At 59.5% G+C, this 55,184-nt stretch carries 62 protein-coding genes and 1 tRNA gene; 48 read left to right on the top strand and 15 right to left on the bottom strand.

What is annotated here, in order from left to right:
- Positions 1-294 precede the first annotated feature (294 nt).
- Positions 295-2,577, top strand: coding sequence for an MEMAR_RS02690 family S-layer glycoprotein (locus tag QZ650_RS08820; protein WP_292520994.1), 2,283 nt, complete (start codon positions 295-297; stop codon positions 2,575-2,577).
- A 413-nt stretch (positions 2,578-2,990) separates the two neighbouring features.
- Here QZ650_RS08820 and QZ650_RS08815 read toward each other — a convergent pair whose 3' ends face one another.
- Together QZ650_RS08815 and QZ650_RS08810 are read right to left on the bottom strand one after the other, a co-directional pair.
- On the bottom strand, positions 2,991-3,410 hold the full coding sequence (locus tag QZ650_RS08815; RefSeq protein ID WP_292520996.1) for a hypothetical protein: 420 nt from the start codon (positions 3,408-3,410) through the stop codon (positions 2,991-2,993).
- Positions 3,411-3,649: 239 nt separating this feature from the next.
- Positions 3,650-4,669: a hypothetical protein gene (locus QZ650_RS08810; RefSeq protein WP_292520998.1), complete on the bottom strand. Its 1,020-nt coding sequence runs from the start codon at positions 4,667-4,669 to the stop codon at positions 3,650-3,652.
- A 448-nt stretch (positions 4,670-5,117) separates the two neighbouring features.
- On the opposite strand from QZ650_RS08810, the gene QZ650_RS08805 reads away from it, so the two are divergent.
- From QZ650_RS08805 to QZ650_RS08795, 3 genes are read left to right on the top strand one after another with little or no spacing between them, the layout of a single operon-like run.
- Complete coding sequence (locus QZ650_RS08805; protein ID WP_066957341.1) at positions 5,118-5,504, top strand: nucleotidyltransferase domain-containing protein; 387 nt, start codon at positions 5,118-5,120, stop codon at positions 5,502-5,504.
- Complete coding sequence (locus QZ650_RS08800; protein ID WP_292521002.1) at positions 5,501-5,938, top strand: DUF86 domain-containing protein; 438 nt, start codon at positions 5,501-5,503, stop codon at positions 5,936-5,938. The genes QZ650_RS08805 and QZ650_RS08800 overlap by 4 nt, the downstream gene beginning before the upstream one ends.
- Positions 5,939-5,982: 44 nt before the next feature.
- Complete coding sequence (locus QZ650_RS08795) at positions 5,983-6,189, top strand: hypothetical protein (protein ID WP_292521004.1); 207 nt, start codon at positions 5,983-5,985, stop codon at positions 6,187-6,189.
- Here QZ650_RS08795 and QZ650_RS08790 read toward each other — a convergent pair.
- The gene (locus QZ650_RS08790) at positions 6,152-6,379 is read right to left on the bottom strand and encodes a type II toxin-antitoxin system HicB family antitoxin (protein WP_066957339.1); all 228 of its coding nucleotides are present in this window, start codon (positions 6,377-6,379) and stop codon (positions 6,152-6,154) included. The genes QZ650_RS08795 and QZ650_RS08790 overlap by 38 nt on opposite strands.
- A gap of 410 nt (positions 6,380-6,789) precedes the next feature.
- Between QZ650_RS08790 and QZ650_RS08785 the strand changes: the two genes are divergently transcribed.
- The 4 genes from QZ650_RS08785 to QZ650_RS08770 all read left to right on the top strand — a co-directional run bounded on the left by QZ650_RS08785 (position 6,790) and on the right by QZ650_RS08770 (position 16,453).
- The gene (locus QZ650_RS08785) at positions 6,790-8,313 is read left to right on the top strand and encodes an AMP phosphorylase (protein ID WP_292521006.1); all 1,524 of its coding nucleotides are present in this window, start codon (positions 6,790-6,792) and stop codon (positions 8,311-8,313) included.
- A 39-nt stretch (positions 8,314-8,352) separates the two neighbouring features.
- Positions 8,353-9,750 carry a carboxypeptidase-like regulatory domain-containing protein gene (locus QZ650_RS08780; RefSeq protein WP_292521008.1) on the top strand — a complete coding sequence of 466 codons (1,398 nt, stop codon included), beginning with the start codon at positions 8,353-8,355 and terminating at the stop codon, positions 9,748-9,750.
- A 262-nt stretch (positions 9,751-10,012) separates the two neighbouring features.
- Positions 10,013-13,015 carry a VWA domain-containing protein gene (locus QZ650_RS08775; RefSeq protein ID WP_292521010.1) on the top strand — a complete coding sequence of 1,001 codons (3,003 nt, stop codon included), beginning with the start codon at positions 10,013-10,015 and terminating at the stop codon, positions 13,013-13,015.
- Between the two features lie 474 nt (positions 13,016-13,489).
- Positions 13,490-16,453, top strand: coding sequence for an Ig-like domain-containing protein (locus QZ650_RS08770; RefSeq protein ID WP_292521011.1), 2,964 nt, complete (start codon positions 13,490-13,492; stop codon positions 16,451-16,453).
- A 39-nt stretch (positions 16,454-16,492) separates the two neighbouring features.
- Here the strand turns inward: QZ650_RS08770 and QZ650_RS08765 are convergent.
- A tRNA-Arg gene (locus QZ650_RS08765) sits at positions 16,493-16,564 on the bottom strand.
- Between the two features lie 55 nt (positions 16,565-16,619).
- On the opposite strand from QZ650_RS08765, the gene QZ650_RS08760 reads away from it, so the two are divergent.
- Together QZ650_RS08760 and QZ650_RS08755 are read left to right on the top strand one after the other, a co-directional pair.
- Positions 16,620-17,045 (top strand): dCTP deaminase, encoded by a 426-nt coding sequence (locus QZ650_RS08760; RefSeq protein WP_292521109.1) that lies wholly within the window; start codon positions 16,620-16,622, stop codon positions 17,043-17,045.
- Positions 17,042-18,010, top strand: a complete 969-nt coding sequence (locus QZ650_RS08755; protein WP_292521012.1) for an NrpR regulatory domain-containing protein — start codon at positions 17,042-17,044, stop codon at positions 18,008-18,010. The genes QZ650_RS08760 and QZ650_RS08755 overlap by 4 nt, the downstream gene beginning before the upstream one ends.
- Here the strand turns inward: QZ650_RS08755 and QZ650_RS08750 are convergent.
- A complete protein-coding gene (locus QZ650_RS08750) occupies positions 17,994-19,895 on the bottom strand; it encodes a tubulin/FtsZ family protein (protein WP_292521014.1) in 1,902 nt (633 codons plus the stop codon). The genes QZ650_RS08755 and QZ650_RS08750 overlap by 17 nt on opposite strands.
- A 359-nt stretch (positions 19,896-20,254) precedes the next feature.
- Between QZ650_RS08750 and QZ650_RS08745 the strand changes: the two genes are divergently transcribed.
- Together QZ650_RS08745 and QZ650_RS08740 are read left to right on the top strand one after the other, a co-directional pair.
- Positions 20,255-21,247, top strand: coding sequence for a 5,10-methylenetetrahydromethanopterin reductase (locus QZ650_RS08745; RefSeq protein WP_292521016.1), 993 nt, complete (start codon positions 20,255-20,257; stop codon positions 21,245-21,247).
- A 176-nt stretch (positions 21,248-21,423) separates the two neighbouring features.
- Complete coding sequence (locus QZ650_RS08740) at positions 21,424-22,350, top strand: galactose-1-phosphate uridylyltransferase (RefSeq protein ID WP_292521018.1); 927 nt, start codon at positions 21,424-21,426, stop codon at positions 22,348-22,350.
- A 119-nt stretch (positions 22,351-22,469) separates the two neighbouring features.
- Here QZ650_RS08740 and QZ650_RS08735 read toward each other — a convergent pair whose 3' ends face one another.
- Complete coding sequence (locus QZ650_RS08735) at positions 22,470-23,312, bottom strand: F420-dependent methylenetetrahydromethanopterin dehydrogenase (RefSeq protein WP_292521020.1); 843 nt, start codon at positions 23,310-23,312, stop codon at positions 22,470-22,472.
- A 141-nt stretch (positions 23,313-23,453) separates the two neighbouring features.
- On the opposite strand from QZ650_RS08735, the gene QZ650_RS08730 reads away from it, so the two are divergent.
- The 28 genes from QZ650_RS08730 to cmk all read left to right on the top strand — a co-directional run bounded on the left by QZ650_RS08730 (position 23,454) and on the right by cmk (position 39,371).
- Complete coding sequence (locus QZ650_RS08730; protein ID WP_292521022.1) at positions 23,454-23,858, top strand: Tfx family DNA-binding protein; 405 nt, start codon at positions 23,454-23,456, stop codon at positions 23,856-23,858.
- A gap of 832 nt (positions 23,859-24,690) precedes the next feature.
- Positions 24,691-25,704, top strand: coding sequence for a 50S ribosomal protein L3 (locus QZ650_RS08725; RefSeq protein ID WP_292521024.1), 1,014 nt, complete (start codon positions 24,691-24,693; stop codon positions 25,702-25,704).
- A gap of 6 nt (positions 25,705-25,710) precedes the next feature.
- Positions 25,711-26,466, top strand: a complete 756-nt coding sequence (gene rpl4p, locus QZ650_RS08720; protein WP_292521026.1) for a 50S ribosomal protein L4 — start codon at positions 25,711-25,713, stop codon at positions 26,464-26,466.
- Positions 26,457-26,705 carry a 50S ribosomal protein L23 gene (locus QZ650_RS08715; RefSeq protein WP_292521028.1) on the top strand — a complete coding sequence of 83 codons (249 nt, stop codon included), beginning with the start codon at positions 26,457-26,459 and terminating at the stop codon, positions 26,703-26,705. Before rpl4p ends, QZ650_RS08715 begins: the two co-directional genes overlap by 10 nt.
- Positions 26,706-26,716: 11 nt before the next feature.
- Positions 26,717-27,436 carry a 50S ribosomal protein L2 gene (locus QZ650_RS08710; protein ID WP_292521030.1) on the top strand — a complete coding sequence of 240 codons (720 nt, stop codon included), beginning with the start codon at positions 26,717-26,719 and terminating at the stop codon, positions 27,434-27,436.
- Between the two features lie 10 nt (positions 27,437-27,446).
- Positions 27,447-27,860 (top strand): 30S ribosomal protein S19, encoded by a 414-nt coding sequence (locus QZ650_RS08705; RefSeq protein ID WP_292521032.1) that lies wholly within the window; start codon positions 27,447-27,449, stop codon positions 27,858-27,860.
- 5 nt (positions 27,861-27,865) lie between these two features.
- Positions 27,866-28,327: a 50S ribosomal protein L22 gene (locus QZ650_RS08700; RefSeq protein WP_292521034.1), complete on the top strand. Its 462-nt coding sequence runs from the start codon at positions 27,866-27,868 to the stop codon at positions 28,325-28,327.
- Entirely contained in the window at positions 28,327-29,031 is a 705-nt protein-coding gene (locus tag QZ650_RS08695; RefSeq protein ID WP_292521036.1) for a 30S ribosomal protein S3, read from the top strand. Before QZ650_RS08700 ends, QZ650_RS08695 begins: the two co-directional genes overlap by 1 nt.
- Positions 29,032-29,235 carry a 50S ribosomal protein L29 gene (gene rpmC / locus QZ650_RS08690; RefSeq protein ID WP_292521038.1) on the top strand — a complete coding sequence of 68 codons (204 nt, stop codon included), beginning with the start codon at positions 29,032-29,034 and terminating at the stop codon, positions 29,233-29,235. It begins immediately after the preceding gene.
- On the top strand, positions 29,232-29,504 hold the full coding sequence (gene rnp1 / locus QZ650_RS08685) for a ribonuclease P protein component 1 (RefSeq protein ID WP_292521039.1): 273 nt from the start codon (positions 29,232-29,234) through the stop codon (positions 29,502-29,504). Before rpmC ends, rnp1 begins: the two co-directional genes overlap by 4 nt.
- Before the next feature lie 13 nt (positions 29,505-29,517).
- Positions 29,518-29,844 (top strand): 30S ribosomal protein S17, encoded by a 327-nt coding sequence (locus QZ650_RS08680; protein WP_292521041.1) that lies wholly within the window; start codon positions 29,518-29,520, stop codon positions 29,842-29,844.
- The gene (gene rpl14p / locus QZ650_RS08675) at positions 29,841-30,239 is read left to right on the top strand and encodes a 50S ribosomal protein L14 (protein ID WP_292521043.1); all 399 of its coding nucleotides are present in this window, start codon (positions 29,841-29,843) and stop codon (positions 30,237-30,239) included. The genes QZ650_RS08680 and rpl14p overlap by 4 nt, the downstream gene beginning before the upstream one ends.
- A gap of 13 nt (positions 30,240-30,252) precedes the next feature.
- A complete protein-coding gene (gene rplX / locus QZ650_RS08670) occupies positions 30,253-30,618 on the top strand; it encodes a 50S ribosomal protein L24 (protein ID WP_292521045.1) in 366 nt (121 codons plus the stop codon).
- Entirely contained in the window at positions 30,618-31,346 is a 729-nt protein-coding gene (locus tag QZ650_RS08665; protein ID WP_292521047.1) for a 30S ribosomal protein S4e, read from the top strand. The genes rplX and QZ650_RS08665 overlap by 1 nt, the downstream gene beginning before the upstream one ends.
- Complete coding sequence (locus tag QZ650_RS08660; RefSeq protein WP_292521049.1) at positions 31,343-31,846, top strand: 50S ribosomal protein L5; 504 nt, start codon at positions 31,343-31,345, stop codon at positions 31,844-31,846. The genes QZ650_RS08665 and QZ650_RS08660 overlap by 4 nt, the downstream gene beginning before the upstream one ends.
- Before the next feature lie 3 nt (positions 31,847-31,849).
- Complete coding sequence (locus QZ650_RS08655) at positions 31,850-32,029, top strand: 30S ribosomal protein S14 (protein ID WP_292521051.1); 180 nt, start codon at positions 31,850-31,852, stop codon at positions 32,027-32,029.
- Between the two features lie 12 nt (positions 32,030-32,041).
- Positions 32,042-32,434, top strand: a complete 393-nt coding sequence (locus tag QZ650_RS08650; protein WP_292521053.1) for a 30S ribosomal protein S8 — start codon at positions 32,042-32,044, stop codon at positions 32,432-32,434.
- A 14-nt stretch (positions 32,435-32,448) separates the two neighbouring features.
- Positions 32,449-32,973: a 50S ribosomal protein L6 gene (locus QZ650_RS08645; RefSeq protein WP_292521055.1), complete on the top strand. Its 525-nt coding sequence runs from the start codon at positions 32,449-32,451 to the stop codon at positions 32,971-32,973.
- Between the two features lie 5 nt (positions 32,974-32,978).
- Complete coding sequence (locus QZ650_RS08640; protein WP_292521057.1) at positions 32,979-33,410, top strand: 50S ribosomal protein L32e; 432 nt, start codon at positions 32,979-32,981, stop codon at positions 33,408-33,410.
- On the top strand, positions 33,403-33,855 hold the full coding sequence (locus QZ650_RS08635) for a 50S ribosomal protein L19e (RefSeq protein WP_292521059.1): 453 nt from the start codon (positions 33,403-33,405) through the stop codon (positions 33,853-33,855). The genes QZ650_RS08640 and QZ650_RS08635 overlap by 8 nt, the downstream gene beginning before the upstream one ends.
- A complete protein-coding gene (locus QZ650_RS08630) occupies positions 33,855-34,382 on the top strand; it encodes a 50S ribosomal protein L18 (RefSeq protein WP_292521062.1) in 528 nt (175 codons plus the stop codon). The genes QZ650_RS08635 and QZ650_RS08630 overlap by 1 nt, the downstream gene beginning before the upstream one ends.
- Before the next feature lies 1 nt (position 34,383).
- Positions 34,384-35,001, top strand: a complete 618-nt coding sequence (locus QZ650_RS08625; protein WP_292521064.1) for a 30S ribosomal protein S5 — start codon at positions 34,384-34,386, stop codon at positions 34,999-35,001.
- Entirely contained in the window at positions 35,001-35,462 is a 462-nt protein-coding gene (locus QZ650_RS08620) for a 50S ribosomal protein L30 (protein ID WP_292521066.1), read from the top strand. The genes QZ650_RS08625 and QZ650_RS08620 overlap by 1 nt, the downstream gene beginning before the upstream one ends.
- 5 nt (positions 35,463-35,467) lie before the next feature.
- Entirely contained in the window at positions 35,468-35,893 is a 426-nt protein-coding gene (locus QZ650_RS08615; RefSeq protein WP_292521067.1) for an uL15m family ribosomal protein, read from the top strand.
- A gap of 20 nt (positions 35,894-35,913) precedes the next feature.
- Positions 35,914-37,347, top strand: a complete 1,434-nt coding sequence (gene secY, locus QZ650_RS08610) for a preprotein translocase subunit SecY (protein ID WP_292521069.1) — start codon at positions 35,914-35,916, stop codon at positions 37,345-37,347.
- Positions 37,348-37,623: 276 nt separating this feature from the next.
- Complete coding sequence (locus tag QZ650_RS08605; protein ID WP_292521111.1) at positions 37,624-38,199, top strand: adenylate kinase; 576 nt, start codon at positions 37,624-37,626, stop codon at positions 38,197-38,199.
- Positions 38,200-38,205: 6 nt separating this feature from the next.
- Positions 38,206-38,826 carry a DUF106 domain-containing protein gene (locus QZ650_RS08600; protein WP_292521071.1) on the top strand — a complete coding sequence of 207 codons (621 nt, stop codon included), beginning with the start codon at positions 38,206-38,208 and terminating at the stop codon, positions 38,824-38,826.
- A complete protein-coding gene (gene cmk / locus QZ650_RS08595) occupies positions 38,826-39,371 on the top strand; it encodes a (d)CMP kinase (RefSeq protein WP_292521073.1) in 546 nt (181 codons plus the stop codon). The genes QZ650_RS08600 and cmk overlap by 1 nt, the downstream gene beginning before the upstream one ends.
- Here the strand turns inward: cmk and QZ650_RS08590 are convergent.
- The 3 genes from QZ650_RS08590 to QZ650_RS08580 form a co-directional block, all read right to left on the bottom strand.
- Positions 39,368-40,012 (bottom strand): V-type ATP synthase subunit D, encoded by a 645-nt coding sequence (locus tag QZ650_RS08590; RefSeq protein WP_292521075.1) that lies wholly within the window; start codon positions 40,010-40,012, stop codon positions 39,368-39,370. The genes cmk and QZ650_RS08590 overlap by 4 nt on opposite strands.
- 10 nt (positions 40,013-40,022) lie before the next feature.
- Entirely contained in the window at positions 40,023-41,150 is a 1,128-nt protein-coding gene (locus QZ650_RS08585; protein WP_292521077.1) for a V-type ATP synthase subunit C, read from the bottom strand.
- Positions 41,151-41,308: 158 nt separating this feature from the next.
- Positions 41,309-41,851 (bottom strand): GyrI-like domain-containing protein, encoded by a 543-nt coding sequence (locus QZ650_RS08580; protein ID WP_292521080.1) that lies wholly within the window; start codon positions 41,849-41,851, stop codon positions 41,309-41,311.
- Between the two features lie 212 nt (positions 41,852-42,063).
- Between QZ650_RS08580 and QZ650_RS08575 the strand changes: the two genes are divergently transcribed.
- The 7 genes from QZ650_RS08575 to QZ650_RS08545 all read left to right on the top strand — a co-directional run bounded on the left by QZ650_RS08575 (position 42,064) and on the right by QZ650_RS08545 (position 47,722).
- Positions 42,064-42,825, top strand: coding sequence for a histone deacetylase (locus QZ650_RS08575; RefSeq protein ID WP_292521082.1), 762 nt, complete (start codon positions 42,064-42,066; stop codon positions 42,823-42,825).
- Between the two features lie 33 nt (positions 42,826-42,858).
- The gene (locus QZ650_RS08570) at positions 42,859-43,056 is read left to right on the top strand and encodes a hypothetical protein (protein ID WP_292521084.1); all 198 of its coding nucleotides are present in this window, start codon (positions 42,859-42,861) and stop codon (positions 43,054-43,056) included.
- Between the two features lie 379 nt (positions 43,057-43,435).
- On the top strand, positions 43,436-44,002 hold the full coding sequence (locus QZ650_RS08565) for a hypothetical protein (RefSeq protein ID WP_292521086.1): 567 nt from the start codon (positions 43,436-43,438) through the stop codon (positions 44,000-44,002).
- Positions 43,992-45,515 carry an ABC transporter ATP-binding protein gene (locus tag QZ650_RS08560; protein ID WP_292521087.1) on the top strand — a complete coding sequence of 508 codons (1,524 nt, stop codon included), beginning with the start codon at positions 43,992-43,994 and terminating at the stop codon, positions 45,513-45,515. The genes QZ650_RS08565 and QZ650_RS08560 overlap by 11 nt, the downstream gene beginning before the upstream one ends.
- Positions 45,446-46,231 (top strand): energy-coupling factor transporter transmembrane protein EcfT, encoded by a 786-nt coding sequence (locus tag QZ650_RS08555; RefSeq protein ID WP_292521089.1) that lies wholly within the window; start codon positions 45,446-45,448, stop codon positions 46,229-46,231. Before QZ650_RS08560 ends, QZ650_RS08555 begins: the two co-directional genes overlap by 70 nt.
- Before the next feature lie 7 nt (positions 46,232-46,238).
- A complete protein-coding gene (locus QZ650_RS08550; protein ID WP_292521091.1) occupies positions 46,239-46,652 on the top strand; it encodes a hypothetical protein in 414 nt (137 codons plus the stop codon).
- An 89-nt stretch (positions 46,653-46,741) separates the two neighbouring features.
- Positions 46,742-47,722 carry an EF-Tu/IF-2/RF-3 family GTPase gene (locus tag QZ650_RS08545; RefSeq protein ID WP_292521093.1) on the top strand — a complete coding sequence of 327 codons (981 nt, stop codon included), beginning with the start codon at positions 46,742-46,744 and terminating at the stop codon, positions 47,720-47,722.
- Positions 47,723-48,588: 866 nt separating this feature from the next.
- Here QZ650_RS08545 and QZ650_RS08540 read toward each other — a convergent pair.
- Entirely contained in the window at positions 48,589-49,443 is an 855-nt protein-coding gene (locus tag QZ650_RS08540; protein WP_292521095.1) for a hypothetical protein, read from the bottom strand.
- Between the two features lie 391 nt (positions 49,444-49,834).
- On the opposite strand from QZ650_RS08540, the gene QZ650_RS08535 reads away from it, so the two are divergent.
- Positions 49,835-50,185 carry a winged helix-turn-helix transcriptional regulator gene (locus QZ650_RS08535; RefSeq protein WP_366932188.1) on the top strand — a complete coding sequence of 117 codons (351 nt, stop codon included), beginning with the start codon at positions 49,835-49,837 and terminating at the stop codon, positions 50,183-50,185.
- Positions 50,186-50,992: 807 nt separating this feature from the next.
- Here QZ650_RS08535 and QZ650_RS08530 read toward each other — a convergent pair.
- From QZ650_RS08530 to mtrG, 5 genes are all read right to left on the bottom strand, one after another.
- A complete protein-coding gene (locus QZ650_RS08530) occupies positions 50,993-51,757 on the bottom strand; it encodes a DUF364 domain-containing protein (RefSeq protein ID WP_292521096.1) in 765 nt (254 codons plus the stop codon).
- A 1-nt stretch (position 51,758) separates the two neighbouring features.
- Positions 51,759-52,793 carry an ABC transporter ATP-binding protein gene (locus QZ650_RS08525; protein WP_292521115.1) on the bottom strand — a complete coding sequence of 345 codons (1,035 nt, stop codon included), beginning with the start codon at positions 52,791-52,793 and terminating at the stop codon, positions 51,759-51,761.
- Positions 52,780-53,478, bottom strand: a complete 699-nt coding sequence (locus QZ650_RS08520; RefSeq protein WP_261596549.1) for a GTP-binding protein — start codon at positions 53,476-53,478, stop codon at positions 52,780-52,782. Before QZ650_RS08520 ends, QZ650_RS08525 begins: the two co-directional genes overlap by 14 nt.
- Positions 53,479-53,623: 145 nt before the next feature.
- Complete coding sequence (gene mtrH, locus QZ650_RS08515; RefSeq protein ID WP_292521101.1) at positions 53,624-54,661, bottom strand: tetrahydromethanopterin S-methyltransferase subunit H; 1,038 nt, start codon at positions 54,659-54,661, stop codon at positions 53,624-53,626.
- A gap of 16 nt (positions 54,662-54,677) precedes the next feature.
- A partial coding sequence (gene mtrG / locus QZ650_RS08510) for a tetrahydromethanopterin S-methyltransferase subunit MtrG (RefSeq protein ID WP_292522491.1) occupies positions 54,678-55,184 on the bottom strand: 507 nt, incomplete at its 5' end.

The raw sequence follows: 55,184 nt of genomic DNA, 5'->3' as shown, positions 1-55,184 counted from the left end.
CGGGGCCGGGCGCTCTTTATTTTCCGCGGAGTAAGGTTTTTATCCTCGTATAACTATGAACCCCGATGATCCGGGAATGAAGCGGAATCCTGGCGTATTCAGGGCGTTTTCCAGCATTGTGGTGCCTTTTGGAGACGCCAGATCCCCGGTCGACCACAAAGGATATATTAAGTGTTCCACAAATATTGTGACATATTCCGTGATTCGGAGTATAGAGCGTGGTGAACCCGTATTCGACGTCTGTCGAGTACCTCGCGTTCACATTCCCTCATGTCATCACAATGGAGGTATAGTATGAAGAGTATGACAAAACTGATGGTCGTCGCCATGATCCTCGTGGCCGCGCTGGTCGTTGCACCGGCTGCGGCAGCGCGGGATGTTGCAGATGGCAACACCATCTATGTAGGTGAAGACAACCTTAACCTAACAGGCGTATTTGGCTCTGCTACGACCGGGACTCTGGAATTTGCCTATGGTGAATCGAACCAGAAGACCATCCGGGTAGGCAGCCCTAGCAGTTTCGATCTGCTTGCAGCTAGTGTTGGAAGCACGACCGGACGCTGGTATGCTTACAACGAGACCGGCCAGGCAATCGGAACCTCTGTTCTCATTGATATCCCCTCGTCGCGCCTCGACGTCGTGCTGGACCAGGGGACCACTTCAGTGGACGGCAAGTCCGTTACCCGCGGGCAGCCTATCAGCTTCCGGCTCATCAACAACCTTGAGGGGCTTGGGAACGACGCTGTAATGGACATTGAGATTACCACCCCCGGTGGTGGCGTAGTGACGCAGTTCGGGGACGCGAATCTCAGTGGCGTGCTCGTCACCGATAGGCACACTGATATGCTCGATCTGACTAATGTCACGACCGGCACCTACACTGCCAGGGGAGTGCTCCAGGACGTCGATTTCACTGGTACAGGCTTCGACACCAACACTGTGACCTTTGAGGTTGGTTCTGGGTCGATTACCCTCGAATCCAACAAAGACACGGTTGTTCGCGGTAACAGTTTCACCGTGACCGTCACCGGTGAGTCCAAACATACCTACTACCTGACAATCCGGAACCCCGGCGACAACGCCCCTGTGTTCCGCGAGGACCAGGTTGGCGTGATCAATAACTCGGCCGCCAATGTGTCTGTTGAGACCACTGCCGCCGGTACCCGGCCTGTTGAGCTCATCACCAACCAGAGCACAAGGGATGCAACTTACACCCTCCGTGTCACCGATTCGGAAGACGAAACCAAGTATGACGAAGTTCGGGTGAAGGTTGAGCAGGGCGCAATGACCATCACTACGTCCGGCACCGGTACCTACTACGTCGGTGAAGAGATTGTTCTCTCTGGAACCAACACCGACAGCAATGATGTCTACCTCTTTGTGACCGGCCCGAACCTCGGAAACGACGGTGTCAGACTTACCGGGGATATGGACTCGGTAAGGGATGTTGGGGCTACCCATGTGGATGTCGAGGCTGACGACACCTGGTCCTACCGGTGGAATACTGCCGACATTAGAAGAGCTCTTACTTCCGGCGGTTACACCGTCTACGCCGTCTCTGACGACCGGACGAGAGGAGATCTCTCTGGTGCCAAGTACGCCACGGCCACCGTCCAGCTCCGGCCCGGATTCATCACCGCGACCCTGGGCAGCGCAACCGTTGCGAAGGGTGAAGATGTGACGATCACCGGAACTGCACAGGGCAACCCGACAGCCGGAGTGAACATCTGGATCTTCGGCAAGAACTTCTATGGTGACCCCAACACCGGGAACTTAGAGGTGCGGAACGAGCATGTTGAGTCCGATGGCAGCTTCGAGTTCGAACTTGATGGTAGTATCACCCAGGACCTCACAGCTGGTCAGTACTTCGTCGTCGTCCAGCACCCGATGGGTTCGGCTTTCGAAGTTGAACAGGGTACCGGGACTAACATCAACAGCATTTTCAGGGCTAACGAGACTGGTGTTAATAATGTGTTCGTAGCGCGGCTTACGAACCTCCAGGCATCCGAAGCAGCAAACGCTCTGATCGACGCTCTTGAGTCTCCGTACGTTAACGACGCCTACACGAAGCTCACCTTCTTCCTCGACAACGCCTGGATCCGGATCGACCCGATCGGTGACCAGTCCGCAGGAAGCACGTTCACGATCACCGGCACCACGAACATCGCCGCCGGTGAAGAACTGATCGTTGAGGTGACCTCCGCTGCGTTCCAGCCTGGCACGACCGGTGAGACTAACGGATTCTCCAGCGACGCCGGCAGCGTGACCGTCCAGCAGGGCGAGACCGCGAACACCTGGTCCTTCGAGGTCGACGCAACCAGCTTCAGGCCCGACCAGTACATCGTTTCCGTTGAGTCCATCCAGGCCGACACGTCCACGACCGGTTCCTTCAACGTAGTTGAGGGCCCCGCGCCGACGCCCACGGCCACCGTGACCACGACGCCGACGGGCACTGAGACCACCCCGACCGGAACCACGACCACTGAGCCAACCCCCACCCAGTCCCCCGGATTCGGAGCACTTGTTGCTCTTGCCGGCCTTGGTGCGGTTGCCTTCCTGGTCCTTCGTCGGGACTAAACCCTAACTAACCAACCCTAATTTTTTGTTTCGTCTCTGTTTTGTTGAGCGATTTTTTTGGGTACGGGACGGTGTCACGATGCCGGAGGGTTCTTGGCCTCCCGGTTCTGTAAACGCGTGATGCCGCGGTGTATGGGTAATGAATACCGCATCACGCGGAGAACGACGGGTAGGATATTCAGAGTTTGAGAAGAACGACATTCCTCCAGAAATGTATTCATATCCTCGAGTCGATAGAACGGATTGAGGAGTATGCCCGATAGAACAGTTCATGACAGTTATCTCCCCGGTCAGGCTCACCCCTTCATTCCGCCCGCCCCATGTGCCCCTGTTTCAGAGGATTGAGAGCAAATCATCGCACACGCGGCGGACATCTGCCCTATCCATCCTCGCATATCGCTCGTGTGCCGCATTCACCCGGGGAAGGTGTTAATGCAACCTCTCAGGAAGTCATATCGGTTAAGGTGCTCACCAAGACACTCAATATCAAGTTCGTGTCCCCCATGCACCGGATCGATGAGTGCAAGGATATCCGCATAATCCTTGACCAATTTCCCCTCCTCCCAGACTTCATCGTGCGACAGACCATGTTCGAGCCGGTAAGAGCGATCCCACACGGCCTTCATCTTGAGGATTACAAGCATGGCACGCGTCGGGATCGACATCTCGACCCCGCCTCGTATCAGCCTCCTTGACGTGTTCCCGGAAAGGATCTCGAAGGTGAAGAGCACTTCCGGTTTGCCTTCGAATGGTTGCTGAGCCTCCCGCGTGGCGAAATCCAGAATTATCTTCCCTGCAGGCGTCATCTTCGCGACGCTCTTTGTGACGTTCATCTGACGTTCCGGCATGAAGTCATGATCTGAACGAAGATAGTGCATCAGGGTACGCCTGATACGACCCGTCGTTACGAGATCGATGTCTACCGAACCGAGATAGGGATTGTATGCGTCCACTGCCCAACCACCGATGAGGATGACCTCAGGGTTGTCCGGGTCTTCTCCTCGTGCATGGATCCACTCTGCAATTACCCTGAGTTCACCAAGCGACCGTTCGATGATACCCTGGTTTTGGATTATAGGGCGGCATACCTATCCACCATGGCTTTCGTCAGGTCCATCACGCTGTAACCAAGTCCTGCGAGGTCAAGCAGGGCCTGAGCGGGGGATACGATGGTGATACCCTCTATCTGTTGGGTATCGGTAAATACATCCCTGTCCGGCGCATATATCCAGGCCCGGATCCCGCCTCCAGACGGTCCACTGAAGAACTCCTCGAAGAGATCAAGATGTTTCTCTTCAAGATAGAGACTGACTGCATCCTGGCGCACAGCATACCCGGTGTAAAGCCCGCCGGAGGTGTAACCGGTAAAGGCAAACGGGATCTTCTGTCTCTCCAGCATGTATGAAATATCCCTTGCTGCCGGTATCGATTCGCTGAAGTCTATCGGCACTTCTGCGATCTGCAGGTTCTTCATCGGCCGCTCCCAGGCAATACCGTTGAGGAGTCTTTTTACGTCGACGATCCGGACGTAACTGTCGTTTCTCTCTACGATCTCCTGCTCGATGAGCGCCCCGATGATCTTATGCGCCCAGCCGTAAGAGACGCCCTCCCGTAGTGCCAGCTGCCGGATGGACGTGCTCTTCTCTTTGAGCAGGCGGGATACAATTTTCCAGGATTTTGCGGTGGTGAGCCTGCTTTTCGATGGCTTGTACTCATGTTTGAGAGGTAGATCCGGTTTCCATGGGAGACGAATCACCAGGATATCAAGTTTTTCGGCTAATTGCTCTTCCCGGGGGCGAATAGCCCTGGCGGCGATGACCAACACCGGCTCCGGCAACTCCTGGCCCTTTCGGCGCCAGAGTTCCCGCAGAAGTTGCATTCTTGCGATCGTGTCCAGCGACGCTACTCTCGATACCACTTCGATGAAGTAGAGGCGCCCACCCGCTTTGAGCATCATATCCGGCTGGAATGGGAGATCCTGGCCGAGTACCTCGTACAGGTTGCCGACATCGAGGATTTCCGGACTGGTCGGCAGGTCAAGCGCATTCAGGATGAACTCGACGACGTCGGAGGAGCGGTCTGTCAGAGTCATATGTATCTCTTCAAAGTGATATGTATTTAAACTTATCACTGATATATATCCCTGAATTGTGATAATGCTACTTACCTATCACTGATAGGTTGTCGGAACTCTCATCAAGCGCAGTCCCTGATCCGATCACCTGGACGATACGGGAGGGAACGCGGGCAGAAAGCCCGATGAAACAATCCATGATGATTGTCTTCTCAGCCGGGGGTCGTGAGTTTGAGAGGAAGTCCCGGCCCGACGTTTCTCCGACATCAACGCCTCAAAGTCCTCTACCACGGCGCAGGAGTTCGGCCAGACGCTCTCCAGCACGGGACCCCGGTATCTATCCTCTTGGAGAGAGCGGTTGTCCGGAGTGCGATCTTGCGGAGGAGAGCGGTTTGGGAAACGTTAATGCACGAGCATCCCTCTCTAGAACAGGGAGGATTTCCGGGCCCGCCCCGGGGTGAGAGCAATGGAAAAGTTCGTCCGGCATGCCCTCAAGCGGCTCAAGGCTATCGAGGGGTTTACGAAGGTCCGCTTCATCATCCTCTACGGCTCCGTCGCCGCCGGGCGGGCGAGAGATGATTCCGATATCGATCTTTGCATCTATTACGACGGAGACCGCGAGGAGGCCGCCCGGTTTCGGCTTGCAGCGCTCTCTGAACTCGCCGACGACCGCTACGACATCCAGATCTTCTCTCACCTGCCGCTGTACGTCCGTATGGAGGTCTTGCGTGGACGGGTTCTCTACTCCACCGATGAGCGGTTCGTCTACGACGTCGCGTACCGGACGATCCGTGACTTCGACGACTTCAAACATCGGTTGTACGATTATATCGGCAAGGAGGCGATGGTGTGACGAATGAGGTCAGGGATACCATAATCCGCATCAATCTTGAAGAGATGGCGGAGAGTATCGATATGGTCAAAGATCACCTCCCTGATTCAGCTGACGAATTCAGGCGGCTCGGCATCGTAAAGGACGGCATCTACAAACGGACTGAGTATGCCATCGAAAACATCTTCGATATCTGTGCCATCCTAAACGCCGATCTCTATCTCGGAGTCCCCGGTACTGATGAGGATATTCTTGAGAATCTCGTGCAGCATGGGGTGCTGGAACCCGGAATGCGGCAGAATCTGAAGGCAATTAAGGGATTCCGGAACATTGTGGCGTACCGTTACGGGAGAATCGACGATGAACTTGCCTTCTCGATCTTAAATGAGCATATCAAGGACTTTTCTCTCTTCAGGGACGAAATTGAACAGTTTCTGCAATCTGCGGCCCTTTAGGGGGTAGGAGGCCGTATGTTGAGACGATATACGCTAGATCACTAATGGCAGTGAATGGATCTCTGCCATACAGCACCGACGCGAAAGAAATACAGATCTGCGACGGCGACTGTTTCGAGGTCACCGATAAAGTGACGGGAAAGACTGCCCAGGCCCATGTCGACACCACCAGCTCGCTCATCGGGCCCGGCGTCATCGGGGTCTACCGGCCGCTCACGCCACGCCTTCGGAGACCCGGACCCTGCCGATGATCAGGTCTTCCTCCGGGGGAACTCCCTGCCCCTCCTGCCGCAACGCTTCCACGTGCCCTTCGATCGCTTCCCGGATGTTCTCCAATGTCTCCTCGACTGTCTCTCCCTGGGAGTAGCACCCGGGAAGCGCCGGGACTTCTGCCCAGAACCCTCCTTCTTCAGCCTTCTGGATCACAACAGTAAACTCCATTTTAAGCACCCTATTTAAAGTAACGCGAGAAACTCTTCCTCAGTTAAACCAGCTTTCTTTATTGCCGCCGTAAGAAGCCCGATCTTTAACTCCTTCGACCAAGGCAGAGTTATGATCGCTCCTGATGGCATTTTAATGTTGACATGATCGCCTTTTCCCTGCCGCATCACGCCGCCTGCCCGCACAAAGGCCCGCACTGCCTCGTGACCTTTGATTCCCCGAAGTCTTCCCACACCATGCCCCCATTCAGTAGTGGTTCCACTGCAGGATATCCGTTTCGCTGCCGGGTAGGTCGTGCCGCTGCGAGTGACGACTGGCTCTATCGTCCTGTGATTCCCCAACCCGGCCCCCAGACCTGCCGCCCTTAAGTAGTACAAACCCTCAATTTCAGGTAGGATAGGGTTACGCGTATGAAGCTGACAGTGAAACTTCTCGACATCGCAAACAAGGGGGTCCTCCTCCACTGCACCGACGCACAGGAGATGCGGGTCCGCGACGGCGACCGCGTCCAGATCATCGACGAAGCGACGGGAAAGACCGCCCAGGCCCACGTCGACACCACCGGCTCGCTCATCGAGCCCGGTCTCATCGGTGTCTACCGGCCGCTGAACGCCACGCTCGCCGTAGACGAAGGAACCCCTGTCGTGGTCCGGAGTGCCGAGCGGCCTGCCTCCCTCCTGCACATCAAGAAGAAGATGGACGGCGGCCGGTTCACGAAGGACGAGACCATGGATATCGTCAAGGATATCGTCAACGACACCCTCTCGCCCGGCGAGATCACCGCCTACGTCACTGCGTCCTACATCCACGGCCTCGACATGGACGAGGTCGAGCACCTCACGAGGGCCATGGTCGATACCGGGGAACGCCTCCGGTTCACCCGGCACCCCGTCGTCGATAAACACTCCATCGGAGGGGTGCCCGGGAACAAGATCACCCTCCTGATCGTCCCGATCATCGCCGCGAGCGGCCTTCGGATCCCCAAGACCAGCTCCCGCGCCATCACCGGCGCCGGCGGAACCGCAGACCTCATGGAGGTCCTCGCGCCGGTCTCGTTCTCGGCGCTCGAAGTGCAGCAGATGACCGAGAAGGTCGGCGGCGCCATCGTCTGGGGCGGAGCCACGAACATCGCTCCGGCCGACGACAAGATCATCACCTACGAGTACCCGTTCAAGATCGACGCCCGGGGCCAGATGATCGCGAGCGTCATGGCCAAGAAGTTCGCCGTCGGCGCCGACCTCGTGGTCATCGATATCCCGGTCGGCCGGAACACCAAGATCGCGACTGCCCAGGAGGGACGCAAGCTCGCCCGTGAGTTCATCGAGCTCGGGGAGCGGCTCGGCATGCGGGTCGAGTGCGCGTTGAGTTACGGGGAGTCGCTCGTCGGCCACACCATCGGCCCGAGCCTCGAGGTGCAGGAGGCGCTCGCCGTCCTCGAGGGGGCGACCGAGCCCAACTCCCTGATCCAGAAGAGCCTGTCCCTTGCGGGGATCGCGCTTGAGATGGCCGGGAAGGCCGCACAGGGACAGGGCTACCAGGTGGCTGCAGAGATCCTCCGGAGCGGCAAGGCGCTTGAGAAGATGCGCCAGATCATCGAGATCCAGGGCGGCGACCCGACGGTGAAGGCCGAGGATATCGTCCCCGGCGAGTACCGGTTCGAAGTGAGGGCTCCGCAGGACGGCTACGTCATCGAACTGAACAACAGCGCGCTCGTCACGCTCGCCCGGCTTGCGGGGTCACCCTACGACCACGGCGCGGGGCTCCTCATCCATGCAAAGAAGGGGACCCGCGTCCGGAAGGGCGACCCCATCTTCACCATCTACGCCGAGCGGGAATGGCGGCTTGAACGTGCAATCGAGGTCGGCAGAACGTTGATGCCGGTGGTCGTCGAAGGGATGGTTCTTGAGCGAATTCCATCCGAGCGCTGGATGTAAACCGATGCACTCAAATTTTTAGCCGCAGTACACTCCAACATGGCACATCGTCGTCTCACCATAGCTCTTCTTCTCTCCTGCGCCCTTCTCTGCTGCACGGCGCAGGCGGTCACCCTCTGGATCAACGTGGCCGATGAAAAGACCGGTAGCGCGCTCGTCGACGCTTCTGTGTATATCGATGGCAGTTATGTGGGAAGCACCGCATCCGACGGCACCTACTCCTACTATCACGCCGGGAAGAAGGACCTGCGCCTGAAGGTGGTCAGGACGGGATACAAGGACTGGGTTGATTACGTCGATGCCGACAGGACCAGCATCTTTGTCGATATGGCGCGCAAAGACGAGATCCTCACGTTTGAACTCTACGACTCGGCGACCCTGGAGCCGATCCGCGGGGCCCTGGTGCGCATTGAGGGCGAAGGGATCTCCCCCTCCTCGGGAACCACCGGGAGCGACGGGAGCGTCGACTTCTCGGTGAAGACAGGCGCGGTCTACAACGCCGAGATCCGCGCGTCGGGCTACTACGACCTCACGAAGACCGTGCAGATGGAGAGTGGCGGCAGAACCGTCCAGTACTGGCTCTTCAGGAGCGACCTCCTGGCGGTCCAGGTCCGGGATAGTGCGACTTCTGCTCCGATCAAGGGCGCGGAGGTCTTCGTCGACGGTACACGCGCCGGGGCAACCGATGACGACGGCAGGCTGCCGCTCAACCTGCAGCGGGAGAAGAGGTACTCCTTCAGGGTCACGGCGCCGGATTACCAGATCTATCAGGAGGAGCGTTATCTCGATGCGGACGTTGTACTCATACAGGCGGATCTTGCAAAATCTGCATACCCGCTCTCGATAACGGCCTTTGACGAGGGGACGAAACCGATCGAGGGTGCGGAAGTCTACCTCAACGGGACGCTCAAGGGCAAGACCAACCAGTATGGCCGGTTCGCCCTCTCCGAACTCCATGCAGGGGCTTACGAGATCCTGGTGAGGGCACCGGGCTACATGGACTGGAGCGAGACGCGCCAGATCTCCGGACAGGGGGAGGATATCGTCGCCGAACTCCAGTATGACCGGGCGAGCGTGACCATCCGCGCGGAGGGTCCCGACCGGAAGGCGATAGCCGATGCGGTCATCGTCATCGACGGTCAGGTTGTCGGGGTGACCGACAGCCTGGGATGCCTCAGGACGGAGCTTGCCACGAACAAGATGTACGCCGTCGCCGCCGCTCGTGACGGCTACCGGAATATATCAGTTAGCCAGGAGATCCCGCTCGGCACGACCGAGTTCACCATCCCGCTCGTCATGGAGCAGAACTTCAATGTATGGATGCTTGTCGCCGGCATCGGGGTTGTTGCCGCGATCATCCTCGCGGTGGTGTTTGTCGTGCGGCAGAGGCGGGCCGGGCAGAGTTCCGGCAGGTCACGCGGACGGGACAGCCTGTAGGCCTCCCTGATCACTCTTTTTCCCGGGGTTTTGGGCAGACAGTTCTTCTGGAACATTTGCGAAGATTATATCCTTGCGAGAAATGTTATTTTTCAAGGGGGCGGGGCCAGGATTTTTTATTTTAATTTAAAACTTAATAGGGAATGTTTCTCTGATGGCGGCGAATAAATTTGATTAATACGTGTATCTGGCCCAAATTGGGTTCAATACAATTAGCAACAACTATATACTAAAATGCGTCAAAGACCACATACGGTGACGTATGAAGACCTGGACGTATGCGTGTCTGGTTGTGGGGCTGCTTTTTTTTGCGGTCCCGGCCGGAGCGTCGATACCGGATAGTATCACGATAACTGCGGACACTCCGTGGGTGACGGCAGGGAGCAAGGAGACCTCAACCATCACGGTTGAGGTGCTGAACGGTACCAGCACCCCTGTTCCGGGGGCTGTCGTTGAGTTTGCAGTGGACGGCACGGATGGGACTGTTTCGCCGGTGCAGGCGGTGACGAACGGCGACGGAAAGGCGGTGACTGTCTTTAAACCCGGAACACGGAGCGGGACCGCGACGATCACGGCGACGGTCTCGCATGAGGGGATGAGTGAGCCCCTGACGGGGAGCGTCAACCAACAGATCGATCACGCAGCCCCAGGCGCGATCGCCAACATCTGGCACGAGCGAAATGTGACCGCCGGAGGAACGACGGAGATCGTTGTCCGGATGGTGGACGGGTATGGGAACGTGGTGGACAACCGGAAGGAAGCCGAAAACGTGCGTTTCACGGCGAGCATGATCGAGGGGGGCACGGGGGCGGTGTTCAGCAACGGTGCGGATGAGATCACCGTGCCGGTGGATGCGAACGGGAACGCCACCGTGATGCTCCGGGTCGATACGGTGGCCGGGGAGAACCTTGTCTATATCCGACCGGCTTCGGAGGTCGGGAGCCAGCAGATCTCCATCAATGGCGTAGGGGGATTGCCATCCCGCATCACACAGGTGGTTGTTCCGGTCAGTGGTTCGGTCCCGGCTGATGGAAGGACGATGGTCTCGTTCACCTGCACCCTGTATGACGAGTACGGGAATCCCACCGCCGAGCAGGGCCTCTGGGTGAATGCCACGATGGAACGGGTGGGCCAGCCCGATGGGTGGGAGAGCCGTCTTATCACCTCCAACTCCCATGGGCAGGTGATGTTCACCTACGGGCCTGAGGATTCTGTTGGCATCGCGACCATCGTGGTCACGGCAGCCACGAACGAGAGCGTAAGCGTATCGCAGGAGGTGGAGTTCACCAGTACCGAGCCGGTAAACATGCTCCTCTCCGCGAGCCCCCAATCGATGCCGAGCCGCGATGTCAACGATGGTTCCGTTTCGCACCTCCGGGCGAAGGTGATCGATGAGAGGGGGAACCCCGTCGAGGACGAGCGTGTGGAGTTTGAGATCGTATCGGTGAATTGCACGCCCTATGTCCAGACCCTGGAGCCGGAACTGCTAAAGACATGGGCCTATACCGACGGCAACGGCTCCGCGATTGTTGACTTCCGGCCGGGCAGGTTCACGATCGATAGAAGCGAGCAGGGGTGGAGTGACACCGCGACCGGTACAGCAGTCGTCCGGGCCACATGGGAAAACGTCACCCGGGATATCATCCTGACCTGGAAGAACTACCCCTACCTCTCGGTGGAGACGGAGGTCTCCCCTGAGACGGTTGCGGTGGATAACACAACCGATGTCACGATCCGTCTCCGGGGTGACGGCTGGGCGCTCCAGCCTGACCCGATCGACGTGGTGCTGGTGATTGACCGATCGGGAAGTATGGCAGAAAAGGATGTACGCCCGTCAAGGATGGCTGCGGCAAAGAGTGCGGCATCCACGTTCATCGGCCAGATGGACCCCGCCACGGATCGTGTCGGTCTCGTCTCATTCTCGTCCTCGACAAGGGTGGACAACAACCTGGGAGATTCGTTTGAGGAAGTTACCGCCAACCTGAATGCCCTTCAGGCGAACGGCGCAACACAACTCCGGCGGGGTATCTACGAGGCGATACGTATGCAGAAGGAGAGTTCCGACCGGCCCCGGGCCATCAAAGCCGTCGTCGTCATGACTGATGGCGACTGGAACTACGATGGAAGCCCGCTCGGGCACGGGACGGGATATCCTGAGAGTTCAGACTGGGTATACTCGTTCAGTGGCAATGAGTTGGAGCCCGACCATTATCGGTATTATGGCGGCCTTGGCGGGACGCTTTTGGAGGGGGAAAAATGGTATAAGCGAAACTTCCTCTCAGGATACTTCCGTGAGTATGATTACTGCATCGACGGCGAGTCCACCAACCAGAACATGTCCCGGTATGCGAGCGACAACGGTGTGAGACTTTACATGATCACGTTCGCCTATAAACCCGATAAGATCGTTAGCGAGACGATGGAGATTCTCTCGTCCTCAACCGGCGGGTTTTACGAACATGCCCGGAATGGCGACGAACTCACCGATATCTACACGCGCATCGCCGGCGAACTCCGAACCGAGGCCGGTGTCGATACCGAACTGGACATCGCCTTTGAAAACGTCGAGGTGAACGAGAGATTTGAGTGTGGGGCCGATGTCTTTGACTACGTTCCTATGAACGGAGTATCGACGACCATCGAGAGCTGGGTCGATAATGAGACCGGCCGCCATATGATCGTTCCCTTGCACACCATCGACCAGACCGCCGACTGGAACGACGACCACAACCTCCACTTCAACATCGGCACCGTGCGCCTCGGCCAGACCTGGGAGACGACGTTCAGCCTCAGGGTAACGAAGGAAGGAAACATCAACGTCTTCGGCCCGGGCTCGACGATCAGGTTCAACAACGGCACCGACACACTCTCCCTCCCCGACACCTTCATCACGGCCTATCCCCTGAACAACACCGGGATGGACTTCCGGGAACTTGAGATCAGCAACCTTTGCTTCACCGGCGTTGAGCCAGTCACCGAATTCCTCCCGGTCGCCTGGGACCTCAACTACACCGGTCTCTATACCGTGACGGAGGATCTCTTCTACTCCAATGACAACGAGTACACCTGGGTGAAGTTCGACAGTATCAGCGCTACCAACAGGACTACGGGTGGTGAGTCTACGCTGGATGTGCGGGGCCTCCCGGCCGGCGACTACATCATCAGGGTCTGTGGTTATGCGCCAGATACAGGGGATGCCTCGGCCAGACTGTCCCAGGAAGTGACTGTCGGGGCGAACGGAAGCGCTTACATACTGGTCCAGTAACCCTTCCGCACCTTTTTCAGGCCTCCCTCCTGAAAACGGCGGGACCTCCAGGATACCCGCCACTTTGCCGGGCACCCCCTGCCTCTCTCTTGCGATCATCCGGCTTACCGGGCCCTGCACAGACGCTCTCCCGACTGCCTGCGCGAACCTGTATTTAAACTTCACGAAGTGTTTGCTGCACTACAGGGGGATATTATAAACTAAATCTGCATAATCTCATATTATGTCGTGATTCATGGGCAATTATCGTTGATTTTGCGCCTCAGCATGTGTGAAAATTAGATCAAATATTCTCTATATTATTGTTGTGTGGTATGTGCAATATTTTACTCTCATTTTGATCGAAAATGTTTTTTAATTTGTTGTATAAATCTCATCCGGGCGCAAATCGGGATTTGGATTGGCGTCTGCCGATTCGAATCAAATGAGAATGATTATATATAATGTGCAGGATCACGGCTCTCTGATCTCAGCATGAATTTTCAGAAAGTGTTCCTCCTCACGATCCTGCTTGGCCTGATCGTTCCTGTCGCGAGTGCGGCAGATCCCGGGCAGATCATCCTCTCAAGCGACACCGACTGGCTGGTGGCGAACGGGGCTGACTCCGCCAGAATAACCGTGCAGGTGCTTGACGGGAGCGGTGCGCCGCTTCCGAACTGCACCGTGACACTCTCGGCCGACCCGGTCTACGGCCGTCTCGCGCCCGCGACCGTCACCACCAATGCCTCCGGAACCGCCATCGCGACGTTTGCCGTCAACAGGACGAGCGGCGACGCCGTGATCACCGCCCGGGCGGGGGCGGCGGAGGGGACGTTTGAACAGAAGATCGATCATGACCTGCCCTCCCGCATCACGCACCTCCATTACGACTCCGAAGTGACCGCGGGCAATACCACCACTATCGTCGCAGGCGTGGCCGACCGGCACGGCAACCCGGTGGACGACCGGCGGGTCACCGAGACCGTACGCTTCAGTGTCGGTTCGGTCGAAGGCGATGCCGTATTCTTCAACGACGTGGGAGCATCGGTGCCGATACTTGAACCGTCGGTCAACGCAACCGGTTTTGTCCGGGCGGAGCTCAGAACCGATCGCATCATCGGCGAGAACATCGTCCGGATGACTGTCCTCCCCGGCAGTGTCGACCGCTACATCTCCATCCACGGGCTGCCTACCGGGCTTCCCACCGGCATAGCCATCACCGTCGACCCCGATGCCGATCCGGTCCCCTACCAGCCTGCCGACGGCGAGAGCACGTTTACTCTGACTTACCGGCTCTCCGACACCTGGGGCAACCCGGCGGCCGGCCGCGACATCCGGGTCAACACCTCCCTTGGAGAGAGCGTAGTCCTCCCGACGAACAGCACGGGCGTCGCCTGCCTCCTCTACGGCCCGAAGGACGCAACCGGTGTGGTCAACATCACCGCGACGGCAGTGGACAACGCGAGCGTGACGATAGCGCAGGAGGTCGAGTTCATCCACACAGCCCCGGTGGACATGCTCCTCTCCGCGAGCCCCCAGTCCATGCCGAGCCGGGATGTCGACGCCGGTTCCGTCTCGCACCTCCGGGCCAAGGTGATGGACATCAAGGGGAACCCGGTTCCCGGAGAGGATGTGACGTTTACCATCGATACCGGATCGATCCGTTTTGGCAGTTACACCCAGACCGGGGCGCCGTACCTCCTGCCCGAGGGACGAAATGAGATGTCTGCCACCACCGGCGACGACGGCTATGCCATCGTCAGGTTCCACCCGGGTAAGTTTGCCCGCCCGGGCGAGGAAGGCTGGGACGCCGCCGCGAAGGGCACGGCGACCGTCCGGGCGACGTGGGAGGGCGTCACCCGGAATCTCACCCTGACCTGGATAAATTATCCCTATCTCTCGGTAGAGACAAGCGTCTCCAACGAGACGGTTGGGGTGAACGATACAACCGATGTCACGATCCGGCTGAAGGGCGACGGCTGGGAACTCCGGCCGGACCCGATCGACGTGGTGCTAGTGGTGGACCGGTCGGGGAGTATGGGAAATAATGATGTGGGCCAGACGAGGATGAAGGCTGCACAGACTGCAGCAAAAACATTCATCAGCCAGATGAACCCTGACTGGGACCGCATCGGGCTCATTTCGTTCTCCTCCTCGACAAGGGTGGACAACAACCTGAGCGACTCGTTCGAAGGGGTAACCGCAAACCTGGACGGTCTCAAGGCAGACGGTGCCACACAGTTACGGCGAGCAATTTATGAAGCCATCCTCATGCAGAAGGAGAACCAGGATCGACCCGAAGCCGTCAAGGCTGTGGTCGTCATGACCGATGGGGACTGGAACTACGATGGGAGCCCGCTTGGGCACGGGACAGGCTATCCTGAAAATGCTTCGAATGCTTACAGTTTCAGCGGCAACAAATTGGAGCCCGATCACTATCGGTACTACGATGGTCTGGGTGGCACTCTCGAATGGAGTGCCCGGAGAAATTACTGGAGGTGCAAAGACGGCGAGTCCACCAATCAAAACATGTCCCGATTTGCCGATGACAATGGCGTGAAACTCTATACGATCACGTTTGCTTACAAGCCCGGCCCGACAGTCAACGAGACGATGCAGATACTTGCATCCTCAACCGGGGGTTTTTATGAGCACGCTTCCGGCGAAAAAGAGCTCACTGATATCTACAAACGTATCGCCGGCGAACTCAAGACCGAGGCCGGCGTCGGTACCAGGATGAACCTCAATTTCAGCACAATACAGGTCAACGAAGGGTACCGAAACGGTTCGGATGTCTTCTCCTACGTCTACGAGGACGGGGTATCGACCACCATCGAGAGCTGGGTCGAGAACAAGACGCCACCCTATGTGATCACCCCCAAAAAGACCCTCAACCAGACCGATGACTGGAACGACGACCACACCCTGAATTTCGACGTCGGTACGGTTCACCTCGACCAGGTCTGGGAGGCGACGTTCCGCCTCCGGGTGCTCACCGACGGCAACATCAACGTCTTCGGACCGGGTTCAACGATCACGTTCAACGACGGTGCGGCTGAACTCGATCTGCCCGACACCTTCATCACGGCCAAACCGGACCTCAATAACACGGGCCTGGGTTCCGCGACGCTCGCGCTCACAGACCCACGTTATACCTGCGCAGAACCGGTGCTGGAGTTCCTCACCGTCGCCTGGAACCAGAGTTACACCGGATCGGGGACCGTGACCGAGATTGTGGAGTACTCAAACGACGGCGGCTTCTCCTGGCTGGGGTTCGAGACCCTGACCGCAGACAGCGCCGTAACCGCGGTTGACTCCTGCCTCGACGTCCGTGATCTCCCGCCGGGAGAGTATATTATTCGGGTACGCGCCTCGGCCGACGACGCACCAGAGTCCTGGTTGCTCCTCGATCCGATCCTGGTAGGAGATCCGCAGGCTGCGTATATCCGGCTTGCATAATTTTTTGGAGTGCGCCTCGCGCGCACCCGAAAGAAATGACGGACCCAGCGGGAATTGAACCCGCGTCCTTGGGTTCGAAGCCCAAAAGGATGTCCTCTACCCCATAGGTCCCCTCATGAGTTTCCATCATAAGTTATTAAGCGTTTTTATGCCAGTACCTTATACGATGATCCTCTCGTCCAGCGAAATCGTTCGCCGTCTCCAGGACGGTGACCTCGTCATCGAGCCATACCATAGCGCATCCCAGCAGCCCGCCTCTTACGACCTCCGGGCAGCCGAAGATACCGTGCTCCCGCGCGGGACATGCACCCTCGTCCCCTCGATCGAGCGGGTGGAACTCCCGGCAGACCTTGCGGCAACCCTCCGGTGCCGCTCCTCGCTCGCCCGTCGGGGCGCCCTCCTCGGCGGCGGGTTCGTGGACCCGGGATTCCGGGGCCAGCTGACGCTCTGCCTGACAAACGCCGGCACCGAGGAGATCCGCCTTGCAAAAGGAGATCGGATCGTGCAGATGATCCTTCAGGAAGTATTGAACGGTGACCGGCTCTACGAGGGCCGGTATCAGGATAGCCGGGGCGTGGTGCATACCCGATGAGCCCCTCGATCCGTTCGGAACGGAAGTACCTCGAGATCCTGCGCATCCTCGCGGAGTCGCACGAACCCCAGGGTGCGAAACGGTTGAGCGAGAAGATGGCCGAGCGAGGATTCGTCCTGAGTGACCGTGCCGTCCAGTATTATCTCCAGTATCTCGATGAAGCGGGGTTTACGGAGAAGGTCGGGAACCGTGGGCGCATTCTTACCGAAGCGGGGATCGCCGAGAGCGAGAGCGCGCTTGTCGACGAGCGGATCGGCTTCATCATATCGAGGCTCGAACAGCTCGCCTTCCGGAGCACCTTCGACCCGGCGACCGGGACGGGGAGTATCGCCTACAACCTCTCCATTGTGCGGGAGGAGGATCTTGACGGGGTCACGGCAGCCTTCGGCGAGGTGGCGGCGGCAGGCTACGGATTCCTGAACACCTACCGGATCGTCGATTCCGATCCCCGTATACCTGACGGCCATGTCGGGATCATGACAGCTTGCAGCGTCACGTTAGACGGTGTCCTCCAGAAGATGGGCATACCGGCGAGGCTTGAGTATGCCGGCAGGATTGCCGTCGATGAGAACGGTTCAGCCGGGTTCCTCGATCTCATCGGCTACCGGGGGACGTCGGTCGATCCGCTCCACCTCTTCATATCCGCCGGTCTCACCTCAATCCACCGGCTGGTGACAACCCGGGCCGGCGTAGGGCTTGCAAATGTCCGCGCGGTGCCTGCGCCCGCGCGGGATCAGGTCGAGGAGGCCACCGCTCTGATGGGGGAGTGGGGTTTCGTCTTCCCCGCCGGCGGAAGCATCGGGGAGTTCAACCTTCCAAAACATCCCTACCGTCTCTCCGTCGTCGCTTTTTCCGGCATGAATATGGTGGGAAGCGCGATCGAGAAGGGCTACGTCATCAGGACCGAGATCGGTGCCGGCATCATAACGTTTGAGCGCATTGCAGATGCTACCGGATCCAGGTGATCCCACCGTCGTCTGTGTCGTCTTCCGGCTTCTTCTTCCCTTCTTTTCTGATCTCCGGTCGGGCAGCCGGTTCGATCACCTCAAGCCTTCCCCGTGACGTGTCAACCTCCTTTGGGCGGGGGCTTGGGCGACCGAATCCCCGGTCGGTCTGGTTCAGCAGGGTATCCTTCGGTGCAGGGGTCGCACTCTGCATGCGTAAGTTGGGATTGTCGAAGACGCCATCGCTCGGCCGCTGCGTCCCGCGATCCAGTGTGACCGCATCGGTCGCGAAGATCCCGTCCTTCGGGCGCTGGACGGGTTTCAAGGATGTGGGGTATACTACCGCATCGTCTTTCGGGGCAGTCTTCTCGATGCTGATCCCTTTTGGCCCGAAGGTGGAGTTCTTTGGTGCAGGCATCGATGCGGTGACTGAGGCGGACCCGGTGAGGTCGATCTCCTTTCCTCCCTGTTTTGGGGGGAGGATGACCGTCCCGTCGTCTGGTTTCGCCTCGGCTCTCGGAAGCATCTCGATGGTATCATCCCTGCCCTTCAGATCGCCCTGGCTGCTGCCCGGCAGGGCGATCATCTCGTCTCTCTCCGGTATCGATGATTCCGCCATGTAATCACTCTCCTCCAGAAACGCCGATTCAAGGGGAGAGGCAGCATACTGGAGTTCTTCCTCCGGAGTTCCGGCGCCCGCCGCCCGGGCTGCCTCCTCCTCGCGCCGCCGCTCCTCCTCTTCGGCTCTCAGTCGCTCTTCTTCACATTCAAGTCGGTACTCTACCCGGATCTCCCGGAGTTCCTCAACACGGGGTATGTTGAATAGCCCCGAAAGCACGATGATGATCCCGACATATGACGTGTTCTTCACCGGGTAGTCGCCGGACCGCATCTCAAGGCCGGCGATGCTCCGGTCGATCCACTTCCTGACAGTCTGAAACCCTTTCATCGAGAGTTCGGCCGAAGGCCCGGCGATCAGCACCAGCGCCTTGTCGGCACTGGTGAGGTCGCAGGGGACCGATACCTCTTCGTAGACCGCTTTCTTCGCGAGCGAGACGATCCGGGCGGCTTTCTCCTGCGAGCCCTGGATGAAGTACTTCAGTGACCGGCGCCGGTGGAGGAGATCCAGCCACCCGGCAGGCAGGCGTTCGGTAGCGTAACCGACCGCGACAAAACCGTTTCCTTTCAGGGTATTGAGGACCTCTCCCGCGTCCAGGACAATCTCCGCGACATCAAGCCCGGATTCGTTGAATTCTCCGGCTCGAAGAATCAGGCCGACCTGACGGGCAATCCTCTCGTTGAGCATGCCATAGTGGGTTCTTGGGTTGGTGACCCGGGAGAGCGGGTTCCGGCGCAGTTGATCCACGATCCCGGTATTCTCCGCCTCGGCTGCAACTGCGGCCGCCCTGATCTTCTGCGACCACGTCTCGTTGTCGAAGAGGATGACGGCATCGACGAGTCCCTGGAGCGCGTCGAGGTCGTCGGCAGCCTTGGCCGAGACCCGTTTCCCCTCATCCAGGCACGGCAGGATGGCAAGCGCGAAGATCGGCTCCACGTAGGACTTGCGGAGTTCGCCGATGATGAGGGGCGCGACGTCGATGACACTGCCGCCGAGCCCACAGCAGAGCAGCACGGCATCGATCTCCATCGTATCCATGCTCTGGATCCGGGTCATCACCTCCTCGATGTCGATCACGTTCGTGATGTCGTCGGATCCTGCAATATCAATCTGCGGAAAGAAGATCCTCGCGGGGTCCGGGAGGTAACGGAGCTGCACGAGGGAGTTCGGATCGATATCGATCGCTACTGCGTTCATGCAGCAGACTTTGCTTCGCCGGTCATGGTCGTAGAGGCTATCCACAACCCGTGACCCTGCGCCACCCAACCCGATTGCCAGCACTCGCATACCGTATACTCCCTGCCCTGAACCTTCGCATGCCCGGGGTGACCTTTGCCGCGGAAACGAGCGTGCATATCACCCAAAACTATTGATGAATATGTGGGCGGGCAAACATATATATTTCTGTACGTCTCCGGCGAGCCAGGAGTGTACCCGCTCATAAATGCAATCTATTTAAAAATTCCGGTTTAATTTTGCCGGGCTGGGGGCTCCTGCAGGGTAAGGGAGAAGAATTGTCAAATGCCCTGGAGAACACGTTACACCACTCCATTTTGGACTACCTGTGCGGTGCGTGTCGTTTCGCGAGCACAAAATGATAATATATTTAACTCTCTGCACGTAACTACTCACTGAGGTGTATAGCCTTGACTACATATGGAATTGAATTTGTGCCCGGAGCAATCAACGTCAAGCAGGTGGTGAACTACACCAAGCTTGCAGAGTCGAAGGACATCGACTACGCTTGGATCACCAACCACTACAACAACCGTCATGCATACCCGACCCTCGCCATGATCGCGGCAAACACTGACTCGATCAAGATGGGGCCCGGCATCATGAACACGTTCACCGACACCCCGGCAGCCATCGCATCCTTCATGGCTACCCTGAACGAGATCTCCGACGGACGTGCCGTCCTCGGTATCGGACCCGGTGACCTCTCGACGCTTCCCAAGCTCGCCATCGACCCCGTCAAGCCTGTCGGCCACCTGAAGGAAGGCGTCGAGCAGATCAGGAAGCTCCTCGCCGGCGAAGAGGTCAAGAAGACCGGCAACCTGGAGTTCTTCGACTACGACGGTGCCAAGCTGACCGGCGTCACCCTGCCCGGCAAGAAGGGCATCCCGGTCTACATCGGCGCCCAGGGACCCAAGGTACTCGAGCTCGCCGGCACGATTGGTGACGGCGCTCTGATCAACGCATCGAACCCCAAGGACTTCGACGTCGCCATCCCGATCATCAAGAAGGCCATGGAGGCAGTCGGCAAGAAGAAGTTCGACGTCGGTGCCTACACCGCCATGTCCATTGACAACGACGAGAAGAAGGCCCGGAACGCTGCAAAGATTGTGGCCGCATTCATCGCCGCAGGCTCCCCGCCCGCGCTCCTCCAGCGCCACAACCTCAACCTTGACAACGTTGCGAAGATCAAGGAAGCGCTCGGCCGCTTCGACTTCAAGACCGTCGGCGGACTCGTCGGCGACGCGGAGATCGACGCCTTCACCATCGCCGGAACCCCCGACATGGTCAAGCAGAAGTGCGAAGACCTCGCAAAGGCTGGAGTTACCCAGATCATCTTCGGCTCGCCGCTCGGCCCCGACATGACCAACTCCATCCGCCTGCTCGGCAAGTACGTCGTCTAAGGTCGGAAAACACTCATCACTTTTTTTGTCCCGAGACCTGGACAGTTTCTAAAGCCTGACTTTGCAGGCATTCCCGTTCGGGCGGATCCGCACCCTGTCCGCGCCCCTGATCTTCACCGCTCCCAGGCAGTACGGAGTTTTATACGGTCGGCGCGCCAACCGGAGTACAAAAGGTTATGTTCACCATCTACGAGACCCGGACAGATCGGGGAGTTCTTCAGTACCGCCGGGAGTCCCTCACCGGCATCCGGTGCCGGATAAGCCCCTCCCGGGCCGAGCGGCATATCGACTCTGCCCCTGTCATGCCCTCTTCTCGTGAGGGCTGCCCGTTTTGCCCCGATGCCATAGATACCTCCACCCCGACGTTCGAGGACGGCAGCCGTCTCTGGTGTGGGGAGAGCGTGACGTTCCCGAACCTCTACCCCTTTGCCACGAGCCACGTAGTCACGGTGATCACGCCCGATCACGCGACCGGCCGGTTCGATGCGCGATGTCTCGCCGATGCTCTATCCGGCACGGCAGAGGCCCTATCCCGGTCTTCGGGCTACGCGAGCATCAACTGGAACTACCTCCCGTCGGCCGGCGCGAGCATCGTTCATCCCCACCTGCAGGGCATCGCCGACCCGGAGCCTACCCGGCTCGCGGACCTCTATATCTCCGCCGGCCGCCGGTATCTCGCCGATCACGGCCGCTTCTACTGGGACGATCTGATGGAGCACGAGCGATGCTCCGGGAGGTTCCTCTTTGAGGACGAGATCTTCTGGTCGGCAAACCCCGTCCCCCTTGGCGAGCGGGAGGTGCGGGGGGTCCTCCCGGTATCGACGCTTGAGGAGTTCGGGCCGTATATCGAGCCGCTTGCCCGGGGGATCCTCCGGATCGTCGAGTTCTACCGGACCCTCGGTACGCATGCCTTCAACGCATCGATCTTCTTTGACGCTCCCGATGCAGGAAGGGGACACCGCGCCTTCTGCTCCCTCATAGCACGGCTAAACCCGAACAGTCTCTCCATGTGCGATTCGGCATTCATGGAGCGGCTGCACCTGGAGCCGGTCGTCCTGACGCTTCCCGAGACCCTGGGCGCGCTTTTCCGGGGCAAAAACTAGGCACTTCTCTCCCCGGCGGTCTTCCCCCGGCTCGTGTATGCCTTCCGGTGAACCGTCTGGGGGTTACTGGCGTAACGGCAGTTCGAGAGCGGTCGTAAAAAAGAAAAGTGGTGTTGGATTTACTCGGGCTTGCTGATGAGCGCGGTCTTCGAGACGATCTCGCCGGTCTTCTTGTGGGGCTTCCTGATGACCGCGTCCATGCCCTTCTCAAGGTCGCGTGCCTCCTCGCAGAGGACCATGGCCTGGCGCATCATCTCGTGGGCGCTCGCGACGATCGGGATGTACTTCTCCCACTCCTTCGTCATGAAGCAGCCCTTGACGTTGACGCCTGCGACCGCCTGGGCGATCTCGTAGGCGGCACGGGCCTTCGCGAGCGCGTAGGGGTTGCTGAACTCGCCATCGACTGCCTTGTCGGAGGTCATGACGACCTTCGGGAGCGCGAGGTCCGCGCCCTTCTTGCCTGCCTTCACCTGGTCGATCACCTTGTCGAGTTCCATCTGCATCTTGCGGAACGCGCCGGTGAGGGCGAGCACCTTGACGAGGTTTCCGTTGTAGTCCGCCATCTCGATGGGGTCAAGGAACTCACGGCGGGCGCCGATCATGGCGTCGGCCTTCATGATGATGTAGCCGAAGTTGCTCGCCTTGAGCGCCTCGAACTGCTCCTTCTTGGTGGTGACATCATCGGTGATGACGACGCAGGGAATTCCGGCTGCCGCGAGGTCCTCACGGGCCTGGGTGGGTCCGGGGAGGACGCCGTTCGGGGAGACCACGATACAGAAGTCCGGGCCCCATGCCTTCATATTGCTGACGACGCGGTCGATATCCTCGGGCTGCAGCTTCGTGCCGGAGGTTGCCATGAAGGTGATGATATCCTCACGGTCAGCCCGCTCGTCAAGAAGAAGTTCACCCATTACACCACTGGCGATATTTCCCAGTTTCGCAATTCCTACTTTAACTACCACTTTAAACACCTCTCAAAATTTGAGAACACGATAGTATCGCCAAGTTCTCATATAAACGTTTTGAAATGGGCCTAAATATCCGACCCGGGTGAGGAGTAGTTAAGGAAAAGTGTTTAAATTTATGCCGACAATATATGTTTGATGAAACAAGGTCTGCTTACCGATCGCCAGAAGGAAGTGTTGCGCTACCGGAAGAAAGGGTTGACCCAACAACAGATCGCAGAGATCATCCATACCTCAAAGGCAAACGTCTGCACCATCGAGAAGGCTGCTATCGAGAACATCTCGCGCGCACGTGAGACGCTCGAATTCCTCTATACTCTTGACGCTACGCACCTCTGTACGCTCCAGGGCGGCCTCGATCTGCTCAAGGTCCCCGAGCTTATCTATACCGAGGCCGAGAAGATAGGGATAAAGGTCAAATACGACACAATTTCGCTCATAAACAGGCTCCGGGACGCCAACCCCGACCGGTTCAGGGGCAGACAGGTCCGCGAAGATGTTGAGGTCTACATCAACCAGGACGGTGACCTGTACTTCGGATGACGTTGGTCCGCGCACCCGCGCACCCGCGCGGGCTCGCACTGGAGCGGTCATACCTGCCGGGGAGTTTCACGGAAGGGGACTCCCGGCCGTGTACCTGCCAGCGGGATGATGGCAGCCCTTTGTTCATCCCCCGGACCATTCTATTTGGGGAACTGCTGCCTGATCTGCAGCAGATGTCCGTTTCGTCCGAATTTCTGTGAGATCCGATAACAAGGTTTATATCTCACTTTAAGTAATGTTTAAGAAACCGCTCTGCACAACTCTGCCTGGTTTCGAGAGTTGGCCGGCGCTGAACGCGCCTCCAATTCCCGAAACCTCTCTGGTTCCGCAGCATAGGGGGATCAGACACCCGCGGCAGAGCGGTGTAGAAGGTATCAGACAAAGCGAAGGTCGAACCCTCCTCATGGAGGGCGATGTCGATACGGAGTTGTGCTCGTCACAACGGGATGACAGGAGCTGGATCTGATCGAGACGCTGGGCCAACGCCAGTGCAGCGCGCCCGGTTTCGGGAAAACGATTCCCGGAAGCGTCAAAGAGTCAGGATCTATTGGCGACGACTGGAGCGCGCCCGGTGCACTATCGGGGCCGGCAGCGGAGAGAGAGAGCATTGGATCGTGCTGAGACGAACGTCTCTGCATTCTTCATCTCCGCTACCTCCATCAACTGTTTCCCTTCGCGCCACGCCGTTTCGGCGTGGCGTTCGATATCCTGCCCCGGGTCTACGGGTTCTCCCGAAGACCGATCGTGCCGGCACATCCGGCACGGGGTTCGGCGCATGCGTCGGCTTGCAGTCGATGCATCACACTACAACGCACGAAGGGTTGATTGAAACATGCCGAAGATTAACAGACCACGCAGAGGATCCCTCGCGTACAGCCCGAGAAAGCGGGCAAAAAGCCCGGTTCCACGATACGGCTCATGGCCGGAGTACACGGGAGCCCCGGCTATGCAGGGATTTGCAGGGTACAAGGTGGGGATGACTCACGTCATCATGGTCGATGACCACAAGAGCAGCCCCACTGAAGGCAAGGATGTGATGGTACCAGTGACCGTGGTCGAGGTTCCGCCCATGCGGGTGGCAGGCGTGCGCGCATACAGCGAGGACACCTACGGGAAGCACGCACTGACCGAGGCCTGGACAACAGACCTTGACGAGGAACTGTCACGCCGCGTCAACGTTCCGAAGAATCACGATACCGCTGCTGCCCTTGCTGCCATCAAGGATGCCATCGGCGAAGGGAAGGTCGCGGAGATCTACGCCCTGGCCTACACGCGTCCCATGGAACTCACCGGCGTCCCGAAGAAGGTCCCCGACCTGATGGAGATGCGGATTGCCGGCGGAAACCTCGACGACCAGATCGCCTACGCCGAGGAACTCCTCGGGAAAGAGGTTGCGATCTCCGGCAACCTCGAGGTCGGCGAATTTGTCGATGTGACTGCCGTCACCACCGGTAAGGGTACGGAAGGCCCCGTCAAGCGCTGGGGTGTCCAGGTCCGGAAGCGGAAACACTCTCGCGGCGGCAAAAAGCGCCACATCGGCAACCTCGGTCCCTGGAACCCGCACCACGTCCGGTGGCAGGTGCCCCAGATGGGCCAGATGGGCTACCAGCAGCGCACCGAGTTCAACAAGCGTATCTTAAAGATCGGCGCCAATGGCGACGAGATAACCCCGGCAGGCGGGTTCCTCCACTACGGCCTTGTGCGTGGGCCTTACGTGCTGATCAAGGGTTCCGTCCCGGGGCCGAACAAGCGGCTGGTCCGGATTCGGCCCGCGATACGGAAGGGTGAGCAGACCATCCGCGTACCGACGATCAACTTCGTCAGCACGCAGAGCATGCAGGGGTGAGCAGCGATGAAGGCACAGGTTCGAACACTGACAGGCGAGATCGCCCACGAGATCGATCTCCCCGAAATCTTTAACGAAGAGTACAGGCCCGACCTGATTAAGCGGGCTGTCCTCGCGCTCCAGAGCACCCGGTTCCAGCCGCATGGGACAAACCCCTATGCCGGCATACGCACCTCGGCAGAGTCCTGGGGTAGCGGTCGGGGCGTCGCTCAGGTTCCCCGTCTGAAGAACGGCAGCAGAGTGGCCCGGGTACCACAGGCAACCGGCGGGCGTGCAGCGCATCCCCCGAAGGTCGCAAAGATCCTTGTCAAGGATATCAACCGGAAAGAGAAGCGGAAGGCTCTCAGATCCGCTGTCGCAGCCAGCACCTATCAGGACCTTGTCCGGGGCCGCGGGCACCTCTTTGAGGGCGAGCTTCCGCTGGTCTTTGAGGACCGGTTCGAGGAGGTCACCCGGACTGGCGACGTCATCTCGGCGCTCTCCGCTCTCGGGGTCTATGCCGATGTCGAGCGGGCGAAGAACAGCAGGAAGGTCCGTGCGGGGCGCGGCACCATGCGTGGTCGCCGCTACAAGCAGCGCAAGAGCATCCTCATCGTCACCGGGAGCGAGCCGCTCCGGGCGGCCCGGAACCTTGCCGGCGTCGATGCCGTGGCGGTCAACCAGCTGAACACAGAACTCCTGGCACCCGGCACGCAGGCAGGACGCCTGACGGTCTGGACGGAGTCTGCAATCAGGAGACTGGAGGAGTTCTCATGGTACTGAAATATCCCTTCGTTACTGAAAAAGCAACGATGATGCTTGAGGGCGAGAACAAGCTCCAGTTTATCGTGCAGAGGAACGCCACCAAGCAGGACATCAAGCGCGAACTGGAGTCCGCCTTCGAGCAGGATGTGGCCGAGGTCCGCACGATGATGACCATGAAGGGTGAGAAGAAGGCCATTGTAAAGTTTGCGGACGAGAAGGCGGCTGAAGAGATTCTCAGCCGGCTGGGAATAATGTAAGGTGAGTGACGATGGCACATCGAATCATAGCACAGAGCCGCGGAAAGGGCGGCCCGTCTTACCGTGCACCGTCGCACCGGTATAAGGCCGCCCTGCGGCACATGGGAAAGAATGACGTTCTGGTCTCCGGGATTGTCGTCGATATCGAGCACGACCCGGCCCGTCACGCCCCGATCGCTCTTGTAAAACTCGAGAGCGGCGAGAAGGTATACGCCCTTGCCACCGAAGGGCTCGGTGTCGGGGATGCGGTCTCCTGGGGTCCGGGAGGCATCGTGAAGAACGGAAACACCCTGCCGCTCCGGGAGATCCCGGTTGGTGCGTACGTCTGTAACATCGAAGCCAGGCCCAACGACGGCGGCAAGTTCGTCCGCTCGAGCGGTGTCCAGGCCCTCGTCATCGGTAAGGCCGATGACGGCCGTGTCGGTATCAGGATGCCGAGCGGCAAGAACAAGTGGTTCAACGGCGTCTGTATGGCAACCGTTGGTATCGTTGCTGGTGGCGGACGGGGCGAAAAACCGTTTGCCAAGGCAGGAAAGAAGGCCCTCCACGTCAGGTCCTCCGCCGAGAGATGGCCCCGCGTCAAGGGTGTCTGCATGAACGTCATCGACCACCCGTTCGGTGGCGGTGGTCACCAGCACTGCGGACGGCCGAAGACCGTGTCACACGGAACGTCCCCCGGCAGGAAGGTAGGGCATATTGCCGCCCGGAGAACCGGCAAGTGGAAGAAGTGAGGGGTGAAGCATGGCAAAGAAGACACAGAAGCGAATGCCGCGGCGGCGAGAGGAGTTCACCTACCGCGGCCACTCCGTTGAGGCTCTGCAGCAGATGGCTCTCTCCGAGCTGCTGCCGATTATGCCGTCCCGGGCACGCAGGAAGTTTGACCGCGGTCTCTCCCGGGAGCACGAGAAACTCCTCGCCGATGTCCGGTCGGGAGATGCAACCATCCGCACTCATCTGCGTGACATGATTGTCATGCCTGAGATGGTGGGGAAGACGATCGAGATCCACAACGGGAAAGAGTTCCAGAAAGTGGAGATCCAGCCTGAGGCGGTCTTCCATTACCTTGGAGAGTTTGCACTGACCCGCAGGAGAGTCTCTCACGGCAGCGCCGGTATCGGTGCAACCCGGTCGAGTAAGTACGTGCCGCTGAAGTGATGGCTATGGCAAGGACAGAATATTCAGCAAAGATTGAGGGCGAGAACGTCGCTCGCGCAAAGGCGAACGAACTTCCCGTCTCCCCCAAGCACTCGATCGAGATTGCCAGGTTCATCCGGAACATGACCACCACCGAAGCGAGGGCATACCTTGCCGATGTGGTTGAACTGAAGAAGGCCATCCCCTTCAAGCGGTTCAACCGGAACGTCGCCCACAAGCGTGGCCTCGATAAGTGGGCAGCAGGCCGGTACCCCGTCAAGGCTGCGGAGGCATACATCCGGCTGCTCGAGTCTGTCGAGAAGAACGCGGAGTACATCGGCCTCGATACCGGGAAACTCAGGATCGACCACGTCGCCGCCAACGCGGGCCGTGGTCTCCGGGCATTCTTCCCGCGTGCAATGGGCCGCGCCACCCCGAAGCGCAGGGAGACTGTGAACATCGAGATCGTCGTGACCGAGGTGGCGTAATGGCAATTGAGAAGAAGTTTATTACTGACGGCGTACGCAACGTCTGCGTCGAGAAGTTCCTGACCAAGGAACTCAAGCGTGCTGGATACGGCGGCATGGACATCACCCGGACGCCGCTTGGCACCCAGGTGACCATCTTTGCGGAGAAACCCGGTATCGTGATCGGGAAGGGCGGCAAGCAGGTTCGCCAGCTTACCCAGGACCTCGCCACCACCTACGGTATCGAGTCCCCGCAGGTGGAGGTCCAGCAGATCCAGAACCCCAACTTCAACGCCCAGATCATGGCTGAGCGGCTGGCAAACGCCCTTGAGCGCGGCTGGTACTTCAGAAAGGCCGGACAGAGCACGATCCGCCGCGTCATGGAATCCGGTGCGCTTGGCTGTGAGGTCATCGTCGCCGGAAAACTGACCGGTGCCCGGGCACGGACCCAGAAGTTCATCGAAGGCTACGTCAAGCACTGCGGTGAGCCCAGCGAGACGATCGTTGAGAGCGGCTACGCGATTGCGGTCAAGAAACTCGGAACCATCGGTGTCCAGGTCAAGATCGTCCCGCCGGATGCCAAGCTGCCCGACACCTTCGAGGTTCTCCCGCCCCAGCCGAAGGCGGCCCCGGCCGAGATCCCCGAGCCCGAAGAGGTTGGCGAGGAAGAACTCGAGGCCGATCTCGAGGAGATCTCCGAAGAGGAGTACGTGGAGGAGAGATAAATGGCAATCTTTCGCGCAAAGGAAGTGAAGCAGCTCTCCGACACCGAGCTTCTCGAGCAGGAGCAGAAACTCTCCCTCGAACTGATCCAGGAACGGGGGAAAGTCAGCGCCGGCGGTGCCACCGAGAACCCCGGGAGGATCCGCGAGGTTAAAAGAACGATCGCGCGCATCCAGACCGAGCGCAATGCACGGAGGAACGCATGATCTCGCCCCAGAACGTCCTGCGGCACGAGTTGATCGGCCTGGACGTTCTGGTCGCCTCTGCAAGCAACCCCGGTCATGTCGGGGTATCGGGCCGCATCATTGATGAGACCCGGAATACCCTGATCATCCAGACCGGGCGGGGTGAGAAGCGGATACCAAAACGGTTCAGCGTATTCCGCATCCGGCTCCCTGACGGCACGCTCGTCGATGTTGACGGGTCGAGCCTGGAGGCACAGCCCGAACGGCGGATCAGTATGCGCATCAGATAAACGAGGATGAATAATGGCACGAAACATTGGGTTGGACGTCCCCATTCCGGAAACGGAATGTGAGGACGCAAATTGTCCGTTTCACGGCACTTTGCCGGTACGCGGCCAGGTGATTACCGGCAAAGTCGTGAGCGACCGTATGAACGGTACTGTCGTCGTGGAGCGTGAGTTCCTCCACTACGTCAAGAAATACAAGCGGTACGAGAAACGCCGGTCCCGGTATCATGCTCACAGCACGCCCTGCCTCAATGCGGGTGTGGGTGATGTGGTCCGGATCGCAGAATGCAGGCCGCTTTCAAAGACCAAGAACTTTGTCGTGGTTGAGGTGATGAAGGAATGAAGGCGATGCAGTCGACCATTCCGCGCGCCCTCGCCACCGGCTCACGGATGGTCTGCTCCGACAACACCGGCGCACGGCTCGTGGAGATCGTCTCGGTCGACGGTTACCACGGTGTCCGGCGGCGGCAGCCCTGCATGGGCGTCGGCGACATCGCGACCGTGAGCGTCAAGAAGGGCACCCCCGATATGCGGAGGAAACTCGAGAAAGCGGTGGTCATCCGGCAGAAGAAGGAGATCCGCCGCCCGAACGGCATCCGGCTCTCGTTTGAGGACAACGCCATGGTGCTCGTCAACGAGCGCGGCGAGCCGAAGGGGACCGAGATCAAGGGTGCCGTCCCCCGCGAGATCGCCGAGCGGTTCCCGAAGATCGCCTCTATGGCGACGATAATCGTGTAAGGTGTGGTGAAGCATGGTACGCATAGCAAGCAAACAACCGAGAAAACAGCGTAAGGCACGTTACAACGCACCGAACCACACCCGGGGCCGGTTCCTCTCCGCATCGCTTGCCCCCGAACTCCGTGGAAAGTACAACGTCCGGAGGACCCGTGTGGTCAAGGGCGACACCGTCAAGGTGCTCCGTGGAGATTTCGCCGGCGATGAAGGTGTCGTCGATGCGGTAGACATGAAGACGTGCCGGCTGATCGTGCACGGCGTGATGGTGACGAAGGCGGACGGAACCGAGGTTCCCCGGCCGGTCGACCCCTCGAACGTGCAGGTCACGAAGCTCAACCTGAAAGACAAACTCCGTGAAGAGAGACTCGGAGGCGGAGCATAATGTCCAAATATCTTAAGCGACTGGTAGCGCCGGAGTCCTGGCATATACCGAAGAAAGTACAGAAATTCGTCATGAAGACCGCTCCCGGTCCCCACAACGCCGGCGCACTGCCGGTCGGGGTCTGGCTCCGCGAGCACATTGGCCTCGCACAGAACGCGAGTGAGGTCCGGAAGATCCTGCACCAGCGGGATGTCCTCGTCAATGGGCGGGCCTGCAGAGACCCGCAGATGGGGCTTGGCGTCTTTGATATCGTCTCGATCCCGAAACTCGGGAATCACTACCGTATCCAGCTCGACAAGCGGGGCAACCTGGTTGGCGTCGAGATCCCGGCGGAGTCCGCAAAGACCCGGCTCTGCAAGATCCGGAACAAGACCACCGTCAAAGGCGGCAAGGTCCAGTTGAACCTTGCATACGGGGCAAACATTCTCGCCGACAACACCTACAAGGCGAAAGACTCCATCGTTGTGACCCTCGGAACAGATGGTGACGGCCGGTTCCAGATCATCGACCACTTCCCCTTCGAAGAAGGCAATGTGGCCATGGTCGTCGGCGGAAAGCACTCCGGGAAGGTCGGCAGGATTGTCGAGATCATCAGGACCGCGAGTTCCGTCCCCAACCGCGTCATCCTCGTGGACGATGCGGCTGCCGAGCGGTTCGAGACCATTGAGGAGTACATCTTCATGGTCGGCCGGTCCGCGATTGCACCTGAGCTGGAGGCCTCGGCATGAGCGCAATGAAGGATATCTACATCGATAAGGTCGTTGTGCACATGGGCGTCGGAGAGAGCGGTGAGCGGCTGGTCAAGGCCGAGGATATCATGAGGCAGATCACCGGCCAGAAATCCGTCCGCACCATCGCGAAGCGGACCCAGCCGGCGTTCGGTATCCGGAAGGGCGCACCTATCGGGTGCAAGGTCACCCTGCGCCGGGAGAATGCTGAGAAGTTCATCGAGACCGCGCTCAACATCATTGAGCGGCGCCTCGCACCCTCGCAGTTTGACCAGACCGGCAACGTCTCGTTCGGTATCGAAGAGCATACCGATTTCCCGGGCATGTCCTACGATCCGATGATTGGTATCTATGGCATGGACATCAACGTGGTGCTTGAGTACAAAGGCGTGCGGATCGCGCGCCGGAGTGTCGAGCGCAGGAAACTGCCGGCGGACCAGAAAGTGAATAAAGAGGCAGCCATCGCGTTCATGCGCGAGCGCTACCAGGTGGAGGTGTAAGGTATGGCAGAAGAATCAGGCGCACCTTCTGTGAGCGAGAACAAGAAGAAGTTTGGCCGTGGCGCGAACGCTTGCCGCATCTGTGGCCGGAAGCAGGGCCTTGTGCGCAAGTACGGCATCTACTTCTGCCGCCAGTGTTTCCGCGAGTGGGCTGGAAAAATGGGCTTTAAGAAGATGAACTAGGGGTTAGAGAATATGGCACGACTGAATCCAATCGCTGATGCGATGAGCACAATCAAGAATGCCGGCGATGCTGGAAAGAACGAGGTTATTGTCGAACCCGCCAGCAAGCTCCTCGGCGCAATGCTCCGCGTCATGCAGGAAAACGGCTTTATCGGCGGCTTCGAGTTCATCGACGACGGCCGCGGCGGCCAGTTCCGGGTCCAGCTCACCGGAACGATCAATAAGTGTGGCGCCATCACCCCCCGGTTCCCGGTGGCGATGGCTGACATGGAATACTGGGAGTCGCAGTACCTCCCCGCAAAGAACTTCGGCATCCTGATCGTCTCCACCTCGAAGGGAGTCATCTCCCACGAAGAGGCCCGGGGCCAGGGTATCGGCGGGCAGCTGCTGGGATACGTCTACTGATGGAGGGCGAGAGTATGGGAATTACACGACAGGTTGAGATCCCTCCCGGTGTGAACGCTACGCTCGAAGGCAGCGTGCTCACGGTCTCCGGACCGAAGGGCACACTGGTACGTGACATGCGCTTCCCCCAGATTGATGTCACGGTTGGTGACGGTGAAGTCGTCGTCGCCACGGCATCCGACAAGAAGCGGATCCTTGCCATGAGCGGGACGCTTGAGGCCCTGGTCAAGAGCATGTTCCGGGGTGTCACCGAAGGCTACGAGTACCGCATGAAGGTGGTCTACAGCCACTTCCCGATCCAGCTGAAACTTCAGGGCAACCGCCTTGAGATCAACAACTTCCTTGGCGAGAAGCAGCCCCGGGTAGCAAAGATCATCGAGGGCGTCACCGTCAAGGTTGGGAGCGATGAGGTGACTCTCACCGGTATCGACAAGGAGAAGGTGGGCAACACGGCCGCAAACATCGAGCACGCGACCAGGATCACGAAGCGCGATCCCCGGGTGTTCCAGGACGGCATCTACATCACCGAGAGGGCGTGAAAATAATGGACGAAACAAGAAGATTGATCCGCGTCCGCACCCGGCACAACAAGCCTGCCTTCAAGAGGCGGGGATTGCACCGCAAGTCGAGACTCGAGGATGTCTGGCGGCGTCCGCGTGGTCTACAGAGCAAGCAGAGAGCGCAGTTCAAGGCAAAGGGTGCTCTGCCCCGGCCGGGATACGGAAGCCCTGCCGCGATCCGCGGAATGCACCCGAGCGGCTATGAGGAAGTGCGGGTGTTTACGCCTGCGGAACTTACGGGACTGAATCCCGAGACTCAGGCTGTCCGGATCGGCGGGTCTGTCGGCAACAGGAAGCGTGGAGTGATCCAGACGCGGGCCATGGAACTGGGGCTCAAGGTGCTCAACGCAAAAGACCTCACCCGTGCGGCTGAAGAACCTGTCGCAACCGAAGAAGAGGTGAACGAGGATGAGTGATCTCGCCAGCCAGAAGCGAATGGCAGCCGCCATCCTCAAGTGCGGCGTCAACCGTGTCTGGTTCGATCCTGAACGCCAGGCCGATATCGAGGCGGCCATCTCCAGAAGCGACCTGCGTGAACTCGTCGCGGAAGGCGTGATCCGGGCGCACCCTGTCAAGGGGAACAGCCGTGGCAGAGCACGTGCGCGGATGGCGAAGCGTTCCTACGGCCACCGGAAAGGTCCGGGCCGGAGGAAGGGTGCCGCTGGTGCCCGGGGTTCCAGCAAACGGTCCTGGATCAGGAAGATCCGGGCACAGCGTCGCGTCCTGCGCGAGATGCGCAGCGAAGGCACAATTGAACGGAGTCTCTATCGCGTGATGTACCGGCGGGCTTCCGGAGGTCAGTTCCGGAGTGTATCGCATCTTACGGCTCATGTTGAGACGATGGCAGGGAGGATGAAATAATGGCAACCGGCCCAAGATACTTCGTGCCCTTCCGCAGGAGGCACGAGGGCAAGACTGATTACTACAAGCGGATGTCGCTCCTGTCATCGGGAACGCCGAGGATGGTCGTCCGGAAGACGAACCGGCAGATCATCGTACAACTGGTCGTCCCCGAGATTGAGGGAGACCGGACCCTGGTGGCTGCGTACTCGGCTGAACTTGCCGATTTCGGCTACGAGGGAACGACTGCGTGCACCCCGGCGGCATACCTGACCGGGATGCTGTTTGCGGTCAAGGCGTTGAATGCAGGGTACGATGAGGCGATCCTCGACATCGGCCTCGCCCGGGCGAAACCCGGTGCGCGTGTCTTTGCCGCCCTCAAGGGGGCAGTGGACGGAGGTCTCGATGTCCCCTATGGCGAGTCGATTCTCCCCGATGAAGAGCGGCTCAAAGGTGCCCATATCGCCGGGTATGCTCCCGAGCGGGCAGGCAACCTGGTGGCGAATGTAGAGGCTGTGGCTCAGGCCATCATGAAGGAGCTGGTGTGACATGGCATACGTACAGGAAGAATGGATTCCGCTCACCGGTCTCGGGCGCAAGGTTGCCGCAGGCGAGATCACCAGTATTGATGAGGTGCTCGCAAGCGGTAGACCAATCAAGGAGCCGCAGATCGTCGACTTCCTCGTGCCCGACCTGGAGGACGAGGTGCTGGACATCAATATGGTCCAGCGGATGACCGACTCGGGCCGCCGTGTGAAGTTCCGCACCGTTGTGGTGGTCGGCAACCGGAACGGCTATGTCGGGTTTGGCCAGGGCAAGGACACCCAGGTCGGTAACGCGATCCAGAAAGCAATAGCAAACGCAAAACTGAATCTCATCAAGGTCTCCAGGGGATGCGGGAGCTGGGAGTGTGGTTGCGATACCGCCCACTCGATCCCCATCGAGGTGACCGGCAAGGCAGGAAGCGTCAAGGTGACGCTGAAGCCCGCGCCGCAGGGTATTGGCCTCGTGACCGGGGATATCCCGAAGAAGGTCCTGCAGCTTGCAGGCATCAAGGATGTCTGGGCCTTCAACCGGGGGCAGACCCGGACGACGATCAACTACGCGAAGGCGACGTTTGAGGCACTCCGGCAGACGAATATCGTCCGGATCGGAGGGAATGAGTGATGTACGCGATAGTGCAGGTGCGCGGCGTGGTCAACACCAACCGTGAGATCAAGGACACCTTAAAGATGCTCCGTCTGCACCACATCAACCACTGCGTTCTCGTGCCTGATACCCCGGCGTATCTGGGCATGATTCGCAAGGTGAAGGACTACGTGGCGTACGGCGAGGTGGATCAGGATACTCTGGCCACCCTCCTGCGCACCCGGGGTCGCCTGACGGGAGACGAGCGGCTGACCGATGACTACGTCCGTGCGCATACCCCGTATGCCGGCATTGACGAGTTCGCAGCGGCCCTCTGCAACGGTGAGATAACTTTCCGCGATCTGGCGGAGATCAAGCCGGTGCTGAGACTGCATCCCCCACGAAAGGGCTATAAAACAATCAAGCGAACCTTTCAGCAGGGTGGGGCTCTCGGCTACTATGGCCCGGAGATCAATGATCTCCTCTACAAGATGAGGTGAGACTGATGCCCGTAAACAAGAGAACCAAATACAGGGGTTCACGGACCTGTGGCGGCGGCACGCACAAAAACCGGCGTGGCGCCGGCAACAGGGGTGGACGGGGTAGAGCCGGGCAGCGCGACCACCGCTTCTCCCACTTCTACCTGAAGGGTGAGATATCCAACGGCAAGCACGGTTTCGTCAACAAGACTTCCGTGCCGGTATCTGCTCTCGATATAGGGGAGATCGACCAGATGGCCGAGGTGCTGCTCCGCGAGGGGCTTGCCTCCCAGGAGGGCGACCTCATCGCCCTCGACGTCACTGGACTCGGTATCGACAAGGTACTTGGTGGCGGAAGAGTCACTCACAAGATGAGTATCTCTGCCCGGCAGTTTTCAGAACGGGCCCGGGCAAAAATTGAGGAGATGGGCGGTCAGGCAACGACCGTCTGATCCTCTTTTCAGGTGAAATCATGGGAGATCTGCTGGATAGATTTGAACCAATCCTTGCAGCGATGCCTGCAGTCCGAAGTCCGGAGGGGCATGTCCACTTCAAGAATAAACTCCTGTGGACGCTTGCAATCCTGCTTCTCTACTTCTCATTGACCAATATTGATATCTTTGGGCTCTCTCCACAGTCACAGGATCTCTTTGGAATGTACCGTGCCCTGCTTGCTGGTGCGAGCGGTTCGCTCCTGCATCTTGGTATCGGGCCGATCGTCACCGCGTCGATTGTGTTGCAGCTGCTCAAGGGCGCCGGAATCCTGCAGATCGATACCAGTGATGCACGTGGGCAGGTCATGTATATGGGCCTGCAGAAGATGCTCATCTTCGTGATGATCATCGTCGAAGCGTTCCCCATGGTTGCGAGCGGGATGATGATGCCCGACCCGTCGGTGGCGATGCAGTTCTTCGGCGGGAATATGCTCACGGTCTCGCTCCTGATCTTCCTCCAGGTCTGCATAGGCGGCCTCCTGGTGGTGCTGATGGATGAGGTCGTGACCAAGTGGGGTATCGGTTCGGGCGTGGGGCTCTTCATCGTTGCAGGAGTCTCGCAGGGTCTCGTGAACGGCTTCCTGAACTGGCAGACGGGCACTGACCCCTTCCCGATCGGGTTCTTCCCGCGGCTGTTCGCCATAGGGACGTCGGGAGCAAGTTTCCTCGAATACTTCGGCACGGACTTGCTCGCCCTGGTCACGACGATCGTGATCTTCATGGTCATCGTCTACGTGGAGTCGACCCGTATCGAGATCCCGCTTGCACACACCGCTGTCCGCGGTGCTCGCGCGCGGTTCCCGGTGAAGCTCATCTACGCAAGTGTTCTGCCGATGATCCTGGTCCGGGTGCTGCAGGCGAACATCCAGATGATCGGGATGTTCCTCTCGAACGCCGGGATAACCATCTTCGGTGAGTTCCAGGGACAGGTGCCGGTCAACGGCCTGATGTGGTATATCGCTCCCATCAACCAGCCGCAGGACTGGATGTGGTGGCTCACCGACCTCGGGCATGCCCCCTGGGAGATCCTTCTCAGAATGGGTATCGATATCACCGTCATGGTGGTCGGAGGCGCGATCTTCGCGCTCTTCTGGGTCAAGACCGCAGGCCTCGACTCAAAGGACGTGGCCCGGCAGATCCAGAGAAGCGGGATGCATATCCCCGGCTACCGCCGGAACGAGCAGGTGCTTGTGAAGTACCTCGACCGCTACATCCCGCGGATCACCATCATCGGCGGTGCGTTCATCGGGATCCTCTCGGTCGTGGCGAACCTCTTCGGTGTCATCGGAGCGGTCGGCGGAACGGGACTGCTGCTTGCGGTGAGTATCACTTACCGGCTCTACGAGGAGGTCGCAAGCCAGCAGATCATGGAGATGTACCCGTTCATGCGCGGGTTCTTTGGGAAGGAGTAAGTCCGAAGGCCCGACCTCGCGGGTCGGGCCGGAGGAGTTACTCCGGGAGAAGCGGCGCGAAGCGCTCGCTTCGACTGGAGTGTAATCCTCTCGATCGAGTGCACCCCTGTTGATAGGTGCATCATCCAAATCTACTCCTTTCCCAACCCGACTCAACACCCTTTTTCGCCCGGGCACCCATCAGGGCCGTCCGGGCCCGGAAAGATTCCGAAAGGAATTACTCTTCATGCGCGGATTTATTTTACACGCAACCATATTCTAAATGGAGTGATAGACTTGGGGAAGAAAGTCGTCGTGACGGGGGTTCCCGGCGTCGGGAAGACCACCGTCATCAATGGTGCGATGGAGAGACTGGCGGCCGAGGGTGTCGCCTATCAGGCCGTCAACTTCGGCACGTTCATGTTTGATGTAGCCATGAAGGAGAACCTGGTCTCGAATCGCGATGAGATGCGAAAACTTGGAAAGGACGTCCAGAAACGTCTCCAGCAGGCTGCTGCCTCAGGGATTGCCGCCATGAGTGGAGATGCGAACGTCATCATCGATACCCACAGCAGCGTCAAGACCCCGACGGGGTTCCTTGCAGGGCTGCCTGAGTGGGTGCTCCGCGAGCTGATGCCCGATGTAATCGTGCTGGTGGAGACCGACCCGGACCAGATCCTGATGCGTCGGCTCGGTGACGCCTCAAGAGTCCGCGATATGGAAGGAGCCCGGGCCATTGCCGAGCACCAGGAGTTCAACCGCGCTATCAGTGCGGCGTATGCGATGTACACCGGCTGCACCATCAAGATCGTCAAGAACGAAAACTTCCTGCTTGAACGAGGCATCGACGATCTGGTGAGTGCGCTGAGGTAACCTGACATGGTGGACCTGAAGAAGCACGGCCCGACGATCGCCCTCGTCTTTACCATGCTCGTGATGCTCTCATACAGCATCGAATGGATACGGGTGACGGTCGGTTCGGCGATGGATGTAGTGCTGGGCCCCTTCATCGATACCTTTGGCGTACCGTTCTTCGTCATGATCATGATCCTCTCCGGCATAACGGGCCTGTACTCGTCGCTGGTCCAGAAGTACACCATCGATTACGAGAAGATGCAGGAGACGCAGGTGAAGATGCGGGCGTTCCAGAAGGAGTTCCGGGAGGCCCAGCTCTCCGGGGACGAGAAGAAGATTAAGAAACTCCAGGGCAAGCAGGAACGGATGATGCAGGACCAGCTTGAGATCTCCCGGCAGCAGTTTACTCCGATGGCGATCATCCTCGTGCTGACGGTGCCGATCTTCTTCTGGCTTCTCCTGCGGCTCCCGGCAATCGACGCGCCGGCCACCATCGCGAGCGGCATCGTCATGCCCTTCCTCGGAACCGTCGGTCTCTCGGCCTCTGCGTTCTGGATTGTCCCCGCCTGGATCCTCTGGTACATGCTCTGTTCGCTGGCCATCAGCCAGGTGATCAGGAAGTCTCTCAACATCGGAGGACTCTGATGCGGATCACCATCAGCGGCCCGCCGGGAAGTGGCACCACATCGCTCGCCCGGTACCTTGCCGGGAAGTACGGGCTTGAACTCATATCCGCAGGAGAGGTCTTCCGTCAGCTCGCCCGTGAGCACGGCATGGACCTTGCCGAGTTCGGCAGGTTCGCAGAGAACGATCCCTCGGTTGACCGGATGATCGATCTCCGGCAGAAAGAGATCGGCGAGGGCACCGAGAATATCATCGTCGAAGGCCGGCTCTCCGGGCGGATGATCGAGAACGCCGATCTCCGGATCTGGCTTTCTGCCTCGCTCTCCTGCCGGGCAAAACGGATCGCAGGCCGTGATGGAATGGACGAAGAGGGGGCCCGGGTTTACACGGAGAACCGGCAGCGTTCGGAAGCAACCCGCTACCTGAACTACTATGATATTGATATCAGCGACCTCTCGCCATACGATATCGTTCTCTCGTCTGAGACCTTCGGCGTAGATGCCCTCGGTGCGATTGTGGATGCCGCAATCGCGTGCCTCGCGCGGCGGCAGACCGAAACCTCTTAGGGCATCTTTGCCCTCTTTGCTTTTATCTTTTTAATGCGCCGGAGCCGTGTCCACTCCTGCCGTTCCATCTCGTCGCGCTGGTCCTCGATAAATCGGCGTATCTGTGTAAGCTCCGGGATGACCTTGAACTCGAGCGCGTTCACCCGCCGCCGGGTCCGCTCGATCTCGTCGAGCAGGCGCTTAACCCCGCCTTCGAGTTCAGCGCTTGTGATAATGGCTTCAAGGAGGTCCTCGTAGGCATCGGCAGCGTCATCGATGACCGACGATGTCCCGAGGATACCGTAACCCCGCTGATCGAGCGTCTTTTTTACCATCACCGGTCCGAGGTCGGGGAGCCGCACGCCAAAGACATTCTTGTGTCCGGCCGTGTAGGTGGGGATAGCCTCCACCGAGAGCGCCGCAAGGAGCACTCCCGTCCCCCCCTCCATCATGGCGGCGACTGCCACCATCTCCCGGGCCCCGGTGTACTTCTCTTCGAGCTCCCTGCGGTGCAGGGCTGCCTGCTCGGTGAGTCTGGTCAGTTCCAGCACCATGCCGTCGAGTTTCATGGATAAAAGGCGGTGTATCCGTTCCGCGAGCGCCATCCGCCGCTTGACGACCAGGAGGCCGGACCGGGTGGGTTTGATATCATCGGGCGGCATGCTGTCTCGCCTATAGGACAATATACTGCCATATCCGCTCGGATGGCAGACCGAATGCTTTCCCTCGTGCGATTGCCCGCAGGTTCGCGACCTCGTACTTCTTCCGCTCCAGGTATGCAAGCACCGCCAGGACTGAGAACGGGTGACGCCGGGAGAGCGCCTCCATCTGGTGGAGCCTGATGCGGGTGACTGCCATCTCGATCTCATGAACGGGTCGCCGGCGCTGGTGCCACCGCTGCCAGACCAGTTCTGCAGCGTCAACACTGGAGAAGTCCGGATCCTGCCGGAGTTCGCGCACTGCCTGGGCGAGAACCGGCGCGATCTCGGTCTCCAGGAAGACGTTGACGAACTCCCCCTCCGTCTCGATGCCGTAGAGCCGCCGGAAGAGGCTCGTGGGGATCCGGCCGCCTGGGATCATGGTCCGGTCGATGACCGTGATGTCGCACGCCTCTTCTGCACAGTGAAGCCGGAGAAGGTTTCTCATGTTGGTTATATCGATCTCGAACCGGAGGTAGTCGACCAGCTCCTGGCACCCGCCGCATCCGGATGTGCCGAGATTGAGCAGTTCGGCATAGTATTGCCGGTAGAGTTCGTTCTCAAACCGGGCAAAGACTCCCTGCTCCCCGCAGGCCTGGTAGTGCTCTGAAAGGATTGGATGGAGCCGCCAGCCCTGGAGGGCCTCGATAGCCCTACCGCAGTCCGGCTGGTCGAGCAGGTTGTCGAGGAGTGGGCTGTCGATCTCGCCGGCCGGGATGAGGAGGTCGCGGATCTGTTGCCGGGGTACACGGTGAACAGTGCCCCGCAGGATTGCCATGACGTTTGCGATATCCCACCGGGTGAGGTATTCCATGGTCAGGGTCTGCAGGTCGCCGGGAGCGATCGCCATGGCGTGCCGGAACGACCGCGACAGGTTACGGTTTACCGCCTCTTCGATGAGCTGGGCGCCGGTATAGTCATGCGCGAGATCCATGATCTCCTGCCTGTAATCCTCCCGGTGACTGAGGTGGGCGACGACTTCCGGTATGCTCATCCGCATGATCCGCAGGTACTCCTCATGAGGGAGGAGCGTAGTCCTCCGCACCCGAAACCGGGTACAGGCATAAATGCATGATGGAGAGATCACGCCGGACGGTGGCATGCACCCCCATTACTGCCACCTCCTATAAATGCGCACCCGGTCGATCGGGGAGGTGGTGGACGAACCGGAGGACTCGGTCCGGGTTTCGGCAACATGTGCGGGTTCATCTGACAATCAAGAACGGTCTATCGGGATGCGGCAGGTCACCAGGATGCTGCCTATGCTACCGGCATAACAATCATGGTCAACAGTTCGCTCTTGGGATACCCGGGCCCGTTATAGTAGTATTCATAAGCGGTGCCGGCAGGCTTAAGCCCGTTTTTCACTATCCAGTCCGCCATCTCCCGGTATGCGCCACGGTACATGCAAAAGACAACGTTGCCTTCCGGAATGAAACCCGGGCGAATATCACCCCTCGCCGGCAATGCCTTCGGTACGGGAAACCCTATCTCTACGTCAAGGTTTTGCATATCCATGTTGTGGTAGGCCACATACGGAATGTCTGATGGGAGTTCGCCCAGTTCCTTCAAGTAGGCTCCCATTTTGCAGTAACTCTCGCCGATCAGCCCGGGTAAATCCTCGACTTTTGTTCTGGTGCGGATCGATATGGTGGGCTGCTCCCTTCTTCGTAGAACCTCGATCTCTGATACTCTCGGCATCTTATCCCTCCGGTTTGGTATGTAATATCGGTCTGGTCTCCGGGGGAGCCTCTTTTTACCTGTACGCGGTCTATGCTCCGCCTTCTTATTTGACAGTTCCATCTCTCCCCTCAAATACCTTTGCCGGGGCACCTGCGTCTGTGCTGGTGCGTAATTTCCGATGCACGAACAGCGTTCCGTTTCTCTCGATTAGGGGCTGAACCCGGAGCTGCCTGGTCAACCGTAGTGTGGTCAGTGCCCCTGTCGCCCCCCGGATCATCCCCGTCCGGCAGGCAAGATTCATATCCTGCGCCGGCAACCCCCCTCCGATCATCATGCCGTACTCGGTCGTGACGGACGATCTCTTCCGGGCCCACGACCATCCCGGGCACCCTGAGTCGCAGGCACGCCTTGAGGCCGCCCTCACCGGTGTGCCGGCCGATGCCCGCCGGATTGCCCCGACAAAAGCAGCCCCCGATGACCTGGCGCGGGTGCATACGCACCGGCATATCACGGCAATCCGCTCGTTCTGCGAGGAGTGCCCTCCCGGCCGGGCCTGTTACATCGACCCCGACACCTATGTCACCTCCGGATCGTTTGATGCGGCCCTCTATGCGGCAGGGGCTGCTATCCTGGCTGTCGAGCGGGCGCTCGACGGGGAACACTCGTTTGCCCTGGTCCGCCCGCCCGGGCACCATGCCGTGCCGGACCGGGCAATGGGGTTCTGCCTCTTCAACAACGTTGCCGTGGCAACAGCACAGGCGCTTCGGGAGGTTGCCCGGGTGGCGATCATTGATTGGGACCTGCACCACGGGAACGGGACACAGGCGGCGTTTTACACCTCGGACCGGGTGCTCTACTGTTCGGTGCACCAGGCAGGAACCTTCCCCGGGACCGGGTGGCCGGATGAGCAGGGCGCCGGCCCGGGCGTCGGGTATACGATCAACATCCCGCTTGCGGCAGGCTCGACCGGTGCCGATTATGCACTGGTCTTCCGGGAGGTCTTCGTCCCGGCGATCCGGGGCTTTAAGCCGGCCCTCCTGGTAGTATCGGCGGGCCAGGACCCGCTTTTTGATGATCCGCTCGGCTCGATGTAACTTCGTCCCGATGACTTCGGGGTCCTGACCGGGATGCTGGTGGACGCGGGCTGCACGGCGCTCGCCCTCGTGCTCGAAGGGGGCTACGGGCGGTCGCACGCCGCAGCGGTCAGGGCGATATGTGCCGCCCTTGAGGGAGCGCGCCCAACCCCCGAAGGTGGTGAGGCGAAGACGAGCACCCGGCTGCTCGTGGAGGAGTACGGGAGCGGCGGGCGCGCCGTCCTCATGTGACGGGCTCGGGTTCGTCATTGACTGCCGCACCGATAGCCTCTGTCGTCACGATGCACCCCTGTAGCAGTCTCACGTTCACCGGGACGAGCCCGGGGCCGGAGTTCCCGACAACGCTCCGCGATGCGGTGCGGTGCCTATCGTAACGCTCCTGTCCTCCCGGCGTTGACGGACCTGGATCCTGGTTCCAGGCAGTTATTTATACTTCAATGTATTATTTTGTACAATGATGTTTATTGAGGTACCGGGATCTCCCATCCAACCCCCCCTCATCAGGAGCATCCCTGGAGAATTCTTCTGGCCCCTCCCCCAGCCACGCTGGCGTACGCACTGATCTTTCAAACCGAATCGCCCGTCGAACTCCAACTGTGAAACTGATACCATGAAATCGAGAGATATTGCAATCATCGGCATACTTCTTGCCGTCGGGGCCATCATCAGGTACATGTCGCTCCTGATCCCCGGCCCCATCGTATCGAACCTTGTGATCGCCTTCTATAGCCTCGCCATCATCCTTGTCGTGCCTACGTTCAGGGAGGCGCTCGGGATCGGCGTCGTTGCGGGTATCATCTGTGCCCTCCTCAGTCACTCAATCTTCCCGCCCGCGAACCTTGTCAGCGAACCCATCGGTGCGGTTGTCTGTCTCGGGACGTATATGATGCTGCGGGAGCGGTTCATCCTCGCCCCGGCGGTGACGACACTTCTGGCCACCTTCGCGAGCGGTTTCTCGTTCATCTTCATCTCCATCCTCGCCGTGGCCCCGACCGTCCTTGACAAGTTCGGGACGCTCGAGGCGTTCCTCGCGGTCACCGTGCCGATCGTCCTGATCACGGCGGGGGTCAACGCCGCCGTCGCCCTGGCGCTCGAGATGCCGGCATCGCGGGCCCTGATGCGGGGTACGCGGCAGACGGCTCCGGCGCGGGATGCGAGGCTGGTCGATGAGTCCTGAGACCGGGCGGGAGACCGCCCTCTCTCTTCGAGATATTTCCTATACCTACCCCGGATCGGAGACGCCGGCACTTAGCGGTATCAGCCTCGCCATCGCGAAGGGGGAGATCGTCTTCGTCACAGGCCCGACCGGGGCAGGGAAGACGACGCTCTGCCTTGCGGCGTCAGGCATCCTCCACCACGAGTACGGCGGCACGCTCCGGGGTGCGATCACCCTCCTCGGCAGAAACGTCCGGGACTACCGGAATATGGGCGAGATCGGGAGGCACCTCGGGGTGGTCTTCGACGACGCCGACGCCCAGCTCATCTTCACGACCGTCGAGGAGGAGGTTGCGTCCGGCCTCGAGAACCTCGGCCTCTCCCGGGAGGAGATGCAGCGGAGGCTCCACGAGGTGATGGAGGCGACCGGGATCGCCGATCTTGCGGACCGTGCGCCGCACACCCTCTCCGGGGGGCAGAAACAGCGGGTCGCCATCGCCGCAACCATCGCGCTCGGCACGAAGATCCTGATCCTCGACGAACCCACCGCCGAACTGGACACGGAGGCGACCGCTGCGGTATCCGCTCTCCTCCAAAGGCTCTCCGGCGAGGGCACCGCCGTGCTCATCGTCGAGCAGAAACTCGGCGAGCTTGCCGCCATCGCGGACAGGATGGTCGTCGTCGAAGACGGAGCGATCGCAAGGGTCGGGTCTCCCGCGGAGATGATGCAGGAGTCCGTCCAGGAGCAGCTTGCAGGCGGAAGAGCACGCCTCCCCGCACCGGCAGCCTCCCCTGGAGTCCCCGTCATATCCGTCCGGGGGCTCGTCCACCGCTATGATGGTGTCACGGCCATACGGGGCCTCGACCTCGATGTCGCTTCCGGAGAGATCGTGGCCGTGGCCGGGGAAAACGGATCCGGGAAGACGACGCTCGTCAAGCACTTCAACGGGCTGCTCCGCCCGACCGAAGGCAGCGTCACTGTCGACGGCCTCGACGCCGCAACCGTCCCGATAGCGGAACTCGCGCGTCATGTGGGCCTCGTCTTCCAGAACCCAGACACCATGCTCTTTGCCGAGACCGTGGCGGACGAGGTGGCGTTCGGCCTCAAGAACATCGACCCCGGCGCTTCGGAGGAGCCGGTCGATGCGGCCCTTCGCGAGGTGGGCCTTCTCCACCGGAAGACGGCCTACCCGCGCTCGCTCTCGCGGGGCGAGCGGCAGCGCCTGGCGATCGCCTGCGTCATCGCCATGAAGCCGAAGGTCATCGTGCTCGACGAGCCCACGACCGGGCTCGACGCCCGCGAATCGGTGGGGGTCATGGAGATCCTCGGCCGCCTGCGGCAGGACGGCCACACGATCGTCATGGTGACGCACGATATGCGTCTCGGGGCGGAGTATGCAGATCGCATCGTCAGGATGGAACAGGGAAGAGTCATCCGTGACAGCAGAACCTATGAGGAGGAACCATGTCCGAGATTATGCAGTACGTCATCCGGGAGAGCGTCTTTCACCGCCTCCACCCGCTCACCAAACTGATCTTTGCGGCCGTCGTCGTGGCCCTTGCGGTGCTGACGAGCGATACCCTGCCCCTTGCGGGCCTTGCCGGGGCGGTCGTGGCCGTAGCGGTAGCAGGTGGGCTTGGCCGCGACCTTCTCCGGCAGGTGCCCCTGCTCGTCTCGCTCGCGGCAAGCCTGCTTATCCTCACCATCTTTACCGTCCAGAACGGCGAGATCCTCGGTTACCTGGTCCCGCCGTCGGTCCCGGTGATCGGCGGGGCCTTTCCCGTCACAGTGGGGGCGATCGGCCTTGCGCTCGCGATGTCGCTTCGGTTCGCCGCGATGCTCTTTGCCTTCCAGCTCCTGGTCATATCCACCCAGCCGCGCGATCTCGTCCATCTCATGGACCGTCTCCGGATGCCCGTCGACTACACGCTCATGCTCCTGATAGCACTCCGGTTCATCCCGAGTCTGCAACTTGAGGGGAAGCGCATCCACGAGGCGCAGCTCGCCCGCGCCTACAACCCGGGAAGAGGACCTGCCGGGAAGATCCGGGGACTCTTCCCCATCATCATCCCCCTGGTCTCAAACTCCCTCGGGAAAGCCACGGTCCTCGGGCTGACCATCGACCTTCGAGGCTACCGCTCAGGCGCCAGGACGCCGATGCGTGACGTTGCTCCCGGCAGGGCCGATGTTGCCGGGATCTGCTGCATGAGCCTTCTCGTCGCAGGGTATTTGGCCGTGCTGGTCGTATAACCTGATTATGCGCAGCGGTGGGGCCCCGGAGGTGTTTGAGTTCTATATCGGTGGGAGCGTCGGGCCGTCCCTCTATGTCAGGCTCGTGGACGGCCGGAACGGCCGGCTCCTCTACGAGTGGGCGAGTGCCGGCGGCTACTCGGGGGTGGTGATGGAGGCGTCTCCTGCCCCCGAAGAGTGGGCGCGGTTTCGGGAGACCGTCGATCGGCTCGGGGTTCGGGCGTGGGAGCCGGAGTACGTCTCCGCCCATTCCTGCTGTGACGTCACCTATTGGCACCTGCGGCTGGAGATGGACGGGCATTCCGCTGTTGTCCGGGGCGCGAACGCTTATCCGGGATCTGCCGGCCCGGAAATCTCAAAGCAGTTCCGGGAATTCCGCGCGGCCGTGGAACGGTTGATCGGGCGCTCCATTCGTTTCTGACATTTGAGAAGGAACCTGAGGATCTGCGGGATACGCCGTCAGGAACGCCTGAGTAAACCTCATACCCCTGGATAACCAAGAGATCAGATATGGGCAATCTGAATGTTGCCGTGCTGGGACCCGTGGGTTACGCGAAAGACCTCGGGAAGAAAGGCACGGCCTCCGATATCACGTTCTATAACCTCAAGAAGGGCGAGGATACCGTCACCATCATCGAACCGACACGGTATCCCGAGCGGCTGGCCCCGCTCTTTTATGCCGCGTCGATGGCGGATGCGGTTCTCATCGTGGTGAGCGAGATCACCCCGACGCTCGGGGAATGGGTGCTGATGCTCGACGAGGTCGGGGTGGAGCAGGGCTACATCATCCTCCAGAACTACTTAACCCCCGATGGGGTCGCGCCGCTTCTCCGGGGAACAGTGCTCGAACGCTATGAGTTCGTAGACGAAGACCCGATTGCGCTCCGCGACCGCCTGCTTGGCGAAGCGCATGCCCGCCCCTCGGTCCAGCCCGGGGCCGGTGCCGTGGGAACGATCCCGATCGATCACCACTTCAACGTCCGCGGCATCGGGACGGTCATCCTCGGCGGCGTGGTCCGGGGCGGGATCAAGAAGCACGACACATTGAAGGTCTACCCGGGAGAGAAGACGGCCACGGTCCGGTCCATCCAGAAGCATGACGATGACTTCGACTGGGCTGCCGAGGGCGACCGTGTAGGGCTCGCGCTCAAGAACATCGAGTCCGACGACCTCGACCGCGGGTATGTCCTCTCGGACGACCCTGCGATCCAGGCCCGGTCAAACCTTGAAGCACGGGCCACCTTGGTCCGATACTGGCCCTCCCCGCTCACGGCGGGGACGGTGCTTCATATCGGCCACTGGATGCAGTTCATCCCGGCGCGGGTGGAAGCGGTGCGGGACGACGGAGACTGGCGGCAGCCCACGCTCACGCTTGCGCTGGAAAAAGACCTTGTCTATCTTCCCGGCGATACGGCAGTCCTCCATTACCTCGAAGGCGGGAAACTCAGGATCGTCGGGAATATCGAACTGCCATCAACTACCCTCCGCTAACGCAGGGGGCTTGCTGCCGGGGCCCCTTACGGGGCACAGGGCAGCAATTTACTGTGTGCGAAGGTTGACGGTTCGTAACTATTCAGCCCAACCAAAAGATCTTTTTATTATGATATCTAAATTGAAACTGAAACAGAAGACCTCCGGAGTGAAGAGTGAGCTATGAATTTCTACAGGGTCAGGGAATTCATATCGACGGTCAAGAAACACGACCGCCCGGTGCTGTCAGAATTGAAAGGGGCGTTCCAAGGGAAATCCCTCATGCCGATGGCGGTTCATCGGGTGCCCTGAATAGTTGCGTATTAAATGACAATGAGCTCTGGTGATTGAGCGTGTCGAACCAACCCTGCGATACATTTTCTACACTCTCTGTACTCACCGCAGACACAACCCCCACGTTCACCAACAGCACTGCCAGGAGCATGGAGAATACCTGCAGTCCAGTTTTTGCTTTCATCTATTCGACCTCCGTGTTTCTGTTCCCGGGGGGCAGAAGAGGCATACGTTTAAGTACGCAGAACGCATAACACCTATTTGCCTCCGGGTTTGTGGGGTTCTTCATCCGGGCGTCAACCGTGGCTGGGGGGATCCCAGACATTTCGGGATGCCAATCCCGGTATCCGTGATGGAGGCGTAAGCGTTTTTCTCTATACCATTTCTGTGACATGCATCAACTCATCCGGTTCGTCCGATCGATCCGCCGCAAAAAAGGGTCCACATGGCCTGAAACGGGTGCCGCGCCGGACGGCGGGGATCGGGCACAAGAAACTCGACATTCGGGCTCAAAATTTGGTACACTTCGGAAGACAAAATGCGAGACCTCCCCCGTGCGAGCGGGGCGTTCGCAGCCATGTTGCTCCCGCCCCCTATCGTCGCTTCCGACACAGAACAATACCCATTCCGATACCACAAACAGCAACGACCGCTCCAAACCCTGGTGTTGCCGTCCAGGGCGGATGACCGGATGCCGGGTCCGCGGGGACCTGCACGACATCAGCCTTCGAACCGGCCCGGACCGTAACCTCCCAGACGATGGTGTCATCGTAGGCCCGTAGCACGATATTCTCGACACGGGCGTCCGGGGGCTTCCCGGAGAAGGCCTGCGCCGTTGCTGCGGACTTGTTGACCGGCAGGTCCTCTTCCGAGACGTACGTCGTGGAGACGATCTCTCCGCCCGAGAGGTCGACGATGTACTCCGTGAAAACCCCCGTATCGTTGATGAAACAGACCTGCGCCCGAGAAGACCCGGTCTTGAACTCTTCGTACCGGCCCGGGGATTGATTCTCGACGTACGACCGCAGCTCTCTGTCGTTGCTGAGCGCCGGATACTTCGCAAAAATCTTCGGGAATGTGAGCTCCGCAGCCCGGGGCAGCGCTTCATCGCAGCCGATGATCCAGATCTGCTCGATGGACTGTTCGCCGCCGTGTTCGTCGGCTATCCGGTTTAAGTAGACGAGCTGTTCTTCGCAGGCGTTCGCCGGCACGACGTACACGTACTTATGCGTGTGATTGTACGCACCCTCATGCCACCAGATCTCCCCGTGCTCGGCGATGAACGCGGTGATCGTCTCGTTGGTCTTCGCATTCGGGTGGACCCCAAACAAAATTCCCGTCTGGTTCCCCTGCCCGGGGAGGGGCGTCACCACCGCACCTGCAGGGATACTGCAGACGATCACCGCAAGGATGAGCCCGAGCGCCAGGAGGGTGATACTTCTCGTCATAAAAAAAAGGTTAATTGTACCTCGGAACCTCACCGAGGAGAATCTGTGTTCTGAAATCTTCGTACCGGAGAATGCCCGCATTCCTAGTTTTCCATTCATTGACATTTCCTCCGCTTTCTCCCGGAGGCAGAAGAGGGACATGTTTAAGTACACGGAATGTGTACATTCCTTTTGCCTCCGGGCATGCGGGGTGCGTCATCCGGCCGTGAACCGTGGATGGGCGACCCCGCGCATCTCGGGATACCGATTTCGGTATCCACAATGGAGACGTCAACGTTCTTCTATATACCTTTTCTGTGACACGCATCTACACGTCGGGCCTCTCCGATCGGTTCCAGATCAAAACTAGGCCACCACAGCCTCGAACCGGGCGCCGCGCCGAACGGCGGAGATCGGATCGTACCCTCACACCGCCGTCGGCCGCCCGCTCCAGAACGTAAATCAAGTTAACCGGATCCGGCATTCTCTTCCCGGCCTGACCTCGCGTGTCCTCATCATGTGGCTGCGCGAACTTGGGGAGGGCGGGTTCATCCGGGCGGGGATCGTCAGGGAATGTCCGCGGGTCGTTGAATGGGAACTTACGGAGAAAGGGAACGATACCATCCCTATTCTTATGAGTTTCCTGGCCATTGATACGAAATGGTACGCCGACGAGGTCTTTGAGGACTCTCGGGCACGCACTCTGGACGAGATCTACCCCTCTTCCCCGGGTTGCCTTGAAGATCACACCCCGGCCCTATGAGCGCCGAAAAACGTGATCAGCAGCGGGCAAGGGTGATGCGGGCATTTTCCAAGGGGGCGATCACTCCAACAGCTCCAGAATTGGTTATAGGGTATCGACAGACCCTCCTGTCCGGGTAGTGCTCTAAGTTATAACTGAAAATGATGTCAAGAGCTCCTTCCAGGTCCATATTCGATCCGTAATACCTTCCCTCATCGCTGGCGCCATGCCCTTTTTAGCCTCGATGAAGTTGCTCGCAAACTGAAAGATGTCCATCGCTCTGATATGTCCTCCGATCGTCTTTGAGAATGGCGCTGTTTGGAAAAGAACCATGCACGGCTTCCCCGTGACTATCGCCACGCACTGCCGCCGCCCCTTGCGGGCGGGGAACGACTGGCCGAAGGGCAGGAGTTGAAGCACCGAAGGTGCGGGGAGGAGCGCGAAGCGTGGGTGGGGTGGGGGCAACAGTTCTCAGATCTGGGTCTTGAGCACCTGAAGTATGACGATAGAGACAGGGGAGGGGACACGCCCCCTCCCCGTCGGCCCCTCCCCCAAGGAGGACACCCCCACGGTCCACTGCACGGGAGGTGCTGGAGAAACGGTGAAACCCCGGCTCGCCCTGGAGGATACGGCCTTCCATAGGGTATCGCCATGACTGCCCCCGCCCCTCACGGGCGGGGGAGGAGCGTGAAGCGCGGGTGGGGTGGGGGCTACACGTCTCTTTATGGGATGGAGGCAGGGGTGTTCATCTCGAAAACTGAGTTGTCCGGCGCCCGCTCCTTTTTCCTCAGCACTTTCATCAAAGCAAAAAAGGCGCCGCAACCCCCCTCAAACCTCGCCTCGAAGATACTGCACCTTCATCCCTGCCCCGAAGATCCTCCGGCTTTCCGCTCCTGCAAGAATCCGTTTGGCGAGTGCAGCATCGGTTGCGACAAAACCCGAGAGATCGGAGACGCTGTAATCGAAGAAGACCGAAGAGAGGGGAGTTCCCGGGCCCACGATCGTCACTCTCTCTGCGTTCTCCGAGAGTTCGAGGAGCCGCGGCATGCTTTTGTCGCCGAGAGCGCCACAGGTCAGGAACACATAATCGGACTCCGGCAGCAGGTACTCGCAGGCCGAGTACGGGTAATCTCCCTCCTCGGGGTCCCACTCAACGATACTCAGGTCACAGACGGGGGCGATCAACTTCTCAAGGAACGGGAAATGACCGACAACACAGACTTTCTTCCCCTTTACAAGATTCTGGGACTTGATGAACGGGTCTTTCAGCCGTTCCTCGACCCGTTTCTTCTCTGCAACCTCGATCCCCGCTCTCCTGGCAGTATCTGGATGATTGTACCACGCGTTGATCGCCGCGTTGCCGATCGATGCTTCCCACAGATTCCAGGACTTCACACACCCGGCCACCTCTTTCAACGGTTTCCCGATCCTGTTTTCGGTCATCATCGGGGCGCGCTGGATATAATACCGGTATCCAGCGATACCGATGCCGCCGTTCGCCTCAACATACGTCAGTTCCCCGCCGAGGACCATATCTTCAACGATAATGTCGTCGGGGATCCCTTCGATCAACGCATTGTATAATTCCCACATATCATCTCTCCTGAAATTCCGGAATGCTCTCTTCTGTAACGATCTCCCCTCTCCGGAGCTGGTTGCGGATAACAAGGAGGGCAGAATCAATCGCCTCGATCTTATGCAGTGTCTGCTCCTCTTCCGCGGTCGTTTCGATCACTTTTGTCACGCCTCCGTTTCTGATGACGATCCGCTTGTCGGCACGGAGGGCAAGAAGCGGGTCGTGCGTCGACATGAGGACGATCTTCTCGTTGCCGACGAGGATCTCGATCGCCTCCCGCCGGTCGATTCCTGCATTCTCCAGCTCGTCGATGAGGATGATCGGGGATGAACTCAAGAGAGCGGTGTCGGCGATCATCAGCGACCGCGACTGCCCCCCGGAGAGCTGGGTGACTTTCGTATCCAGGGTGAACTTCTCCCCTGCCAATGAATTGGCGACCGCAAAACACTTCTCTACAACCGCGGCGGAGTCCGGGATCATCCGGCTTTTTGCATGCATCTCCAGAAATTCCTGCACCGTTAAGTCCATGACGAAGTTCATGTTCTGCGAGAGCTGGGCTACCAGCTTCCCCCCGGTAGAGAATCTCTTATCGAGATCAGGGACCGAACCGTTGATGAGGATCTGTCTTGCAGTCGGCGTGTCGCGCTGGGCAAGGCATTCGATATCTTCAAGCAGCCTGCTCTTTCCCGAGCCGGTGGGACCGACAATGCTCACGACCTCGCCGGGTGTCACCGTCAGTTCAAGCATCTCGGGCCTCCCCGCCTTGTCTCGCCAGCCGAGGATCGTGATTGAGGAGATCGTCTCGATAGACTCTTCCATTCGCGAGAATGCCTCAAGAAATGCACTGAAATGGAATATAACCTCCTCGCGGTCAAGCCCGAACTCCTCAAGCATATCCTCATCGACGTTTTCCAGGATCTCGGGAAGCGTCTTTGTTTCATCAACCCCAACCAGCCGTATGTTGGCGAGGTAATCAACCGCAAGAGGATAACGGCGAAGGATATCGCCGATTGGCACCGACGAGACCTCTGCAACATAGTCAGGGGCTTTCATCGTCAAACTCCATCCTTTTGACCATCCCCATCTGGTACATCTCCCCGATGAGGGTCTCGCCGGTGCAGTAGGAACAGATGGCGGCAGGCATCGTGAACCTGAGTTTACGGTCGCGAAGTGTCCGGATATCCAGTGTATCCTGCCAGTGGCGGGCAAGCATAAACGCTCCCTGGCCGGTGATCCCGTTCACGAAGAGAACCGTTGCCGATGCATTCACCTCACGGATGTTGAAGGCGAAGACCTCGCGCTCCGCCTGGGAGACCACATCCCCTTTCGTGACAACGACGATATCGGCATACTTCAGCATCGGGCCGATCTTCCGCGGGGTGTTGATGCCGGAGAGGTTGTCGATGACACAGACCGATAAGATGCCGTTCACGTAGGGCGAGCACCGGTTGCAGAGCCCTGCGCTCTCCGTGACGAGAACCGACAACCCCTTCTTCATGCCCCATTCGACCGCCCCTTCGACGTTGCTGACGAAATGGTGGTCCGGACAGATCTTTCCGGCAAAAGCAGTCTGGTTGGGTATCTTCTGTTCATCGTAGCGCTGGTGGTCGAAGGAGGTGAGCGAGTCGAACTTCACGACGCCCACGCTCCCCGGGGGCAGCCCGAGAGCTGCGATGGTTTTGAGGATAACAGAGGTCTTCCCCGAAGATGGGGGGCCTGCAACGGTAATCAGCTTCATAGGCGCCTGATGATCTGGTATAGGGCTCGCCAATGTATAGTTATTACTAAAGCCATCAATTCAGGGTAAACCGGTTTACACGGGCGCAGCCCCTCCTCAGAGCGGGGGGACGAATACCGTTCACCGGAACTGCAAAAAAAAGGGTTTAAATGAGCCTGAAGAACGGGTGGGTGTCCACCTGAGGCTCGATGCCGAGGTCACGCACCGCTTCCAGGATAACGATATCGGAGTAGGCCTGAGCGGTGATCATCGCCTCGACATTCTCGATCGGGCCGTACATGATGAGGTCGGCACCGAGCGTGCTTGCAATCATGTTGCAGCCGATATCGGGTGCAGACCAGGCCGCCTGGCGCATACCGTCCGTGCCGCCGAGGTAGTGGTGCGTGAGCTGCTCAACGAGACCCTGTTTGCCCTCGAGGCCGGCGAGCTGCTGCGAGGGGGTCTTCTTCGTTCCCTTCCAGCGCTTCAGCCAGGTCCAGGAGACGGTCATGTTGTGGTACGCACCACCGGTGGGGAGACCGTGGATAGCTTTGCAGGCGAGGATCTCACGGTACGAGCCACCGGAGCCGAGACCGAGCGGGGTCGCCGCGGTGTCGAGGATCGGGCGGGTGATGCCGCACTTCTCCGCGATCTCGAGCATACCCATCTCCTGGCCGGCGACGCCGCCCTCGACCAGAACCTTCTCACGGCCGGAGACCGACGGGTCGCCGGGGTTAAAGGCGAGGACGATTGCTGCATTCACGTCGCTCTTCGCCAGTGCCTCGATGTTCTCGGGCAGGATCGAGCCGTTGATCGAGTTGTAGATCGCACGGTCGGCGACACCCGCTTCGGTGACGTACTCGCAGGCGTGCGCGAGCGCCGTGGGTGCCGACGAGTCCATCAGGAACGCGGTCTTGTCATCGATGCTGCAGAACCAGTCGATGTAACTGTCGAAAGCCTCGCCGTACTCGGCGATCATCTGGATGAAGTGCGGAATGCCGGTAATATCCGAGAGTTCCTGGCAGCGGTTCCAGAGTGCTTCTGCCTTTGCCTTGTCAATCTTTCCAGTGTGGTCATCCAGTACAACTTCGTGCTTGTTGTAGAAGATGGATGCACCGAGCACGGTCGGGTATTCTCCAGGCTGCCCGCCGATCTTGGTACCATTAAAGTCGTGTACCGTCTGCTCTTTTTCGAATTTGAACATATTCGCCAATCCTCCTTTACAGGTACCCAATCAATTTGGGCAGTAATACCAACAACATCATGAATACAATCAAACCTGCGACCAGTCCGTACAGGATGCCGACATCGCGCCCGATCTTTCTTCCGACGCGCTGAGCGATCTCGGCATCGACGAACTCGATCCTCTCCTCGATGGCATTAAGCCGCTCCTCGATCTCAAGGAACTGCGGGTTAGCGCCTGCAACGGCAACTTCTGCCGCACCGCCGCCCGCTTCCTTGACTTCGACAACCATGGGTTCTGCGCCGAACGCACCGGGGTCTCTGGCCTTGAGTTCGTCGATCTTGGCCTTGATGGTGCCCATGTCCTCGCTTTCCATGATGTTGACCATCTCGACCTGGTCCTGGAAGCGCTTGATCGCCTCATCGGAGAGGTTCTCGATGAACGGGATGGCTCCCTGGGCTCCGACGATCTTTCCGCCCGAAACACCGCCGGCATGCAGAGCCATGAAACTCTGACCGGAGAGGTGTCCCTTAACCTCCGTACC

This window comes from Methanoculleus sp. (genome assembly GCF_020696975.1).
Lineage (GTDB): Archaea > Halobacteriota > Methanomicrobia > Methanomicrobiales > Methanoculleaceae > Methanoculleus.
This window is presented reverse-complemented; position numbering and strand designations above follow the sequence as displayed.

Excerpts from the sequence above, each read along its gene's own strand:
- QZ650_RS08660 (WP_292521049.1), top strand. The coding sequence starts at position 31,343 with ATGAGCGCAATGAAGGATATCTACATCGATAAGGTCGTTGTGCACATG.
- QZ650_RS08725 (WP_292521024.1), top strand. The coding sequence starts at position 24,691 with ATGCCGAAGATTAACAGACCACGCAGAGGATCCCTCGCGTACAGCCCG.
- QZ650_RS08540 (WP_292521095.1), bottom strand. The coding sequence starts at position 49,443 with ATGACGAGAAGTATCACCCTCCTGGCGCTCGGGCTCATCCTTGCGGTG.
- QZ650_RS08770 (WP_292521011.1), top strand. The coding sequence starts at position 13,490 with ATGAATTTTCAGAAAGTGTTCCTCCTCACGATCCTGCTTGGCCTGATC.
- QZ650_RS08555 (WP_292521089.1), top strand. The coding sequence starts at position 45,446 with ATGTCCGAGATTATGCAGTACGTCATCCGGGAGAGCGTCTTTCACCGC.
- QZ650_RS08730 (WP_292521022.1), top strand. The coding sequence starts at position 23,454 with ATGAAACAAGGTCTGCTTACCGATCGCCAGAAGGAAGTGTTGCGCTAC.
- secY (WP_292521069.1), top strand. The coding sequence starts at position 35,914 with ATGGGAGATCTGCTGGATAGATTTGAACCAATCCTTGCAGCGATGCCT.
- QZ650_RS08655 (WP_292521051.1), top strand. The coding sequence starts at position 31,850 with ATGGCAGAAGAATCAGGCGCACCTTCTGTGAGCGAGAACAAGAAGAAG.
- rpl4p (WP_292521026.1), top strand. The coding sequence starts at position 25,711 with ATGAAGGCACAGGTTCGAACACTGACAGGCGAGATCGCCCACGAGATC.
- QZ650_RS08715 (WP_292521028.1), top strand. The coding sequence starts at position 26,457 with ATGGTACTGAAATATCCCTTCGTTACTGAAAAAGCAACGATGATGCTT.
- QZ650_RS08740 (WP_292521018.1), top strand. The coding sequence starts at position 21,424 with ATGTTCACCATCTACGAGACCCGGACAGATCGGGGAGTTCTTCAGTAC.
- QZ650_RS08805 (WP_066957341.1), top strand. The coding sequence starts at position 5,118 with ATGGAAAAGTTCGTCCGGCATGCCCTCAAGCGGCTCAAGGCTATCGAG.
- QZ650_RS08570 (WP_292521084.1), top strand. The coding sequence starts at position 42,859 with ATGCTGGTGGACGCGGGCTGCACGGCGCTCGCCCTCGTGCTCGAAGGG.
- QZ650_RS08695 (WP_292521036.1), top strand. The coding sequence starts at position 28,327 with ATGGCAATTGAGAAGAAGTTTATTACTGACGGCGTACGCAACGTCTGC.
- QZ650_RS08575 (WP_292521082.1), top strand. The coding sequence starts at position 42,064 with ATGCCGTACTCGGTCGTGACGGACGATCTCTTCCGGGCCCACGACCAT.
- QZ650_RS08635 (WP_292521059.1), top strand. The coding sequence starts at position 33,403 with ATGAGTGATCTCGCCAGCCAGAAGCGAATGGCAGCCGCCATCCTCAAG.
- QZ650_RS08785 (WP_292521006.1), top strand. The coding sequence starts at position 6,790 with ATGAAGCTGACAGTGAAACTTCTCGACATCGCAAACAAGGGGGTCCTC.
- rpmC (WP_292521038.1), top strand. The coding sequence starts at position 29,032 with ATGGCAATCTTTCGCGCAAAGGAAGTGAAGCAGCTCTCCGACACCGAG.
- QZ650_RS08585 (WP_292521077.1), bottom strand. The coding sequence starts at position 41,150 with ATGCCACCGTCCGGCGTGATCTCTCCATCATGCATTTATGCCTGTACC.
- QZ650_RS08525 (WP_292521115.1), bottom strand. The coding sequence starts at position 52,793 with ATGAAAGCCCCTGACTATGTTGCAGAGGTCTCGTCGGTGCCAATCGGC.
- QZ650_RS08810 (WP_292520998.1), bottom strand. The coding sequence starts at position 4,669 with ATGACTCTGACAGACCGCTCCTCCGACGTCGTCGAGTTCATCCTGAAT.
- QZ650_RS08630 (WP_292521062.1), top strand. The coding sequence starts at position 33,855 with ATGGCAACCGGCCCAAGATACTTCGTGCCCTTCCGCAGGAGGCACGAG.
- QZ650_RS08590 (WP_292521075.1), bottom strand. The coding sequence starts at position 40,012 with ATGCCGCCCGATGATATCAAACCCACCCGGTCCGGCCTCCTGGTCGTC.
- QZ650_RS08815 (WP_292520996.1), bottom strand. The coding sequence starts at position 3,410 with ATGAACGTCACAAAGAGCGTCGCGAAGATGACGCCTGCAGGGAAGATA.
- QZ650_RS08560 (WP_292521087.1), top strand. The coding sequence starts at position 43,992 with ATGAGTCCTGAGACCGGGCGGGAGACCGCCCTCTCTCTTCGAGATATT.
- QZ650_RS08640 (WP_292521057.1), top strand. The coding sequence starts at position 32,979 with ATGGACGAAACAAGAAGATTGATCCGCGTCCGCACCCGGCACAACAAG.
- QZ650_RS08755 (WP_292521012.1), top strand. The coding sequence starts at position 17,042 with ATGAGCCCCTCGATCCGTTCGGAACGGAAGTACCTCGAGATCCTGCGC.
- rnp1 (WP_292521039.1), top strand. The coding sequence starts at position 29,232 with ATGATCTCGCCCCAGAACGTCCTGCGGCACGAGTTGATCGGCCTGGAC.
- QZ650_RS08680 (WP_292521041.1), top strand. The coding sequence starts at position 29,518 with ATGGCACGAAACATTGGGTTGGACGTCCCCATTCCGGAAACGGAATGT.
- cmk (WP_292521073.1), top strand. The coding sequence starts at position 38,826 with ATGCGGATCACCATCAGCGGCCCGCCGGGAAGTGGCACCACATCGCTC.
- QZ650_RS08600 (WP_292521071.1), top strand. The coding sequence starts at position 38,206 with ATGGTGGACCTGAAGAAGCACGGCCCGACGATCGCCCTCGTCTTTACC.
- QZ650_RS08565 (WP_292521086.1), top strand. The coding sequence starts at position 43,436 with ATGAAATCGAGAGATATTGCAATCATCGGCATACTTCTTGCCGTCGGG.
- QZ650_RS08520 (WP_261596549.1), bottom strand. The coding sequence starts at position 53,478 with ATGAAGCTGATTACCGTTGCAGGCCCCCCATCTTCGGGGAAGACCTCT.
- QZ650_RS08580 (WP_292521080.1), bottom strand. The coding sequence starts at position 41,851 with ATGGAACTGTCAAATAAGAAGGCGGAGCATAGACCGCGTACAGGTAAA.
- QZ650_RS08645 (WP_292521055.1), top strand. The coding sequence starts at position 32,449 with ATGGGAATTACACGACAGGTTGAGATCCCTCCCGGTGTGAACGCTACG.
- QZ650_RS08705 (WP_292521032.1), top strand. The coding sequence starts at position 27,447 with ATGGCAAAGAAGACACAGAAGCGAATGCCGCGGCGGCGAGAGGAGTTC.
- QZ650_RS08780 (WP_292521008.1), top strand. The coding sequence starts at position 8,353 with ATGGCACATCGTCGTCTCACCATAGCTCTTCTTCTCTCCTGCGCCCTT.
- QZ650_RS08710 (WP_292521030.1), top strand. The coding sequence starts at position 26,717 with ATGGCACATCGAATCATAGCACAGAGCCGCGGAAAGGGCGGCCCGTCT.
- QZ650_RS08615 (WP_292521067.1), top strand. The coding sequence starts at position 35,468 with ATGCCCGTAAACAAGAGAACCAAATACAGGGGTTCACGGACCTGTGGC.
- mtrH (WP_292521101.1), bottom strand. The coding sequence starts at position 54,661 with ATGTTCAAATTCGAAAAAGAGCAGACGGTACACGACTTTAATGGTACC.
- QZ650_RS08550 (WP_292521091.1), top strand. The coding sequence starts at position 46,239 with ATGCGCAGCGGTGGGGCCCCGGAGGTGTTTGAGTTCTATATCGGTGGG.
- QZ650_RS08650 (WP_292521053.1), top strand. The coding sequence starts at position 32,042 with ATGGCACGACTGAATCCAATCGCTGATGCGATGAGCACAATCAAGAAT.
- QZ650_RS08775 (WP_292521010.1), top strand. The coding sequence starts at position 10,013 with ATGAAGACCTGGACGTATGCGTGTCTGGTTGTGGGGCTGCTTTTTTTT.
- QZ650_RS08795 (WP_292521004.1), top strand. The coding sequence starts at position 5,983 with ATGGCAGTGAATGGATCTCTGCCATACAGCACCGACGCGAAAGAAATA.
- QZ650_RS08760 (WP_292521109.1), top strand. The coding sequence starts at position 16,620 with ATGATCCTCTCGTCCAGCGAAATCGTTCGCCGTCTCCAGGACGGTGAC.
- QZ650_RS08700 (WP_292521034.1), top strand. The coding sequence starts at position 27,866 with ATGGCAAGGACAGAATATTCAGCAAAGATTGAGGGCGAGAACGTCGCT.
- QZ650_RS08625 (WP_292521064.1), top strand. The coding sequence starts at position 34,384 with ATGGCATACGTACAGGAAGAATGGATTCCGCTCACCGGTCTCGGGCGC.
- QZ650_RS08750 (WP_292521014.1), bottom strand. The coding sequence starts at position 19,895 with ATGCGAGTGCTGGCAATCGGGTTGGGTGGCGCAGGGTCACGGGTTGTG.
- QZ650_RS08820 (WP_292520994.1), top strand. The coding sequence starts at position 295 with ATGAAGAGTATGACAAAACTGATGGTCGTCGCCATGATCCTCGTGGCC.
- QZ650_RS08530 (WP_292521096.1), bottom strand. The coding sequence starts at position 51,757 with ATGTGGGAATTATACAATGCGTTGATCGAAGGGATCCCCGACGACATT.
- rpl14p (WP_292521043.1), top strand. The coding sequence starts at position 29,841 with ATGAAGGCGATGCAGTCGACCATTCCGCGCGCCCTCGCCACCGGCTCA.
- QZ650_RS08790 (WP_066957339.1), bottom strand. The coding sequence starts at position 6,379 with ATGGAGTTTACTGTTGTGATCCAGAAGGCTGAAGAAGGAGGGTTCTGG.
- rplX (WP_292521045.1), top strand. The coding sequence starts at position 30,253 with ATGGTACGCATAGCAAGCAAACAACCGAGAAAACAGCGTAAGGCACGT.
- QZ650_RS08620 (WP_292521066.1), top strand. The coding sequence starts at position 35,001 with ATGTACGCGATAGTGCAGGTGCGCGGCGTGGTCAACACCAACCGTGAG.
- QZ650_RS08665 (WP_292521047.1), top strand. The coding sequence starts at position 30,618 with ATGTCCAAATATCTTAAGCGACTGGTAGCGCCGGAGTCCTGGCATATA.
- QZ650_RS08545 (WP_292521093.1), top strand. The coding sequence starts at position 46,742 with ATGGGCAATCTGAATGTTGCCGTGCTGGGACCCGTGGGTTACGCGAAA.